This is a genomic window from Reichenbachiella sp. MALMAid0571 (assembly GCF_040151475.1).
In the GTDB taxonomy this organism is placed as follows: Bacteria; Bacteroidota; Bacteroidia; order Cytophagales; family Cyclobacteriaceae; genus CAXBNB01.
Genome location: NZ_JBDKWG010000108.1, coordinates 1 through 57,671, shown reverse-complemented (window position 1 = coordinate 57,671; position 57,671 = coordinate 1). Strand labels below are relative to the sequence as shown.

Sequence of the window (57,671 nt, the reverse complement as noted above, 5' to 3'; positions counted from 1 at the left end):
AATGAGTATGCGTCCCATTGGCTAAAAGCACCAAAGTTTCTGGTTTGCATTGTCCTTTCTAAAAGCTCAGTTCGCATATTCATTTTAGTGCCTGTTATATTCTTAATCTTTCCTCGATTAGTTTTTTAATTTTCTCAACCTGTCCAAAACCTGCATGAACTATTGTTCCTGTTTCGTCAACTAATATGAATGTAGGGCATCCCTTGACACCTAATTGATTGGCAAGTTCCTTGCCGTCATAAAGGATTGGTGTGCTTAAATGGAATCTTTCAGCAAATGACTGGACGCCTTTCTTTGAAAAACCCTGTGTTTCAATGTTCAAAACCTGAAGATCTTCTTGAAATTCCCTTTTTAGACTATCGATATAGGGCTTTGCTTTGACTGACCCAATACAACCAACAAAAAAGAACTCGTACAGCGTAAGTTTCTTCTCAAAGAAATGATTGGTCAATGTGTCTCCTTCAATTGATGGCAATCTCCAGTCAGTCATTTTTTGACCTACTTGGCTATCCAATGTTTTTTGCTGTCTTAAATTGTATTCTTTACCCGATAAAACAAGATATTGGCTTTGTTGATCCAATATTTCCCAGGTTGAATCAGAAACAGAGGTACTTAAATTTGCAAATGATGTCTTGATACTACCACCGTTTTCTAAGAAAACTTCCCATGCGATAGGCAGTAAATCTTTCTTTCTTACTGTGAGACTATACCTGTTTTTAGTACTCTTTGCTTCCATAAGTTGTCCAGCAACTATGGATTTCTCCAACTCAAATTTAACCTGAGTCGCTTCAATACCATATATAATCGTGTCCTTTGCCTGCACTATCTTGGCTGTCGAGTCATTTGCTATGCTTGGCAGTACTTCCCTAAGTTCAAAAGGCAAAAAATAAAGAGCCAAATTTCCGTAAAGCCAATTCCTATCGGTGCTAGCAGATTTGACTAAGGTTGATGTTTCTGATTTTATGTCGGTCAAAGTATCACTTACAAATAATCTTTTAAATCCATTTTCACCTTTTCTTTCAATGTAAATGTTTGAATGAAGTGCATTTTCCTGGGTAAAGTCAAATGCCACTTTTCCCTCTGCTTCCCAGTTTGCATCTGGCATGTCTGGAATTACTTGCTGAAAAGAATAAGAACATGCAAGTTGTTTTGTTTGAATTAAATTTTCTGCGATTCTTGAAAGAATGCTTTCCTCTTCAGATTGACACCCAATCATGAAAATAAGGAGCGAGTAAATGATAATTTTGTCCATAATAATGTCACTTATGGTAATACCAAATCTAATGAATTATTCATTGATTTCTTCTTTTTATATTATTCAAACATGAGATAAATGCACTGTTAAAAGGACTATATCCATCAACTATAAAAATCACCCCCTCATACAAATCCCTACATACGGGCAAAAGGCACATTTTTTAGTATCGTCTGTTTGGTCAAAAGGTACTTCAGGGTCAAATATTTCACCAACAAACTCTTTGAGCAGATCGGTATATTCTGCTTCCACTTCAGTAAAGTCTTCCACATCAGATTTGCCGTATTTGATTTTCACATCAAAATCATTTGAGAAAATATCCCTGCTGTTAAATATGCCCGGGGTGAGCTGAACAGCCTCCTGAGGGTGGCGTGCCTTGTAGAGCAAACAATAATAAAACACCTGCATCACGGCCTTGTTTCGAGACGTACTTTTTCTATCAAAGAGGCTTTCCATTTTCCCAAACCTGCGCTCATCTCTTCCTGATTTGTAATCCAAAACCCTAACAATCCCTCCCTTTTCGTCGATCCTGTCTATTACACCTTTCAACGCCACTGCAACCTTCTCACCATTCACTTCTATCGGCAAATCAAGCACATATCCGTCTTTTGACCCTGCCTCCAGTGCCTTGACATTAAAAGGAGCATACGCTTCATCATATTTCAAAATAGCTTCTATATACTTTCTAATCACCCTGCCAGCAATGATACTTCGTCCGTTTTGACTCCCTTGATTGGTATCACTCATTTTGTGCTGCGCAAAAGCAAATTCAATGGCCGGAGAAATTAAATTCCTGATGGAAGAAAAATCAGATGCCACAACTATTCTTTCCTCGTCATCAGAATACGCCTGATACAGGTATTCCATAGAGGTGTGTAGCAGGTTACCAAACAAAGCCGGATCAAGGTCATCCGTTACTTCCTCAGGTTCATATATTTTTTCAATATACCTGAAATAAAACTTGAGCCTACAGTCAAGATAGGTATTCAGTGCCGAAGGAGACAATCGGGTAAATTTATTGTCGTCATTTACCAGGTACTCATTGAGCAAATCCAAAACAGAATTGTTTTTTTCGATAGTTATCGGTTTTACAACTGTTGCTTTTACCGGGTTTACCAGAGACTTTCTCTCAATTTTCAGGTTCGATTCAAAAGCAAGCTGTTTCACTAATCGGCTCAGTTCTCCGCTGTGATTGAACTCCGAAATGTTATTGTAATACATGCTCACATTGTCGGCATTTTGCAACAACCTGTAAAAAAGGTAAGATTGGAGGGCGTCATGGTGCTCTGCTACAGGCAGGTCAAATGCTTTTCTTATGTTGAATGGAATAAAAGAACTGTTGCTGCTATCGGCAGGAAAAGTGCCCTCGTTCATAGACAAGATAAATACATTTTCGAAATCCAGGTTTCTGGTTTCCAGCACCCCCATGATCTGAATGCCTTCCAAGGGCTCTCCGGTAAATGGCACTTTGGTACTGCCTCCTATTTGTTTGAAAATCCTGAAAAGCACGTCAATTTCAAGCTTTATGTCATATTGAGTGGCAGTATTCAGAATGTTTTTTAAGGCTAGTCTCAGATGAAAAAGCACTGACTTATCCAGTGTTGATCTCTCCTGATCCATGAACTGATCGATCAATTTTTCAAAATAAAACAGCACCTCTGCGGCATTTTCCTGATGTGTAAAAAAAGCTGTCAGCACCGGACTTTTTTCTTCTATTTCCTGAATAGTCAGGTTTACCCTGTTATTTTCATGTATGTAACCTACCAAATCATCAACTTCAGTTGCAAAATGCATCTGACATACCTCATGATTCAACAACGACAACACATGCTTGAAGTAATGATACTTTTGATCGTCCTTTCCACTTCTGCTATTGACATGCAAATTCAATAGCGATTCGAAGAATGAAAAGTAGCGTGAATTTTTCAACGGATAACCCATCGTAATATTCACCTTCTCCACCGATTTGGGGATTGAATTTAAAAGCGGTAGCAAAAGGTTTTCATCCGGCAACACTATCACCGTATTCTCCTCACTGAAGCCATTAGCAGCCAACTCTTCCAAGCTCTCCCCTACTGCCTTCACCTGCCCCTCTCCCAGCGATACCGATATTACCTCCACCCGTTTCGATTGACTATCAATTTTATTCGGTATTTCCTCGGGAAATGTATTTTTGAAAACAGCATCTTTTTGATATTGCCTGAAAAAATATCCGGATTCCTGATACTCATCTTTGAGATAATAAGCATCCACATCCCAAATCAATTGCGCTTTCTTTTCCTGTAGGTAATACTTAATTATCCGTTCTTCTGAAGCAGTCAGGGCATTAAACCCCGCAAACCAATATTCTCCATCATCATTTTGACCCGCCCTCTCAACAATTTGCTCTGCCACTTCACGATAGATCATTCCTTTATAAGCGATCTGTTCCGTTTTCAGTACTTCTCGAAATTTCTGATACAACTCATTCAGTATTTTCCAGGTACTTAAAAAAGTAGATTGGGTCTTGGATGCCTTGGGTAAAAAACCAGACCAAAAAGACTTGATCACTTTTTGATCTTCTTCGGAAAGAAAGTAAAAGGACTCATCCAGTTCTTTTTGTGATTGTATTATCGTAAAAATATGTTGGGAATTGATGAGATAACTGTCTAGTTCATTGAAGTCTTTGAGTATCATTTCACCCCAGAAGAAAAACTTATCAAACCCCTCAGCATTTTTAATGAGCTTTTTATACACAGAGTATAAAATAAAAAGTGCCTGAAGCTGATCGGCAGGTGTCAGGTCGCTTTTAGAAATAATGAAATCCTCCAGGCTCACAATCTGCGGACTCCAAACAGGCTTGGCAGTAAGCTTACTCAAATGCTTTCTGAAAAACAAGCCAGCCCTTCTGTTGGGAAAAATAATGGTAAGCTGATCCGCATTTTGCCCATATTCATCATAACACCTTTTGGCAAGAGACTCTAAAAACGACTGATTTTTCAAAATGAAATATTATATCTGAAATTTTGTAGAAAAATAATGTAATTGTAATGATAAAACGAACTTAATGATGATTCTTAATAAAGTGACCCAAAGCTAAAATAGCTCAAAAAGCAATGGAAAAGAGATTGTTCATTCTTTGCTAAACAAAAAAACAGAATTAGTTTTGGATTAAGTGGAAAGAAAGTTTTACGCCATTTTTTCTCCCCACAAATGCATCTCATAATGACGAAAAGAATTCTATGGACAAAAACAAGAAATGTGCTCATTTCTATAGCCACAGGACTCTTTTTCTCAAATCTAGCAATAGCCCAAACATATTATTCACAAGGAAGCGGTGCATTTGACAATGCCACAATATGGAATACCCAAAGTAATGGATCCGGCTCTCCTCCACCCGGGGCAACCAGTATCTTTACTCCGGGCACTGTTGATTTTGTTATCCAATCCGGTCATTCAATAACATCCCCTGATGGTAACATAAGTATCAATAATTTAACAATCGAATCGACTGGTGCTTTTGATCCGTATGATAACGATATTATCATCAATGGTATCCCGGATGTTTCGGGTACTTTCAGAGATTCCGGCCCTACTGGTATAAATGTATTTGAGAAACAATTAATTATTCGTTCCGGGGGTTCATTTACATCCACTTTTGGGACACATGAATACAGAGGGGGCATTGCCAATTCCGGCAATTTTAGCACTGGCATAAATACCATTCATGAATTTTCCACTAATACTCAAAGCGTAGTAGCAACAGCGAATGTGAATATGTCCGGATCCATCACTTTCAATGCAAACGTCAACTTTGATGACAGTCCCAATGAAGTGACATTGGGTACCGGAAGCAGCGTAGATATCAATTCGGGATTTACCCTCACAAATAAAATATCTACCGGCTCTCTAAGTATAGAAGGAAATTCACTCACAGTTGATGGTACATTGATTAATGATGCCAATGCTCATGTAAAATTTTGGGCCACAACTGTAGAGGGAAATATTATTGCCAATGCTACTGGAAACACCGTGGAGTATTTTAGAAATGGCATTCAGGACATTCTCAATATCACATATCACAACTTAACAATTGGCTCTATAAGTACAGCCAATACCCAAAAAAACTTCGACGGTAGTTATATCGTTCAGGGCAATCTTGTTTTAAATGACATTAATTTAAATGTAACAGGAACAACTCCATCGCTCACTTTGGCAGGCAATTTAACCGGGTCAGGCACATCCGGTATTACTTCCCCACTTGACTACCTGATAATGAACGGAGGTTCACCGCAAACCATAAACCTGACTGGATTTTCAACATTTGAAGTTGGTAAGCTTACCATTGACAATCAAACGACCATTCAATCTGATATGGAAATTTCCAGTCAGGGGCTAACTGTCAACGCACCACTGATAATAGACAATACTGTGGTGAACATATCAAATGGAGATATTCAAATCGACGAAATTATAACAATTGATGGAGGAAGGCTGGAAAAACGAGGAGATTCCAATTTTTCTACTTCCACCTCTCTTGGTACAACCCGTATGATTGCCATAGCAAATGGTGGAATGGTACGAACCAACAATCCCAGCTCAGGAGATCCGGACACTTACCCTATCGGGACTGGCTCGGTATATACACCTGTTACTGTATCAGCGACCTTCACTTCCGGTGTGTCGCCCTACATAGAAGCTTCAGTTACGGCAAGTGAAGAACCAAACGTAATCTATACAGGTCAATCATTGGCCAAATACTGGACAGTCAATTCAAATAATCTGACTATTTCAGGAGCAACAATTGAAATGACGTATGATGATACTGAGATTGTGGGTAACGAAGCGATTTATATCCCCGGGTACTATGACACTACATGGTCAATTGGAACAACAGATGATATAGCGGACGGAAGCAATATTGCCACCTTCACCCATAATGCAGTTTCAGAACTAAACGGTAATTATACTGCAGGGGAACCAAAAGCACTAGACTTGTATCTGGTCACTAACACCAACGACTCAGGTATCGGATCGCTCCGATGGGCAATGACCAACGCCAATGCAAGCTCAGGTAAAACTATTCACTTCGACCTGCCGGAAATTGGTCCATGGACTATAACTCCATCCTCAAACCTTCCTACACTTACCTCAACAACAATTATTGATGCCACTACCCAAACAGGATGGACATCTACCAATATGATTAACCTGGCTAAGGCAGGTTCTGGTACTTCCGGATTTACAATTAATGCCAATAATTGTGAAATATATGGATTCCAAATTTCTGGATTTTACGGCTCAAGTGATTCCGGCATTCAAATTAATACAGGAATCAATGGAGGCATAATCGGTTCTTCATCTCGTGGAAATGTTATACGAGATAACAACTTTGGAATTTGGAATCGTGCTGACAACATTATTATTCAGGGAAATAAAATAGGCACAAACAATTCAGGTACCCTGGCTAGCCCTAATGATTATGGAATCTACATAAGTAGTGGTACTGGAAATCAGGTAGGCGGAAGTGGATTAGGTGAAGGAAATCTGCTTTCCGGTAATACCAGTGATGGAATTAGAATAATAAACTCGAATGGTAATTTCATTCAGGGAAACTACATAGGTACAGACATTACTGGTGTTTTGACCATCCCAAATGAAATAAGGGGAATTGAGCTTGGTTTTAATGTGGGAAATTCTGCGAGTAGTAATGTTATCGGTGGAAGTGTAGCCGGAGAAGGCAATGTGATTGCTGGAAATAATCAGGCAAATATTGTTATTTTCAATGGTACAGATAACATTATTCAAGGAAATAAAATTGGAGTAAACGTAAATGGAGACATTTTAGAATATGCCCCAGATGATCCTACAGATTATGGAATTTGGCTAAATGGCTTTTCCACTAACCCTATTGTGACTAATACGACCATTGGAGGCTTTGGTGCAGGAGAAAAAAATGTAATTGCCGGGAGCAGGTGGGGTATTACGGCTAATCCCAATTTGTCGTCGGGAGGTGTAGCAAATCAAAATATAATTAGAGGAAACACCATTAATTGCAACATTACTAAAGGAATCCAGCTATTTGACAATGCCAATAATTCCATTATTGCACCTGAAATCACAGGCTACACAACAGGTGCTGGAACAGCCTCCGTAACCGGAACATGTGTATCATGTACCACTGGTGATTTAATAGATGTATATCGTGACAACTCATCATGTAATGTGGCACAAGGAAACGAATATCTGGGCACGGTTACCTTTTCTTCCAGTCCATGGACACTAAGTGGTCAAACTTTATCAGTTGGAGACAGAGTAACAGCTATGGTAACAGATGTGTCAGGTAACAGCTCTGAATTTTTCCTGGCCGAACCCGAAATCAATATATATCAAGGCACAGACAATTCAGGTATTGTCATAACTGATGCACAGACCGGAGTAGTCGATTTTGGAACTACCCCTGAAAGAATTCCAGTTGATATTACATTTACTATTGAAAATACCGGGCTGGAAAATCTGGATATTGCACTCCCTTTAACTGTCTCAAACAGCGGATTTAGTATCCAGACACAGCCATCTGCTACAGTCAACCCTCTGACTGCTACCACTTTTATTGTACGATTAGATGCCAGCAACATTGGTACATTCAACAACCGGACAGTTACCATATCAAACGACGATGCAGATGAAAACCCTTTCACTTTTCAAATCTCAGGAGAAGTTATCGACCCTTACATTGTAACCAACACCAACGATTCAGGCATTGGCTCGTTGCGCTGGGCTATAACCAACGCTAATGCCAATAGTGAACAAACCATTTCATTCAATATACCAAATACAGATTCTGGATACAACATCGGTTCAGGAGATGAAACCTGGACTATCAATCTTACAACAGACCTTCCTGATATTTCTAAACAAGTAATATTAGATGCAACTACACAACCCGGTTCGGGAAATTTCAGAATTGTACTGAATGGAAGCAGCTCATTAACCAATGGGTTCAAGTTTACTGCAGAAGGCAGTGAAATTTATGGCTTTTATATAACAGGGTTTACCCAGGGTATAGAAATAATTCATCTTGGTACAACACCCAGCATCATTGGTTCTCCGGGAAAAGGAAACACAATTGTTAATTGTACCAGAGGCATCAGAAGTCAATTAGCAGATGGCCATACCATACAAGGAAATTATATAGGTACGGATGAAAACGGAACTATCGGAATTGGTAACATAACCGGAATAGATTTTCCAAACAATTCCGGGGCTCACATCATTGGCGGATCCAATGCAGCAGAGCGCAATATTATTTCTGGAAATACAGGTAGTGCTATCGCATTGAACGTTGCTGGCGGCACTCAAATCATTGGTAATTATATAGGTACTGATCCTTCAGGAATGTCGGCAATACCTAATGGTAAGGGCATTACGGTTGGCAACAGTAGCAATAGCAAAATTATAGACAACCTTATTTCTGGTAATACAGATTATGCCATTCATCTTAATGTAAGCAACAATTGTGTCATTCAGGGAAATTTTATTGGTGTTGCTTCAAATGGAACTTCTGCACTGGGCAATGGTATCGGAATTGAGTTTTTAAATTTAGGAACAATAGATAACAATACGATAGGAGGCATAACAACAGGAGAGGGAAATACAATAGCCAACAATACTAACGAAGCTATTCGACTAGCCAATTCTGGTGCAAATGGCAACATTATTATTGGCAATTCCATTTACTGCAATGGTTCTGGAATTTTCCTTAATAGTATAGGCAACAATAACATCCAACCACCTGCAATCCTTGAGGTCACATCTACCACTGTTGGAGGAACAGGCATTGATGGTGACGAAATTCATGTCTATAGAGACAATTCAGATTGTACAGCCATTGGGCAAGGACAGGAATATTTAGGCACAAGTACTGTATCAGGAGGTCTTTGGAGCGTAACTGGTTTATTAGTAACTGAAGGTGATCTTATTACGGCTACTGCAACCAACAGCACAGATGGCACTTCCGAATTTACCGGACAAAACCCATTCATTGTCACCAATACTTTAAACGACGGAACAGGCTCATTGCGTTGGACCATTGACAATGCCAATAATGATACCGGATCAAATACCATTACATTCCAACCCTCACTCAACGGTTCTACTATTATTATGGAAAGTACTGTTTCCATAACATCTGGAAACGGCAATGGCACCATCATCAACGGAGACATTGACAATAACAATGACCCTGATGTCACAATTCAAGCCAGTACCACCGGCTATAGTGGTTTGACCATTAACGCAAGCAACTGTCAAATTAAATACCTGCACATACAAGGCTTTTCAGGAACTGTGCAAGGGGCGATAGCCATTGACGGGAGTTCAGCTACCGGAAATCTAATCATAGGCAATTACCTGGGAACCAACTCATCAGCAACTGGTGTCGGTACGAGCAACTATGCCGGAGTGATTATTGACAATGGTGCTACAGGAAACTTTATTGGAGATGGAACTGCTACTGGCAGAAATGTGATCGGAAACAACACATTCGGTATTTATATAAGAAATGGTTCCGGCAACACCACTATTTCTGGCAACTCTATCGGTATCGCTTTAAATGGAAATACAGCCATTGGCAATATTGGAAGAGGAATTGACATTTTTTCAAGTAATGACACCAAAGTTGGAGTTGCAGGTGAATTGCCAAACGTTATTTCATCCAACTCAAATGAAGGTATTAGGGTAAACGGATCACCTAATACCACCATTGTAAATAATTTGGTGGGTGTTGATATTTCAGGATTATTAGGCCGTGGAAACGGAACAGGTATTGAAATTATAAATTCCAGCGATAACACTCAAATTGGGGACGGAACAATGAGTGGGAAAAATATTATTTCCGGTAATTCCGGACATGGAATTTCTATAGATGACTCTGACGGCACAATGGTGTTGGGAAATTATATCGGTCTTGGGAGCGACGGATCCACTGAACTAGCAAATAACTTTGGTATTTTGATAGATGGCACATCGGAAAGCACTCATATTGGAAATGGCTCTGCCGGCGGTCGTAATATCATTTCTGCCAACACCCGGGGAATCCACATAAATAATGGGCCAACGTATGTATTTGGGAATTTCATAGGAACTGACATCAACGGGACTGCCGATCGGGGCAACCAACTCGCAGGTGTACAGTTGGGAGGAGGAACCGGAAGCCAAATCGGTGGTTCATCTACAGGGAACAGAAATATTATTTCCGGAAATGGATGGGGAATTGGAGTTAGTGCCGGAGGAAATGATATTCTGGGAAACTACATCGGAACTAATACATCTGGCACAGCAGCAATTCCCAATGACAATCAAGGCATCCGGTTAAGTGCAGGTTCAGGAACCAATATCGGGAACGGCACTGCAACTGGAGCTAATATAATTTCAGGAAATACTCTGGATGGCATTTTAATTGAAAATGCCTCAACTACCGATAACACCTTAGATTTCAACTATATCGGAGTGCAACCGGATGGAGTGTCTGATTTAGGAAACAACAGGAATGGCATCCTCATTGAAAGTCAGGCAAATGGAAATTTAATTTCCAACAATGTAATTGCCTACAATGTAAACAATGGAATAGAAATAGGTGAAGTTTTTGAAACCGGAATTGATAATAACACGCTCTCACAAAACTCCATCTACCACAACGAAAACAAAGGAATACTCATTACAAATGGTGCTCAAAATGGCATCTCACCTCCTGTTATATCCAGCGTTTCTTCTACTACAATATCAGGAAAAGGAAACAATGGAGACATTATTGAACTGTTTAAAGACAACACATCAGCAAACCCACAAGGGGAAATATTTTTAGGCCAAGGTGTGGTTAGTTCCGGAACATGGTCTGTTTCAGGAAGCTTCATTCTTGCCGAAACTTTTACTGCTACTGCCACTGATACCAATGGCAACACTTCAGAATTTACTGTTTTAGCTGGTGCAGAACCAGAAATTAATCTTTTTATTGGAACTGATAATACCGATATCGCAATAGTAGATGCTCAAATAAACAATATAGACTTTGGTACTGCTGTCCAAACAAACGATATCATCCAAACTTTTGCCATTGAAAATACTGGAACTAGTATTTTGAATATATCTAGCATTTCTGTTTCAGGAACGGGTTTTACTATCACCAGTGCAATCACATCCATTATGGTTGGTGCTACAGAAATTTTCACCATAACATTATCCGGTAATAATACAGGAATATTTAACTCAACCATTACTATTGTCAACGATGATGCAGACGAAAATCCGTTCTCCTTTCCGATAACAGGAACTATTACTGCTCCGGAGATTAATGTATTCCTTGGTACCGGTAGCTCAGGAACTAGTATTACCAATGGTCAAACGGAAGTAATCGACTATGGCAGTTCAGTAGTAGGAAATAACATTGCGCAGACCTTTGCCATAAAAAACAGTGGTACAAGCACCCTCAATATAAATAGCATCACTTCCAGCAGCAACGATTATAGTGTCACCAATAGCATTAACTCTATTGCTGTTGGTGAAACGGAAACATTTATGGTAATCCTTTCAGGGGATAATGCAGGGACTTTCAATACAACCATTTCCGTTATAAGCGATGATCCTGATGAAGCTTTATTTGACTTTGAAATCACAGGAACAATATCACAACCCACATCACCTGAGATCGGGCTTTTTGTCGGCATTGACAATACAGGAACATCAATCACTAATGCCCAAACAGTTCCTGTTGACTTTGGCAGTGCTATTATGGGCAATGACATTCCTCAAAATTTTACGATAGAAAATACCGGAACAAGCACCTTAAACATCAGTAATATTAGTGTTAGCGGAACTGATTTTAACGTTAGCAATACATTATCATCAGTAGCTGCCGGAACACATGGAGTATTCACTATCACACTTTCAGGGGCAAATACAGGAAGATTCAATACTACAGTCACAATTATAAATAATGATTCGGATGAAGGAGTATTCACCTATCCGATAACAGGACTAATAGAAGGAATGAATGTCATTGATGGCAATAACAGCATACTCTTTTCAAATCAGGAAATAAACCTTGGCAATACCAATTTAGGTGAAAATATTGAAAAATCATTTACTATAGAAAACCTAAGTGTTTCCAATACCCTGGAAATAAACAGTATAGATTCAGACAATCCGGTCTTTGAATTACAAGACATACCTACTTCAGTAGCACCTGAGGACTTTGTCCAATTTAAGATTGTCTTTATTGCTGAAAATCCGGGAAATTACAGCGGAAATATATCGGTATCTACTTCAATTAATGATTTTACTTTTAAGGTATCCGGGGAAGTACTCGAAGGGGCATTGCCTCTTCTAAATGTATATAATGCACTGACTCCCAATGGCGACAGTGTACATGATTTTTTCAAAATTGACAACATTACATTTTATCCCAACAACAAAGTAACTATCTATAATCGATGGGGAGATAAAGTATTCGAACTGGATGGTTATGACAACACCGGAAACATCTTTACTGGTATTTCCAATATCGGGAGTAACAAAGAATTGGATACCGATAATTATTATTATACCATAGACAAAGGCAATGGATCAAGCAAAGAGACAGGATTTTTATACTTAAAAAGATGAAAGTTAAACAAGCAATAATAGTTTCAACCCTACTGATTGGAACAAATGGTGTCGCATTTGGTCAGTTGGGTCCTGTATTCGGGCAATACCTTTTCAATCAGGCATTATTCAACCCGGCATATACAGGAGTAAATGATGCTTTTCATGCAACAGCTATCAGCAGACAACAATGGATCGGAGTGGAAGGTGCTCCTGTCACGAACGCTTTGAATGTGACTTCTTCTTTTATAGATAATAAAATTGGTGTTGGATTACTCATGATCAACGACCAGTTTGGAGTAAACAACAACACAGAAATTCAGGCCATGTATTCTTATCAAATCGAAATGCTCAATAGCAGAAGTCTGTCCTTTGGTTTGCAGACCGGCTATACTACATATCAATTTGATTTTAGCAAACTCAATCTGGAGCAACCCGATCAAGCCCTCCAAACAACAACCAACAATACTTCGGAAACCAATTTTGGAGCTGGTGTTTATTTCCAGTCAAAAAATTATTATGCCGGTATTTCGATTCCCAAAATACTAAACAACAATGAGCTTGATAAAAGCAGATCCCGCTTCAACCAAAAGGTTTATATGAGTGGAGGGATTGTACTTGATCAATTCATTTTATTAAAATTCAAACCTTCTGCCCTGCTGGTATTTGTAGAAGGAGAAATGGCCATTATTGATTTGAATGCTCAGTTTCTATTGGTGGATGCGCTGTGGGTGGGTGCATCGTTGAGAAATTTCAGTACCATTGGCATCAACGGACAATTTAAATTTAAGAGCAATCTACGCCTTGGTTACTCCTTCGAATTGCCTTTCAATGAAATAGGAAATACTGCGTTTTCAACCCATGAATTGATGGTCTCCATAGATTTGGCACTGTTCAAAGGCCAGGGAGTTGGGGTGAGGTATTTTTAGGTGATTAACATCTATGTAAAACCGTAGCTCTGATCGTGCGATTGCTTAGTGTGCTAGATTTCTTATAATTTGTTGCATTTTCGCTTTTAGTCGTTTAGCTGGATGTTTTTTATTAAATAGTTTGAAACAACCCTAACAATATCGTTGACACTTTCCGTCATAAACAAGGTCTTATAATCGTTTTCAATTTCAAATAATATCGTTGATTCCTTCTGATTGCTATTACTGATAGTTCTTCTCCCTTCAATTAGAAGTTTGTATTGAGAATCACCAAATTTGATCGAACAGTCAATGTCAAAATCAATTTTTTTAGACGCTGATTTTAAAGACAAAAATCGTTTAATCCAGGAAATTCTAAAAACATCTTCTTCCTCAAGATCGTGTCCAAAAACTTCATATGGTTTGACAACTACTTCACGCTCTCTAAATTGTGAAAGAAAATTTCTTTCAGTCTTGGTTTTTTCTACTTTACTATGGTTGACTTGATTTTCAGTTTTCGATTCGGCAAAAAAATCATCAAACTTCAAAAAGAATTTTTCCAAGGGATTCCATAAATCGTCATTTATATGAACGTAGATTTCATAAGAAACTTTTGGGGTTCTAAATATCGTTGATTTTGTCAGTTTTTTTCTTTTTAGAATTTCAATCTCTTTTTCTATATCACCATATTCCTCTATATCCTCTCCTTTTCCTGCTTTAATGCTTAATTCCAGAGACCAAACTTGTTGCTTTTCAATGTATTCAACTAGTCCTAGTTTATCTCCTAAATCCGCTTTTTGAAGTACTGTCAAATAGCCTTCCTTATCATCTGATTTGATAATGACTGGTGGGTAATCATTTTTTAGAAGGATATAATTCATAATTAGTCTTGCGACTCTTCCATTTCCGTCATCAAACGGATGAATGCAAACGAATTTGTAATGAAACTCTGCCGCTAAATGCACTGGATGAATTACACCTATATTGTCTCTATACCAAATAATAAGGTCACTCATCAATAAAGGTGTTTCTTCTGGTGAGGCGTATTCATGAATCTCACCATTTCTTAGAAGAACACTATTCGGAAGAGATTTGTATTTGCCAATCTCAATTTTTTTCCGTGACGGATTTCCATTAAGATCAATCGAATCTTTCCAAAAATCCTTAATCAAAATGGTCTTGTTTAGTTCGCAAATGAATTGTTCAGTCAAAGGACGTTCTTCATCTTTTGCCAACTCTTCAATTTGTCCAAGAGCGACATCATGGGCTTTCATTTCTTCAATGTCACTTACCGGAACATCTCCTGAACTTTTATCAAATAGTAACAGTAATTGGGTTTGACCATATGTTAATGTATTACCTTCTAAATGATTTGAGTTGTAGTTGAATTCCAAACGGAATTTCTTTTTGAGATTATTAGCGAATTCTTTGCCAATTGGCGCAAGTTTATCCAGTTCTTCTTTTAAAGAATTGATTTTATCTATGTTTTTGGTGCTGTATAGCATCTCTTCTTATGTACTTTTTATATTAGATTCTAAAAGATCTTTGATATCAACATTTAATATTTCAGCTATTTTATACAAATCTTCAATTGAAGGTTGTCTTCTGTTCTGGGCATAAGAATTAATCATATTATAACTTTTTCCCAATTTTGCAGCTAGCCATGTTTGTTTAATCCCCTTTTCTTCTAGAATTTCTTTGATTTTATTCATATCTCATTTGATGAGATAAAGATATAAAGTACAATAGTCTTTTGCTATTTAAAAGCAAATTATCACTATGAAGCCTAATAATTCTTGATTTTAAACGGAATGTCTGGGCTTCAGTAATACCGCATTTTCAACCCATGAATTGATGGTCTCCATAGATTTGGCACTGTTCAAAGGCCAGGGAGTTGGAGTAAGGTATTTTTAACCATCCTTTTGTGCATCATATCTCCCAAATCGAAAAGTCCTTGCCTTTTCCCTGACCTATTAAAGAAGAAAAATAATACTGCTCCAGCGTATGTAAATCCTTCAGTTTAAACTCATCTTTTGGGAAAATTTCCAGTACTTCAAATTCATAGACTTCTCCATAATTAGTAAGTCGGTATTTGTTGTGGGTTCTTATGTTGTTAAAAGCGATACTCATTCAAGTCAATGACAAATTGAAAAATCCGGAAATGAGATTCAAAATAATTGAATAAAATCTCATTATCCTATATTTTACATACAATATGTTCAAACTAATTGCAAGTATTTCTGTTTGCCTCTTAGGAATATATTCCGTAGAGCTGTCTGCACAAAACGGACGTTTTGATCTTGGGTCAAGGGCCAACGGAATGGGCAATGCTTCCGTTACTCTTGCCGATGGCTGGAGCATGTTCAATAATATTGGAGGGCTTGCCAGAGTGGAAAATACGGTGGCTATGTTCACTTATCAGAACAAATACGGAGTACCTCAATTCAATACTTTCGGTGGTGGATTTGTCAAGCCCGTACTCAAGGGTGTAGCCGGAGTGGGTGTATTCAGGTTTGGTGACGACCTGTACAACGAGCAAAAGATCAACCTGGGATTCAGTAACCAGTTTGGCCTGACCAGCCTCGGACTGAATGTAAATTACCTACAGTACAATATAGAAGGTGCAGGAACCAAGGGAATACTCATGCTTGATTTTGGTGGGCTGGCTACTATTACCGAACAGTTAGTTTTCGGAGCACAAGTTACTAATATCAATCAGGCTGAGCTTTCGTCATTTTCAGGAGAAAAAGTACCTACTGTTATGACAGCCGGACTCAGTTACAGGCCATCAACCGGATTGATGCTCAATGTGGAAATAGAAAAAGACCTTGATTTTGATGCATATTTTAAGATCGGATTAGAGTATGAAATCATTAAAAAAGTAAAATTCAGGACAGGATTGGTTACTGAACCATTCGAAAGTGCTTTTGGAATTGGATTTACACCATCAGCCTTTGATGTGGACTATGCATTCAGAAACAATCCTAATCTGGGCGACATTCACGAACTGACCATTACTTACCGCTTTGATGACTAATGTTCAGATGGCTGATCATATTGCTATTGATAATATTTAGCCACAAAGCTTTTGCACAAGAGCCAATCAGGCCTGAAATAGACCTTCAGGATTTTGCCGAAACATTATTTCAAATTCAAGACGAAGACATCAACTACGAAGATCTCTATGAGTCTCTGCTGCTACTCTATTCTAATCCTCTAAACATCAACAGGGCTACACGAGAAGAATTGTCTTCTTTGTATGTACTTTCTGTCATGCAGGTCAACAATTTACTCGACTATATCAAACAAAATGGAGACCTGGTATCTCTCTACGAACTACAGTCTGTTCCTGGATTCGATCCGTTTACCATCCGCAAAATACTCCCTTTTGTAGAAGTCCGGATTGGCGATGAATACGGTACATCAGGCTCATTGATAAACAGAATTTTCAGAGAAAAAAACAACTACTTTTTATTGAGAACAGAAAGAATACTGGAAACACAAAAAGGATTTACTCCTTCTACTGACCCTGAAGCTTCGAGGTACCTGGGTTCTCCTGTAAAATTGTATGGTAGATTCAGAACAAGTCATTCAAAAGATTTTAGTTTGGGTTTCACTTTTGAAAAAGATGCTGGAGAACAGTTCAACTGGAATCCCGACAAAAAACAATATGGGTTTGACTACTATTCCGCTCATTTTCTCAAAGAAAATGTAGGCAATTTCAAAAAAATAGCTGTAGGTGATTATCAAATGCAGTTTGGACAAGGGTTATTGCTGGGTGCAGGATTTAATCCGGGAAAGGGTTCAGAAACCATCACCACAGTAAAACGTAGCAACTCCGGCATTAAAGCCTATAGTTCAGCACTGGAGTCAGGTTTTATGCGTGGTGCAGCATTCACTTATCGGCTCAACAATTTTGATATAACACCTTTTTACTCTCAACTCAACCAGGATGCCAGCATAAAAAACGATACCACATACACCAATTTTGATGAGTACATCTCTTCGGTGCAACAAACCGGAATGCATCGAACTGCTACCGAATTGGAAAATAAGAAAGTAATCAGAGAAAGAATATATGGGGCAAATATCCTGTACAAAAAACCATCCAACGATCTTCAACTTGGACTAACCTACCTCAATATTGACTATAGTGTACCATTATTTAAAAAGCCAAACAACTACAATCAGTTTGAGTTTCAAGGCAATAACAACTACAACCTGGGAGGTTTTTTCAACTACAACTGGCAAAACTTTCTATTCTTTGGAGAAGGTGCTGTTTCCAAATCCGGTGGTATGGGCTTGGTTGGAGGATTTATTGGTAGCCTATCCCCTATTGTATCTGTCAGTATGGTGTTGCGCAACTACCAAAAAGATTTTCATACTTTCTATGGCAATGCCTTTGGTGAAGGCACCCGCAATATCAATGAAAAAGGAATTTATTGGGGATTAAAAATAACACCATCGAAAAAATATTTTTTCACTGCATACTACGATCGTTTTAGCTTCCCCTGGTTAAAATTCCGAACCGAATCACCTTCCGAAGGTTTCGAATACCTGATGCGATTCAACTATAGTCCTACCCGATCCATCCTCTTATATGGGCAATTTCGCTCAGAAGCTAAGGAACTTACAGTTAACTCTGATGAAGGCAACCTCAATCATCTGGAACAAGGACTCAAAAGAAGCTACCTCTTTAATATAAATTATGACATTGGAAAAGGGTTTTCCCTTAAATCAAGAGTACAATTTAGTGATTACAATCTGGCAGGCAAGAAAACCAAGGGAATGGCCATTGCCCAGGATTTGAACTTCGACATTGCTAAATTCAAATTCAGCACCAGAATAGCCATTGTAGATACTGATGATTTTGAAAACCGCCAATATATGTATGAGAAAAACGTATTGTATGCTTTTGCTATTCAGGGAATATCAGGTCAAGCCATCAGAAACTACCTGATGGTGCAATACAAGTATTCTAAAAAGATCAATTTTTGGCTTAGGTATGCAAGCACTCGTTTTCAGGACACACAGCGCATTATCAATTCAGAGACCTCTTCTATCGGCTCAGGACTCTCCGAAATAGCTGGCAACACCCGATCAGAAGTGAAGATGCAGGTAAGGTATCGGTTTTAGAATCACAGTGTCATCCATTTAAGAGTTTTTGAACCATTATTTCACATGTGAACCGAAATTAATATTATTCGTTAACTTTGGCTGTAATCAATTTTAATAAAGATGAAATCTATCACACTACATAATCTGGATGATGATCTGGTCGAACTTATTGAAAGAGAATCTAAGGATAGCGGACTCAGTTTGAATAAGACCATAAAAAACTTATTGCATAAAGCTCTTGGCACCAATCCTAAACCAAAAAAAATCAGGGAAGAAGAATTCTCAGATTTACTAGGCATTTGGGATCAAGAACAGCTTGATGAATTTACTGAAAATACAAAAGAATTTGGTGAGGTAAATGCTGAGGACTGGAAATGAAAAAAATCCTCTTAGATACAAATGCTTACAGTAATTATTTGAAAGGAGATCAGGCCGTTTTTAAAGAAATTGTCAGTTCAGACAGAGTGTACCTATCAGTATTTGTAATAGCCGAGTTGTTGACAGGTTTTAAAGGAGGCAATAGACAAAAAGAAAACAGAGCTATTTTGGATAAATTTCTATCAAAATCGACTGTAAGTTTTCTAAAAGCCGGAGTTGAAACATCTGAAATATTTTCCGAGTATAAATATCAACTAAAAAATCAAGGCACTCCCATTCCGATCAATGATGTATGGATTGCAGCCCATGTCCGGGAGTCGGGTGCTACTCTAATCACTTATGACAACCATTTTAAGCATATATCCAACCTGAAAATTTGGTCTAATGTTAAATAAAGTTGAATCAATTTTGACACCAAAACCTGAAAACAAAAACAGCAGCAAGGTTCTCTTGCTGCTGTTTTTGTTTAAAACTAATTCCTAACTCCTTAAAAGCTAACAACTACCTTGGTTTATTTCTTCTTCTTTTTCCTTGCCTGATCACTGTTTTTCATGGCGTCTTCCAATTTTTGTTGGAAAGTGGACTTCTTCTTGTTTGCGTTTTTCTTTCTATTTTCCTCCAGTTTCTTCAAGATTTTGTTTTCATCTATAAACTTCCTGAACATGGCTATTTGTCCGAAGGACACAATATTGGAAACAAAATAGTAGAAAGTAAGCCCTGCAGAATAGCTGTTCAAGAAAAACAAGAACATCACGGGCATCATGTACTGCATGGTTTTCATAGGCCCCTGCATCTGTGCTTGCATCTGGCTGTTTGACCAGGTGTAAAGTATCGTTGAAGCCGTCATGAGTAGTGTGAACAAACTTATATGATTTCCATAGAATTGACTCAAAAGTGGAATTTGTGTTGACCATTCAAAAATTGAATCATAGGTTGAAAGGTCATGCGCCCAAAGAAATGCCTTTTGCCTCAATTCGATCGAATTTGGAAAAAAGTTGAACATTGCCAAGAGTATTGGAAACTGCAGCAACATGGGAATACATCCACTTAGCGGATTAATCCCGACTTTGGAATAGAGCTGCATTTGTTCTTGCTGTGCCTTTTGAGCATCGTCACCATGCTTTTCTTTAATGGCATCCAATTCGGGTTTCAATACTTTCATCTTCGCCATAGACATGTGCGATTTGTACGTCAATGGTGACAGAAGAATACGAATGAAAATCACCATCAGGATAATGATAATACCATAATTAGATATGTATTTTTCAAGAAAATGGAAAATTGGTATAATCAGAATCTTATTCACAAAGCGGAACATCTTCCATCCCAGATCTACATTTTCCGCAAACCCATCTGTCACTTTTTTCATAGTGATGTAATTGTTCGGGCCAAAATAGAACTGGAATTTCCCATCTCCTGCCTTTACATCTCCAATCGGTATGGTCAGGTTCATGGTAGCTGTTTTCACTACTGAACTATCCAACTCGTTTATTTCAGTGGTAACAGTGGCTGCCCTGAAGTTGTTTTTAGCAATGATAGCCGAAGTAAAAAACTTCTGATGAAATGCAAGCCAGTTTAGAGGTGCATTGATTTCTTCGGTCTCCTTGTCAGTAGATGTGGGACTTAAATAGTCCATATCCTGGCCTGTAGGTTTGTAATTAATTGTCGATTTTGCTCTGGAATCTTTCAGGTTGTCTTCATAGACTTTCATTTTGTCCACCCAGTTCAACTGTATGTCCTCATTATCAACTATTCCATCCAGACCGGACATTTTTAGATTGTATCCGATCACGTAACCCGTCCCGGGAATGGCATATTGTTGCTCTATGTATCTGTTCCCCTCAAGGTTCATTCTGTAACTAAACCTTAAAGTATCTGTTGCACTTACTTTGCCACTCTTTCCATTTGTAGAAAAATACAACTCTGAAATATTAATCGAGCGGTAATTGCTTTTGATCCAAATGTCCAGATCGCTGCTGTTTTCATCTATAAGCACCAATGGCTTTTTCTCAAAGGTCAAATGCTTTTTCAGTACGAGGCTTTTTATTTGCCCACCTTTTGAAGAAAAAGTCGCCACAAAATCTTCGTTTTCAATTTCGAAGGTTTTTTCTGATCCTGAAGCATAACCAGCAAACACGCCATACTTCTCATTGTTCATTGCGGCCAACAAAGAATCATCTTCCTGTTGAAGAATAGCTGTTGAACCAGCGTTATTCATTGATTGGCTCTGAGTATTAGAGCTTGTTTGTTCTGTCGTTGTTTGCTCTGCTACAGGCTCTGGTATTTCCGGAGAAAAAAATTGGAAATACACGGTCATTAATACTAACATTAAGACCAAACCTATTATCTGGTTTCTATCCATTTCTACTTTTTAAGAATTAATTTTTTCTTTTTTACTGGCGAGTGCCGCTTTTATAAATCTAACAAAAAGAGGATGAGGGTTCAATACCGTACTTTTTAATTCAGGGTGAAACTGAGAACCAACAAACCAGGGATGGTCTTTCAGTTCAACTATTTCCACAAGTCCGGTCTCAGGATTGACTCCTGAAGCTATCATTCCTGCCTCTTCAAAATCTTTTAAATATTTATTATTGAATTCATACCTGTGTCTGTGTCTTTCACTAATATTGACATGCCCATAAGTAGAAAACGCCTTAGTACCTTTCGTCAGGTGACAATCGTAAGCACCAAGCCTCATGGTACCTCCTTTATCCGTAATCGACTTTTGATCTTCCATCATGTCTATTACCGGATACTTGGATTTAGGGTTCATTTCTGTAGAATTTGCACCTTTTAGTTTCAATACATTACGGGCAAACTCAATAGTGGCGCATTGCATGCCCAGGCATATTCCAAAAAATGGAATCTTATTTTCCCTTGCATATCTTACCGCTTCTATCTTTCCTTCTATCCCTCTTTCTCCAAATCCCGGAGCGACCAAAATTCCATCCACCTCACTAAATAATTTTTCACAATTTTCAGCAGTAACATCTTCTGAGGAAAGCCATGTTACACGGGTTTTACATTCATTTTCTGCTCCAGCATGAATGAAGGATTCACTTATCGACTTGTAAGCATCCTGCAATTCCACATATTTACCAACTACAGTAATAGATACTTCAGAGGTTGGGGTTTTCAGTCTCCTTAAAAAGTCTTTCCACTGATCCAGGTTCGGCTCTTTTTTATGAGAAATCTTCAATTTGGTAAGCACCCGCTCATCCAGTTTTTCCTTTCTCATGAGCAAAGGCACATCATAAATGGTAGATGCATCTCTTGCCTCAATCACACAATTGACCGGAACATTACAAAACAGAGCTATTTTTCGTCTTAAATCAGAAGGCAAATGATGTTCACTGCGACACACCAAAATATCAGGCTGAATTCCCGCTTCCAGTAGTTGTTTTACAGAATGTTGAGTCGGTTTTGTTTTCAACTCTCCGGCAGCATTCAAATACGGTATCAAGGTCAAATGTATCGACACCACGTTTTGTGGCCCCAATTCAAACCTTGCCTGTCTCACAGCTTCAATAAACGGTAGCGATTCAATATCGCCAACACAGCCACCGATTTCAGTAATCACAACATCATAATTACCTGTTTTACCAAGCTTATATATACAATCCTTTATTTCGTCAGTAATATGAGGAACCACCTGTACAGTTTTTCCCAAAAACTCACCCCTTCGTTCCTTAGTGATCACGTCGTAGTAAATCCTTCCTGTGGTAACATTGTTTCCCTGAGAAGTAGGGCTGTTGAGAAATCGCTCATAGTGCCCCAAATCAAGGTCAGTTTCTGCTCCATCATCAGTTACATAACATTCACCATGTTCATATGGGTTTAGAGTTCCCGGATCAACGTTGATGTATGGATCAAATTTTTGGATTGTTACGCTGTGTCCTCTGGCTTGGATAAGCTTGGCTAAAGAAGCTGCAATAATTCCTTTACCAAGAGAAGAGGTTACTCCGCCCGTAACGAAGATGTATTTGGTTGATGGCATATATAAGTGGCAAATATTATGTTACGGGGCACAAAGTTATCCCTTTAAGGGAATATCCTTACCCTATAAGGAAAGAAATATTTAATTAAAATGAAATGCTGAAGTTGATGATCTGTTCCAGCTCGAAACATCAGGGAAAAGAGTTGCTAAAAAAGGTTTGTCAGAGATCCCATTTTTCATTTAAAAAAGTAATTCCGTGGTGAGCAGTCAGGTCAAACTGACAAGGAACTACCGATACATAGTTATTGGCAATGGCCCATTCGTCATTGTCCTCACCTTTGTCGTAGTTCACAAAATTACCTACCATCCAATAGTACTTTCGTCCGTTGGGATCTATTCTTTCATCAAAGTCCTCTTCCCATTTGGCATTAGCCTGCCTGCAAACTTTAATACCTTTGACCTTCTGATTTTGTTTACAAGGAATGTTTACATTCAAAGCCATTCCTATTGGCAACCCTTTTTCCAAAACCTCTCTGGTGATTTTGAGAATGTATTCATCAACATGAGAAAAATCTGCATGCCAACTGTAGTCGCATAGTGAAAATCCTATGGCCGGACAACCTTCGATAGCCCCTTCGATAGCACTCGACATGGTACCGGAATACAGCACGCTGATTGAGGTATTTGAGCCATGATTGATACCACTGACTACCAAATCTACTTTTCTTCCTTTTAGCACCCTGTGCTTGCCCAACTTGACACAGTCCGCTGGTGTACCGGAACTTTTATATGCTTCAACACCTTCTCCAAATATATCTGTTTCTGAAAGTCTCAAAGTATCACCAACTGTAATGGCATGTCCCATTCCGGATTGAGGCCCGTCAGGTGCTACTACCACTACTTCTCCGAGGGTTTTCATCAACTCAACTAATTTTCGTATCCCAAGGGAGGTAACCCCATCGTCATTGGATATAAGGATCAAAGGTTTTGACATGCTCAAATTCGATTTATTATTAAGCCGCCAAAATTAACAGAAGCATTTTAACAAATCGTAAACTATCCGTTATTTATGTTTCCTGATTCGGAAATCATACCCGTGAAAAAAGCCACTTCAAAACTTATTGAAGTGGCCATATAACCAATAATTGTGAAGATTTCTTATTTGCTAGTTCGCCTTTCTTACTTTGCCACTACTACTGGCATCAACAATTACTTTTTCCGGATTACCCTTGTATAAAATTCTTCCGCTACTCGAAGCATCGGCTATCAATTCGTTAGAAACAGAAATTTCGGCACTTCCAGAGCTACTTATGTCAGCCTTTACTCTTTCACTTTGCAAGCCATAAGCCATGAATTTACCCGAGCTGCTGATGTGAAACCTTTGAAAACTAGTACGCCCCGATAGCTCCAAACGCCCGGAACTGGTAACCTCTACGTCCAAATCCTCAGTGTTTACTTCCAAACTTGCCCTGGCAGAGCTCGATACATCAATGTCCAATTCTCTGGCGTCAACACTCAACTCTGCGCTTGCCGAGCTACTTACTTTGACAGACATTTCATTTGACTTTATTACCGACTTACCAATTACGGACGAAGACGAACTTGCCTTAATGGCTTCCAGATTGCTTTTATAGGTCAGGTAAACCTTTACAGTAGTAGATCGGTAATTTCCCCTTTCCATGTGAATATTCAGGTTTGAACCTGTAATTTCTGTCAATACCCTATCGGCATCTACTCCGGTGGTTTCAATTCGGGCAGAGTTTTCATTGCCTTCTTCAATGATCAATTTGATGGATTCACCAACAGATATTTTGCTGAATGAAGGCAGATTTCTGGTTTCTTCATTTTGTGCAAACCCTTCCAAAAAGAAAGTAAACACTAAAATGGCTATTAATATCTTTTTCATGCTTTGAAGTTTTTTCTTACTAGACAACAGCCTTACCGAAAGGGTTGCATGAGTGGTTTAATTAATTTCCTGAAATCCAAAAACGTTTATGATTAACAGGAACCTAGACCTGTCAGGTTTCTTTCAAAAAAGCGCAGATAAATTATTGTCAACATCAGGTTTTCTGACTTAAACCTAACAGGTCTGCTGATTTTCTATATCAAAATTTTTAGAATAAACTGGGAGGTTTAGCCTCTTTGTTTTATTCAGGTTTGGACTTAAATATTAACACAAAACAAATTTATAAAAGAGCACAGAAGCTTTTCCTTTTTTGAATGACATCCAAATTTGAATCAGATGTTGCCCACTTTTATTGATCTAGTGTCTAAATTTGCCTCCTGAATCCAAAAGACAATGAAAAAAGTAGCTTTTTATACCCTCGGTTGCAAACTGAATTTTTCCGAAACTTCCACCATTTCCAGGATGTTTGAAGAGAAAGGGTATGAAAAAGTAGATTTCAACGACACTCCGGATATTTTCATCATCAATACCTGCTCGGTAACAGAAAATGCAGATAAGAAATGCAGGAAGGTTGTAAAAGATGCCAAGAAGATTTCACCTGATTCTTATGTCACCATCATTGGCTGCTTTGCACAATTGAAGCCAAAGGAAATCTCCGAAATACCTGGAGTTGATGCTGTATTGGGAGCTGCTGAGAAATTCAAGTTACTGGAATACCTTGATGGTTTTGTAAAAGAAAAAGAAGCCAGAGTATTGGCTTCAGAGATATCCTGCGCCAATACTTTCAACAATGCGTATTCCATAGATGACCGTACCCGGACTTTTCTCAAAGTACAGGATGGCTGCAATTATGGCTGTGCATTTTGCACCATTCCACTTGCCAGGGGAAAAAGTAGAAGTGACACCATCGAAAACATTGTCCTTTCTGCAAAAGAGATAGCTAAAAAAGGAGTGAAAGAAATAGTACTTACAGGCGTAAACATTGGTGATTTTGGAATTCAGGACGGCAAAAGACAAGAGAAATTTATTGATCTGATAAAACAACTCGACGAGGTTGAAGGAATCAATCGAATTAGGATTTCCTCCATTGAACCAAATTTATTGTCGGAAGAGATTATCAGATTTGTAGCCCGATCGAAAAAATTTGTACCACACTTTCACATACCTCTTCAATCAGGAAGTAATAAAATATTGCGACTGATGAACCGCAGGTATTGGAGAGAACTTTATGCCGACCGGGTGTCATTGATAAAATCAATCATGCCACATTGCTGCATCGGTGTAGATGTAATCACAGGATTTCCAGAGGAAACACATGAAGATTTTCTCGACACTTACAACTTTATCAATGACCTGAATATATCCTACCTGCATGTATTTACCTACTCGGAAAGAGCCAACACCCAGGCAATAGATATGAACGGAGTAGTACCCGTCAAAGAAAGGAATGATCGGTCTAAAATGCTTAGGATATTGTCCGAAAAGAAAAAAAGAGCCTTTTACGAAGAAAATATAGGCTCAACTGCAACAGTGCTTTTTGAAGATGATGTGGATAATGGCAAAATCCATGGCTTTACTGAAAATTATGTCAGAATAGAAGCCAACTACGATCCTGTGATGATCAATCAAACCCGAAGAATAGTGATGAAAGGGATTTCTGAAAACATGACCATGCAAATTGAATCCGAAATAACGGAGATGGCAATTTCTTAGTTTGAATCAATAGGTTTTACATTAAAACTAAACCTTAGATACTCCCAGGCAAAGACTATTTTTCCTGTACTGTCCACCTCAAATGTCATTTTTTCCTGCAAGTCTCCAACATTATATGGGGAGACTTCTATTCTTGCTACATCTTCTGACTGCTTGTAGTCATACACTCCCCACTGATCGTATATTTTATTAAAAATCACTGTCCACTTGTCCTTTCCGGGAATAGTAAACAAACTAAATTTCCCAACGGGAATGGTATCACTTCCAACCAGCAATGGACCCGAAGTTTCAAAAATATTAGCCTCGTTTGCCCCGGTTCTCCAAATTTTATCATACTTTACCAAATCTCCCCAAATCTTTCTTTCCTTTACTGATGGCTGGCTGTAGTCTATAGACACCTTTGCCCTACCCACCTGAGCTCTGGTAATGTTGGGCGGTGATGGTCGATCCATTTTGTCCTTATATCTGAACAACATATAATCGGCTTCTACCTGAGCCATTTCTTTGCCCGACTTAATCCCACAACCGGATAAAGCGATCAGGTACAAACACATTAAACAATAAAATTGACTGGAAGAATTAAACATTGATATACTATAAATAAAATTAGCCGACCAAGATAATTATTAATTTCCTATCAGGAAGGTTGTATTACACCTTACGTTTATAAAAATTTAAAGTTGAAATTCTGATTTTGAAAATCTAAGCAAACATAAAATGGCATATAAGTGAACAAAAAGTGTTACAAAAACGATCACTCTTACAGGTTTTAGCATTCATCAAAACACTGTAAATGAAACACTTAAATACTGAGGTATGCTTTTTGATGTTTCTGCTCATGTATAAATCAAAAATCGATTGATATGGGAGTAATAGGAATAGAAGTTCCTGAATTTGTAGGAGAACAACAAGACATTCAGGTTGAGGTGAAAATCAATGGAATAACAAAAGAATACAACTACAGGGTAGAGATATTTTACTGGGAAGAATGTGATTTTTCCATAGAAAACAGAGTGGAATGTATCAGGAATATTATTTCATCATATAATAAGGACTGGCAGTTGGCACACATTGGCGTACCCAACGATGACTATATACCCATTACATTTCGTAAAAAAAAGAAAACAGAAAGTACCCGATTCTAGAAGAACACCATGCTCAAGAACTATTATAATATTGCTGTAAGAAACATCATCAAGCACAAACTTTTTTCTTTTATAAACATCTCTGGTCTGGCTTTGGGTCTGGCATGTTGCATGCTGATTGGTATCTACATAAAAGATGAGTTAAGCTATGATAAATTTCATAAAAACGCTGACAACATCTATCGCATCACCAGAGAATTCAAAAGCCCGGATGGATCTACGTCCCTTCACTTGTCCCGGCTCGCTCCCCCTTTTTTACCACTGTTAAAAAATGACTTCCCGGAAATGAAAACCATGACAAGGTTTATTTCTTTTGGTGGAACAATCAAATATGAAAACAAAATATTTATTGAAGAGAATGTCGGATGGGCTGATAATAACATATTCGACGTTTTCGATTTTGAATTTATACATGGAAATCCCGAAAATGCACTTCTGGATCCCGGATCTATGGTCATTAACGAGGACATTGCCAACAAATATTTTGGCGGCACAGATGTAATAGGAAAAACCATCAGGTTCAGTAATCAGGCTAATTTAAAAATCACAGGAGTAGTTAAACGGATGCCGGAAAACTCTCATTTCAATCTGGAAATGATAGGTGACTTTAGCCTGGTAGAGCAATATTATGGAGGAAGAGAAAACATGATCAATGAGTGGGGAAGCAATAATTTCTCAACTTATTTTATACTGGATGATCAAGCATCAATCAGCGAGGTTGAACGAAGGTTACCGGACTTTCTAACCAGACACCTTGGCGAAAATGCCAATGACTGGAATGCGCTCCATATCCAAAAACTGACTGATATACACCTGCACTCCCATCTCGATGATGAGTTAGGGGCAAATAGTGACATCAGGCATGTCTATACTTTTGCTGCCATCGGCTTGCTCATTTTGTTTATTGCAATCATCAACTACATGAACCTTGCTACAGCCAAGTCGGCCAACAGAGCCAGAGAAGTAGGAATGAGAAAAGTAATGGGTGCAGGAAAATCAAGCCTGGTAGGTCAATTTTTAATAGAATCAATTGTTCTGGTATCAATAGCCATTGTGATTGCTTTTATAATAGTTCAATTTTCACTTCCTTATTTAAGAGCGTTTACAGACAGAATACTGGAATTCGACACTGAACAGAGTATAATGGCTTTTTCCATTGTGATTGCTTTTGGCTTATTGATCGGAGTACTGTCCGGTTCATACCCTGCATTTTATTTATCCTCTTTCGACCCCTTAAGAGTACTCAAAGGCAAATTATCTGCCGGCTCTAAAAGTACAGCATTCAGACGTTCACTGGTTGTGTTGCAGTTTTCTATATCTGCTATCCTTATTGTATCTACAGGAGTGATCTTCCAACAACTGAGTTACATTCAAAACAAAAATTTGGGTTACGACAAAGATCACATTCTGACGATACGTCTAAATGAAGAAATCACCACAAAATTTGAAGTGTTCAAAAATATACTTTTGGGACACCAATCGATAGATAACGTAGGCACATCGAGTCGAATACCAACCATCCAGCTTCTGGACAGTCAGGGTGCGGAAGCTGAAATCAATGGAGAAATGGTAGCACCGGAGGTTACCCTGAAGGGCCTTCGGGTCGATCACGATTTTCTGGACACTTATAATATAAAAATTATGGCCGGAAGGAATTTTGACAAAACCATTCAGGCAGATGATACTTCAGCTTACCTTCTCAATGAAACCGCAGTTAAGATGACAGGCTGGGAGTCCAATGAGGAAGCCATAAACAAAAAAATAACTTACGGAGGGCGTAAAGGAAGGGTTATAGGAGTTGTGCAGGACATCCATTTCGAAACCCTTCAAAATAAAATCAGTCCTTTGATCATGCAGATTCCTCAAAATCATGGTCGCTATGTCTCCATTAAAATGAAAGGAGATCAGGTAAATGAAACTATAAAGTTCATAGAAGCACAGTGGTCGGAATTTTCTCCCAATACTCCCATACAGTACCACTTTATTGACGAAAGATATGACAGGCTGTACAATCCTGAAAACAGAAGAGCTCAATTGTTTACTGGATTTTCCCTAATCGCTATTTTTCTGGCATGCTTAGGGCTATTTGGGCTTTCCTCGTTTACTGTTTCACAACGGTCAAAGGAAATCAGCATCAGAAAGGTGCTTGGTGCCTCTATTACTGAAATCGTCTCCATTCTTTCAAAAGAATTTATCATATTGGTCGGTATCAGTATTTTTGTTGCTTTTCCACTCGCTTATATTTTCAGTAAACAATGGCTTCAAAATTATGCCTATAGAATAGAATTAAACTTACTCCCATTTATATTGGCAGGCATACTGTCTCTACTGATAGCATTTTGCACTATTAGTTTTCAAACATTTAAAGCTGCCAACAGCAATCCCGTAGATGCATTGAAAGATGAATGATACGAACACAATAAATATCTTGAGGAATTTGGTATTGTATTTGTAAAACAACACCAAATTTCCACCATGAAATACTATTTACCATTTCTCCTTTGCCTTTCTTTCTTAACCTCTTGTTCGGCTGTCAAAACCGTTCCTGCCAATAAAGCTATTATTGGAAAGAAAATAGAAAGTGGAATAGCAAGCTGGTACGGCCCAGGCTTTCATGGCAAGAAAACCGCCAATGGTGAAACATTCGATATGAATGCCTTGACTGCTGCCCACAGGACTTTACCATTTAACACTTTGGTAAAAGTAGTGAACCTCAACAATGGCCTATCTGTCACCGTCAGAATAAACGACCGGGGGCCTTATGCAAAAAACAGAGTGATTGACCTCTCAAAAAAAGCTGCCGGAAAATTGAGAATGATTGAGTCCGGCACTGCCAACATTGAATTGATCCTCTTAAAATCAGACAGAGAAATTTCAAAAAAGCTGACCACTCCTCATTATGCGATACAAATTGGATCTTACGCATCAAAATCCAGTGCTATAAGAAAACAAAGTGAAGTAAAAGGTGCACGAATAGAAGAGGTCTTTATAGAAGGGCAATTGATCCACAGAGTTTATGTAGGGCTATTTACAGATGAAAAAGAAGCCCACAAAATGAACAAAATAATGGCCTCAGAAGGCATTCAGGGATTTGTAAAGCAAATAGAAAATTAACCCTACTTTGTCATAGTATTAACCCTGCCGTTTTGTGCCTGGCTGAGCTGACAAGTCTCCAGAAACGGGAATGACATTAGAGAATGTTTGTGAGGACACCTGCCAGTCGGCAAACATTAGCTCTAAATCCATTTAAAAAAATATAAAATCATTATTTTACGGATGAATTAAAAAAAATATCAACCAACCAACTCAATGAAACATCTAAACACAATACTTTTTCTCTTGCTACTCAGCTTCATTACAGTACTCAGTAACTGCACCAGTCCTGAACCTATCAAAAAAAAGTGGTACAAAGGCAACCTGCACACACATTCTTATTGGAGTGATGGTGATGAGTTTCCGGAAATGATCATGGACTGGTATAAAAACCATGACTACCAGTTTATAGCCTTGTCAGACCACAACAGGTTTGCAGAAGGAGATTTTTGGAAAACGATTCGCAAAGAAAAGATTTACCAAGATGCTTTTAAGAAGTATCTGGACAAATACGATTCTTCCTGGGTCGAGTTTAAAGTGGATTCCGGAAGGATAGATGTGAAACTCAAAACCTATGAAGAGTACAGGCCATTGTTTGAGGAAAAAGAAAAATTCCTCATTTTGAAATCTGAAGAAATCACTGACAGATTTGAAAACAAGCACATCCACATGAATGCCACAAACATCCAAAAACTGATCAAACCACAAGGAGGCAACAGTGTACTGGAAGTACTGCAAAACAACATGGATGCCCTGCAGAATCAACGTGATGAAACAGGCATTCCCATGATTCTCCATCTGAATCACCCCAACTTTCACTACTCCGTCACTCTGGACGACATGATTCAGCTAAGAGGAGAACGGTTTTTTGAAGTATTCAATGGCCACAATTCTGTACACAATTTTGGAGATTCTGTACATATCGGTACCGAAGAAATGTGGGACCTGATCAACATCGCATATTTAAACAACGGAAAACCCCTGATGTATGGACTTGCCACTGACGACAGCCACAGTTACCACCAAATAGGTAGCAAATGGAGCAACTCTGGCAGAGGCTGGATTATGGTACAGGCGGATTCTCTTCACGCTTACTCTCTTATTGAAGCTATGGAAAATGGACTGTTTTATGCTTCTACCGGAGTGACATTCGACGATGTAAACTTTGCCGACAATGTATTGAGTGTGGATATAAAAGCAGAAAAAGGTATTGACTATGACATTACCTTTATAGGGTGCGATCTTGAAGACAAAGAAACACGCATATTGAGCCAGGTGAAAGGCAACTCTGCCAAATTGAAAGTCACTGACAAAATGAAATTCGTAAGGGTAAAAGTAGTTTCAACCAAGCTACATAACAACCCCATTGAAAATGCCATCTATGAGATGGCCTGGACTCAGCCTGTTTTGTTCAATAATTAGTTTTAGGAGAAATTTGAGCCTTACGAATGAAACTGTATAAATATCTTGCATCTGAAAACGCACTTAAAAATATAGTTGAGGGAAAAATAAAATTTGCTACACTAGAAAGTTTGAATGACCCAACCGAATTGTTACCGAAAATTTATGAAAGTGAGCTACTGAAATCATTGAAAGAAAAAAGAGTAAATGGATATAGTAAAGATGACATACTAGACCTTAAAAAGCAGGAAATATTATTTAGAAAACTATCACCTGAAACTATGGTGATAAGTGCTCCCGAATCTATAGAAAAAGCTAACTCAATTGTAAATCTTTCAATCTATGATGATATCAACTATCTAACTTGTATGTTCAATAAAACTGTAGAATTGATGTCTTCAAGGTGCGGGATTTTTTGTACCTCAACTCGATATGATTCATTACCTATGTGGGCTCATTATGCCAACAATGCTTCTGGATATGTAATCGAAATCAAAAATTTACAGAAAGAATATTCGGGAGATGGTACAGGAATACTAAACCAAATAAATAAGGTAGAATATAAGAAGAAAAGGTCTGGAATTAGTTTTGAGAAAGGTTCCTATAATTCTTTATTCTTTGAGAAAAATAAAGACTGGAAATACGAATCAGAAAAAAGAATTATCACTGAATTAAATGACTGTAAAAAACTGACAATTGATAATGGTGAAATTTATATTAAAAAAGTAAGCAAGAATCTTATTTCTAAAGTGATTTTTGGTTGGAAAACATCAGAGGAAAAAATTGAGATACTTACAAAAGAAATCTATGCTATTAACTCAAATATAAAAGTTATGAAAGCAATAATTAGAAATGGATTAATAGAAATAAAAAACCTATAATTGAAGAACGGCCTTGGGTTATAAGTTACAGCTCTCACCCCATCCAGAGTACAGGTTATCGAATTGAAGGTGCATTTTCTAGTAGCAGAAAAATTTATAGGTTAGAAAAAGCACAAAAAGAAAAAGGGAGCATTTGCTCCCTTTTTTCATTCAGTCTAAATTTCTTTTTAGCTATTTCCTTTTGCGTAATCCGCCAGGAATATTTCCAATCCCTTATCAGTAAGTGGGTGCTTGAGAAGTCCCAAAATCACTTTCAAAGGACAGGTAGCTATGTGAGCACCCATTTCAGCACATTTGATCAAATGGATGTTGTGACGGATAGAAGCTGCAAGTATCTCCGTTTCAAAATCGTAGTTATCAAATATAGTCACGATCTGATCGATCAATTCCAAGCCATCCATAGAGATATCATCCAATCTGCCTAAGAAAGGAGATATGTAAGATGCTCCTGCTTTTGCTGCCAATATCGCCTGTCCGGCGTTGAATATCAACGTACAGTTTGTTCTGATTCCCTCAGAACTCAATGTTTTGATTGCTTTTACACCATCCTTGATCATTGGGATTTTCACCACAATTTTAGAATCGATTTGAGCAAGCGCCCTGCCTTCTACGACCATGGTTTCATAGTCGGTGGCTATTACTTCTGCGCTCACATTGTCATCTACAATGTCACATATAGCTTTGTAATGAGCCAAAATATTGGCCTGTCCGGTGATGCCTTCTTTGGCCATCAAAGATGGATTGGTAGTCACTCCGTCCAATACTCCCAAATCGTATGCTTCCTGAATTTCGGCAAGATTAGCCGTGTCAATAAAAAATTTCATTCCTTCTGTATTTTATTATGTTGATTATTTTATTTCATTAAAAATTCGCTGAACCACATCAGCATTCATCATGCTGTGCCAATGAGAAAATAACTGACTTTCAATTTTTCCTGATTCGATACTTTTCACTGCATCTTCTATTTCATGGAAATACCCTGTGCTCTCAAACGGCAAAGATAGTTCTTTAATTTTTCCGTCAATATTCAATTTCAGGTTTTGGCCTTTGTAAAACTCATCCAGCTGAATCCAGCCTCGTTCACCGTAAATTATGACCTGCCCAGGTGTCGTAGAACTCAATGCTGAATAAATTTGAGCTGATGCTCCGGTAGCATATTTAAACTGAGCTGCAATACTTTCATCTACTCCAGTATCCACAATATTGGCTGCTACAGCTATAGATTCCGGCAGCATCCCAAACACATCGTTTACCAGCGCAATCGGGTAAACACCCAAGTCCAGCAAAGACCCTCCAGCCAATTTCGGATTCCAAACACGGTGACTGTCATCTCTCGGAAAAAGAAAACCAAAATCAGCCCTCACGAGTTTCACCTCCCCTATATCTCCCGAACGCACCACCTCCATCATATAGCGATAAGCAGGTAAAAAACACATCCATAGGCCTTCCATCAAAAACAGGTTGTTCTTTTTCGCACAATCTATCATCCTTTGAGCCTCCTCCGGATTTATTCCCATTGGCTTTTCGCACAGTACATGCTTGCCATTTTCCAGGCAGTTGATTACATTATCAACATGGAAATTGTGTGTAGTGCCTATATAGACTATATCAACTTCTTTGTCAGCATACAACTCATCATAGTTGTCATATATGCTGGCATCAGGATATTCAGATGCCAATTTTCCTGCATTACTATAGGACGCAATCGCTGCAATATTTTGCCCTTCCACTTGCTTTAAACTCGTTGCAAAATTTGGAGTAATGTTGCCGTATCCTAATAATCCCCAATTCATATTTTATTCAATTTACTTTAAAGAAGGTTGAACTTCCTTTCCTTTTGATTTAGAAAAATACACTTGACTCAAAAAGAAAAGAATTCACGCACAACTAATAATATTGTTAGAAGTATTTGATCACACTAAGAAAAATACACTCCGCTCCAGTCCGGATAAACACATTTAAAAATCTTGCTATCCCTCACACCAAACTGCCGTCAGTTTAAGCCCTTTTTGTCATTTCGACAAAGGAGAAATCTTTCTGGCAGACCTACAATTAGCTAAGAAGATCTCTGCCTGTCGGCAGACATGGCCTCCTTCGTCGGGATGACAAGGCAGCATTTTACTCAACCTTACGACTATGACAGCAGGTGCGGTAAGTAAACTTTTCTTAATTGACTTTGTCTGAATCCTTATTTGCAAAATGACCACCGTTACCGTTCAATTTTGATTTTGTGCATACTACAATCCTTCGTCAGTTTTAATTCATAAATACGTCAATACATTTTCGTTTTACCTCAGTAATAAAACAATCGTTTACACAAATTACAATCAACTATTAAATCAAATAAAAGCCATTTAATTGTAATAATATTTTTGGAAAGAATAAAAAATATTCTAACATTGTGCAAACGTTTACATGAACTATTCGAAACAATTAGGATTTTCATCTGGTGACCAAAAAAACCACTATATCAGATATTGCAAAGGCATTGAACACTACTGCGGCCACCGTGTCCAGAGCACTCAGTGACAATCCCCGGATTAGTGACAAAACAAAAAAACTAGTCAACGATACCGCAAAAGCTTTGGGCTATGCACCAAATCCTGTTGCTGCTGCCCTTAGAAATGGCAGGAGTAAGATTATTGGAGTGATCGTACCATATATAGACAGGAGCTTTTTCTCCTCTGTGATCAGAGGCATAGAAGAAGAGGTAAAAAAACATGGGTACAACATTATGATTTGTCAATCCCTGGAAGACAAAGATGCAGAAGCTGAAAATATAGACATACTGATCAATGCCCGGGTTGCAGGGATTGCGCTTTCCCTTGCCAGCAATGATGAGAGCCATTTAAAAAAAATCATCAACCACAACATTGCACTCGTAACTTTTGACAGGATAGCAGATAACCTGGCTCCACACACTGTAGCAGCAGATGATTTTGAAGGTTCTTATCTGGCGACTAAGCATTTGATTGATCAGGGATACAAAAGAATAGCTCACTTAGCCGGAAGTCAGAAAATAAACATCTACCGCAACAGACAAAGAGGATATCGTGCAGCATTGGAAGAAAACGGTCATGAAATTGACAATGACCTGATTATAAGTACAAACAGTAAGGTGATTGCCGGAAGAGAGTCCGCAGAAACGTTATTGAACCTGAAAAATCCGCCTGATGCCATTACCAGTGCCAGTGATTTTTCTGCCTTGGGAGCTTTGCAATACTGCAAATCAAAAGGAATAAAAATCCCTGAGGAAATCGGGATCACTGGTTTTGCAAACGAACCTTTTACAGAATATTTGGAGCCTTCATTGACATCAGTGAGTCAAAATACACTTGAAATGGGAAAAATCGTTGGACAGGTATTCTTCGACCAATTCAATACCGAAGAGCAGCAAACTCAATACAAAAAAATTCTTTTAAAACCAGAACTCATAGTCAGAAAGTCTTCTTTAAGAACAATTAACAAATAGATATTTTAGAACATATTTAATAAAAACAGAAAATGAAAAAAGTAGTAACATTCGGAGAAATAATGTTGAGACTAGCCCCTCCCGGCTTTTTAAGATTCTCTCAAACCAACTCCTTCGACGTGGTTTATGGCGGAGGTGAATCAAACGTAGCTGTATCATTAGCCAACTATGGCGTTCCAGTAGATTTCGTTACCCGTCTTCCAAAAAACGATATTGGCGAATGTGCTTTAATGGAAATGCGCAAAAGAGGTGTTGGTACTGATAAAATCATTTTTGGAGGCGACAGGTTGGGTATTTATTTTCTGGAAACCGGAGCTGTAAGCAGAGGTAGCAAAGTAGTATATGACAGAGCCCATTCTGCTATTGCTGAAATAAAATCAGGAATGATAGACTGGAATGAAGTATTTGCCGGAGCTGAATGGTTTCACTGGACCGGTATTACTCCTGCTATTTCTCAGGGAGCAGCGGACGTATGTCTGGAAGCAGTAAAAGCAGCAAGTGCCTTGGGACTTACCATTTCTACAGACCTTAATTACAGAGCCAAATTGTGGAAATACGGTGGCGACAGAGAAGCAATCATGACTGAATTGACATCATACTGTGATGTGATTTTAGGAAATGAAGAAGATGCAGAAATGCACTTTGGCATCAAACCAGATGGCGTGAGCGTGCAAACTGAAGGCCACAACGTAAAGGCAGAAGCATTTCTTTCTGTTTGCCAACAAATGATGGAGAAATTCCCTAAAGCAAAAAAAGTAATCACAACACTTAGAGGATCTATTTCTGCTTCTCATAACACCTGGGCTGGTGTGCTCTATGACGGCAACAAAATGCTCGAAACACGTCAGTATCAGATCACTGATATCGTTGACAGAGTAGGTGGTGGAGATTCATTCATGGGCGGCTTGATCTATGGATTGTTGAAATACCCGGAAGACGATCAAAATGCACTTGATTTTGCGGTAGCAGCTTCGTGCCTAAAACACACCATTAAAGGTGATGCCAATTTGGTGACAGTAGAAGAAGTAACCAAATTAATGGGTGGAGATGCTTCAGGAAGAGTAGCCAGGTAACAAATAAGGATTTAAAGACAATGAAAGGGTCGGTCGATTTATATTTTTTATGAATTCAGGTTTAGTTAGTTTGCAACAGACCGGCCCTCTTCATTTTTCAAAAAAAAACATTAATTTAAGAAAAAAAATGGCAAGATTTACAAGAATCGAAGTAGCAGTAAAGATGAAAGAAACAGGGATTGTTCCTGTTTTTTATCACAAAGACATAGAAGTATGCAAAAAAGTGTTGAAAGCATGCTATGACGGTGGTATTCGTGTATTTGAATTCACCAACCGTGGGGATTATGCCCACGAGGTTTTTGCTGCACTCAATAAGTATGCAGAAAAAGAAGCACCTGAAATGATACTTGGAATAGGATCGGTAATTGATGCTGGCACTACTTCTTTGTATATTCAGATCGGAGCGAACTTCGTAGTGTCTCCAATTTTGAATGCTGAAATGGCAAAAGTTTGCAACAGGAGAAAGATTGCCTGGTCACCGGGTTGTGGTTCACTTACTGAAATTTCTTATGCTGAAGAACTAGGCGCAGAAGTGACCAAAATTTTCCCTGGTTCTCAGGTAGGTGGCCCAAGCTTCGTCGCAGCAGTAAAAGGGCCTTTTCCATGGTCTAGCATTATGCCAACTGGTGGCGTAGAACCAACAGAAGAAAACTTAAGTAAGTGGTTCAAAGCCGGAGTTCATTGTGTGGGTATGGGATCTCAACTGATCACCAAAGACATCATTGCCAATGATGATTACACCAGCTTAACAGAAACATGTGCCAACGCTTTGGCTATTGTAAAAAGTCTGAGATAGAAGTCCATTCAAAAAAACCAAAAGGGGCTGATTTCGCATGAAATCAGCCCCTTTTTTCTCAGGGCAAACGCATTTAAAAATTCGTATTGTCCCCAGACTTGTTCTGGGGTCTGTTAGAGTTGACTGTAATTTCAAGGGATACCGTAACTGGTACGGTAAGGAGGTTTTTGTTTTTAAATGCGTTTGCCCTGCCCCTTTCTACTTTAAGAAACGAAATATTCTAACCCCTTACTCCTCTTCCAATTCTATTTTTTTAATAAGTTATTCTCATCAGGAAAGACTACAATTGGTTTGAAAGTTTTGGCTTCTTCCAAGTCCATCATCGCATAGGTAATAATCAATACCACATCTCCTATCTGAGCTTTTCGTGCTGCTGCACCATTCATACAAATAATACCTGAACCAGCCTCACCTCTTATGGTATAGGTCTCCAAACGTTCTCCATTGTTGTTATTTACCACCTGCACTTTTTCGCCTTCCAATATATTGGCGGCATCCAATAAATCTCCATCTATGGTAATACTTCCCACATAGTTAAGGTTGGCTTCCGTTACCTTAACCTGATGAATTTTTGATTTGAACATTTGAACCATCATGACTCCTACCAGTTTCTAATTTTGCGCAAAGAACTGGTTTATTTGACTAAATTTCAATTTTAAAACAGCTTTTATTAATTCGCCTACTCGATTATATACTACACCGTTAGATGAAAATCATAACTACTATTCAAAATACGTATATTAAAAACTTAGGTTAAAGACGATAGTGGTATCATTTGTTTAAAAACACCCGGAGTTCAGACAATCTATCAGTATTGATTAAATCCACACCACTTTTCGTTAGAAAGTTCCATGCTTCAGGCGTGTCTGGGGTTGCCCAAAGTCTTACTTTTTTATTTTCCTTATGAGCCTTATTTATAAAATCAAGTAGATTACTTTTTTCAGTTGAATCAATTTCACCTTCACCAGTCCAGGATAGGAAACTACTGACATTCTGACTCACTACTGGCATATACACACTTGGTATATCCTTCCCTAAATCATCCGGTCTGCCATCCAAAGTGGCAAGTTTCACTTCTTCCTGCATTATTTCAGAATATGGCCTATTTCCTGAAATAAACACTTTCACCGGGCCATTCTTTTGCTCAATTCCGTTATTTACGATGGTTAACATAGATTCGTATTTGGCCAACACTTTCTTGAGAGCGATATAGGTAGGCAATGCCTCAGTCTTAAAATCTATCATCAGGTAAAAACTATCAGTATATCCCTTATACACTTTACCGTCATTTTTTGCAATATGTCTTTTCAAAGGAGTCAGATAAACCTCCTCCAGAGTTCTCACGGCATTTGGGTTTTCGGGTGCATCATGAGTCACAAGCAGTTTACCTTCAATCAAATGAACATCTGCCTCCACGGAAGTAAACCCATTGTCCAACGCATCGAGCAACGGTCTATCGTGCATATAATCATTGTGCGCATGAGCATTTGGCAAAGGTTTTACATACAAATCCGGTTGACATGCCGTTATAAAGAATAGTATTAAGATTTTTTTCATTGATTTATAAAATTGAATTCAAATCGAAGATAAAAGATATTCTTTTGCTATGGAATCTATTTTTTGAACATTCTCAGAAAATTTAATGATTGACATCATAAACACTGAAATAATTGAATTTAGAAAGAAATCAATGTGGTAAAATGCATAATTTTGTTGACATGCGCATATTGCTGATTACATAAGTCATAATGTATCGATCAGCTAAGAAACACTAGAAAAATTATCAAATGACAAGTAATAGTAATTTGGTTTTAAGGGATCAGGTAATTCAAGCCTGCAAAAGCAACATCAAAGATCAGGCAGTATTGTCATGGTTTACAGACAAGCTTGAAACGACCGAAACCCCATCGGCATTTTTTCTTGCTTTTGGCATGGTCAATAGAAAAATTGACAGGTCATCTGTAGAAATACCAACAACTCTTTTGGATACTTTTAAAAATATCGATCCGGTATTTAACATTAATAATTGGACATTGGATCAATTTTGCCGATTGGCATTCTTAATTAACCTTGATCCTGAAAACAACAAAGGTAAAATTGAGACATTGCTCGCTTCGGCAGACATGCGTGAACAAGTTGTGATTTACAAATCATTACATTTTTTGCAAAATGCGGAAGATTTTGTTTTGAATGCAGTAGATGGAATTAGAACCAATATGATTGATGTTTTTGATTCCATTGCATTAGACAGTGCCTACCCTTCCAAATATTTCGATGAATCGGCATGGAATCAAATGGTATTAAAGGCAATTTTCATGGAACGCCCTATTTTTAAAATTTATGGACTTGAGACAAGACAAAATAAAAAACTTGCTACCATATTGCACGATTTTGTCCATGAAAGATGGGCTGCAGGAAGGTCTGTTACACCAGAGTTGTGGCGTTTAACCAGTAGCTTTTTAAATGTACAAATTCTGGAAGACCTTAAAAAAGTAATCGAAACTGGTACACCAACAGCCAAATCAGCGGCCATCAAAGTTTTGCAAGAAAGCAATCACCCAAAAGCAACCGACTGGCTAGAAAGCAAAAACATAGAGAAATCCAAAAAGTCATGGGAGGAAATTGGGCATGAAGTTTGGTCTGCAATCGAAAATTAAACAATACGACATTCAATTTTTAAAATCATTAACAATCAACAGATGAAATATATAGATCCGCATGTTCACATGACTTCACGTACCACAAACGACTATGAAGCCATGCAAAAAGCCGGAATAGTTGCTTTAATAGAACCAGCTTTCTGGCTTGGACAACCCCGTACAGAGGTCGGAGCTTTCAAAGATTATTTCAGTAGCATAGTGGGTTGGGAACCATTCCGGTCGTCCCAATTTGGGATCAAGCACTATTGCACCATAGGCCTCAACTCCAAGGAAGCCAATAATGAAGCACTTGCCGAACAAGTGATGGAACTATTGCCTCTTTTCGCATTAAAAGACAATGTAGTAGCTATAGGAGAAATCGGATATGATGATCAAACCAAAGCTGAAGACAAATACTTCAGAGAACAAATAGAATTGGCAAAAGAAGTCGGGCTTCCTATAATGATCCATACACCACATAGAGACAAGAAAAATGGAACATTACGGAGCATGGACGTATTAGAAGAACATGGTGTTGATCCATCCATGGCTGTGATAGATCACAACAATGAAGAAACTGCAAAAAGTGTCCTTGACCGTGGGTTTTGGGCTGCTTTTACCATATATCCCAGAACAAAAATGGGCAGTGAAAGAATGGTGGAAGTCGTAAGACAATATGGATCCGATCGGATTATCGTAGATAGCTCTGCAGACTGGGGAGTAAGCGATCCCTTATCTGTGCCTAAAACAGCTAACCTGATGAAGGAAAGAGGAATAGCTCAGGAACACATTCAAAAAACCTGTTATCAAAATGCATTGGATGCTTATGGACAAAGCGGCAATATGAAAGAAAGCGATTGGTCTGAGGGTGTTAATTTTGATCAGTCAGTTCTATATGGAGGGAATAGCGTTTTGAGGGGGCAAGAACCTAAAAAATCTTCTTCTGATATTATCGAGAATTAAGCCTACAATTAAATCATGAGGCTTTTTCCTTTTTTAGTGCTGATGCGCCCTGCAAATATTGTTACAGCTATATCCGACATAGTTGCAGGAGTAGCCATTGCAGGAGTACTCGGTTCCGGGATTTCCAGTATTCAAACTTCTAATTTTATTTATCTGATACTTTCTACAATCGGTCTGTATGGTGGTGGCATAGTTTTCAACGATGTATTTGATTTTGAAACAGACCAAAAAGAAAGACCTGAAAGACCCATCCCTAGTGGAAAAGTGACCTACAAACAAGCCGTATTTCTAGGCAGCTTTCTTCTAACATTTGGAGTGGGCTTTGCTTCGTTGGTGAGTGTGGTCAGCATGCTGATTGCAATTGTCATAGTAATAACGGCACTCTTTTATAATAAATATGCCAAGCATAATATCGTTGCAGGTCCATTAAACATGGGAATATGCCGGGGTTTGAATTTGCTATTAGGAATGAGTGTCATTTCCGGTGAGTTGCCGGAATTTTGGATGATTTGCTTCATCCCAATAGTATTTATAGCTGCCATCACATTGACCAGTCAGGGAGAGGTGCTGGGAAATAATAAAATGTCTGTTGTTTTTGCTTTATCGTTGGATGTGATGGTAGCAGGTGTTATTATCTTACTGGCCTGGAACGGTATTATGAATTTGTGGACTGTCCTTCCATTTGTGATTCTGTGGATCAGCATGAACTTATCTGCCAAACTAAAAGCCATTTCTACAAACGAACCCAAATACATAATGAAAGCGGTAAAAATGGGTGTTCTTTCGCTAATTCCACTAAATGCAAGTTATGTGGCAGGATTTAGCAACTGGACTTACGGATTAGCCGTTTTATTATTGTTGCCAATTTCTATAATATTGTCAAAAAAATTCGCTGTTACATAAGTTTTATTATTGGATACAATCATAAAAACAAGAAGCTAAGAGAGATTAGAGGAGAACACAATGAAAATAAATCAAAATTTTTCCATCAATTATACATACGACATCTTGTTTACGAGAGAGTTGTTCGCCCCATCCAACCCATTACTCAATGATGTGATCACCAAAAATGGATCAGATAAAGCAATCAAAATAGCATTTGTAATTGATAAAGGCCTGAACGATTGTCAACCAGAATTGATCAGCAAAATAGAAAACTACGTTTCTAAACAGGAAAAGATAAATATGGCCTGCCCTCCACTTATCGTTATTGGTGGAGAAGAGACTAAAAATTCTACTGAAGAATTCGTAAAAGTGCTTTCCATAGTCAATGATGCCAAGATAGACAGGCATGCTTTCGTTGTTGCCATTGGAGGCGGTGCAGTACTTGACATGGTAGGATTTGCCTCTGCTATAGCCCATAGAGGCATCAGGCATATACGAATACCTACTACTGTTCTTTCTCAAAATGATTCTGGAGTTGGAGTGAAAAATGGGATCAACTATTTCGGAAAGAAAAATTTCTTAGGAAATTTCGCTCCCCCTTTCGCCGTAATCAATGACCTTACTTTCTTAACCACGCTCGATGAAAGGGACTGGCGATCAGGAATGTCTGAAGCCATAAAAGTTGCTTTAATCAAAAACCAAGAATTTTTCCTTTGGTTGGAGAAAAATGCCATAGCACTGAGCAACAGGGATTTGGACGCTATGGAAAAACTGGTATTCGATTGTGCTCAATTGCATACAGATCATATATCCAATAGCAACGACCCTTTTGAAATGGGCTCATCCAGACCTTTGGATTTTGGACACTGGGCAGCACATAAGCTGGAGCAACTGACAAAATTTGAAGTAAAGCATGGAGAAGCTGTAGCAATAGGCATTGCTCTGGATATAGCCTATGCCATGCATGCAGGATTCCTGGATACGCCAACAACAGACCGGATACTAAAACTATTAAGTGATTTGGGCTTCAGCCTATTTCATCCACTCCTTCTTGATCCTACCGGAACAAAAGTAAATCCTGAACTGATCAAAGGCCTGGAAGAATTTCGCGAACATTTGGGAGGTGAGCTTACTATCACCATGGTAGAAAAAATCGGAGAGAAATTTGACGTCCATGAAATGAATAGTGAATGGATCGAAAAGGCTGTATTTACACTCGTTGAAAAGAAAGAAATGTATGCGTATTAACAAACATCAGGCACATCTCACCTATTGCAGCAACATTCATGCAGGCGAACCCTGGACAGCTACTTTCTCAAACCTCAAAGAATACACTACCAAAATCCGTGATGGCCTAACATCCGAAAGCTTTGGCATTGGTTTGAGGCTTTCTAATGAAGCCTCATTGGAAATTTTAGAAGGAAATAACCTAAACGATTTCAAATCCTGGTTGACAAGTGAAAACATGTATGTTTTTACCATAAACGGTTTCCCCTATGGAGGTTTTCACAATCAGGTAGTAAAAGATGATGTACATACTCCTGACTGGACCACAACAGATCGTTTGGAATACACTAAGCGGTTATTTGATATTTTAGCTCAGCTTTTACCTGAAAATATGGACGGAGGAGTATCCACCTCTCCTATTTCTTATCGGTTTTGGCACAAAGATGATCAGGCTCTTGAAAATGCAAAAAACACAGCTTGCACACAGCTAACTGATCTGATTGTTTATTTATCAGAAATCAAAACACAAACCGGAAAAAGCCTTCACCTCGATATGGAACCAGAACCGGATGGCATTCTGGAAACAACTCAAGAATTCGTTGATTTTTTCAATAATTATATTCTAAAAAAAGGCATAGAATCTATCAAAACAACCTTCAATTGTGATTCCACCCATGCCGAAGCAATAATCAGAGAACATTTCCAACTCTGCTACGACGTTTGTCATTTTGCCGTTGGTTATGAAAACCCAAAAGAAGCCATCAACAAGGTATTATCCGAAAATATAAAAATTGGCAGGATACAAATCAGTGCAGCACTTGGTTCTGGATCAATGCGTTCCGAAAGTCAAAAAACAATCGTTAAACAACAGCTCAAAAAATTTGATGAACCAACCTATTTGCACCAAGCAGTTGTTAAAAAAACTGATGGTGAACTGGTAAGATTTCCGGATTTGGGAATTGCCCTTGACAGTCTTGACAATCCTGAGTATGCCGAAATACGCACACATTACCATGTACCTGTTTTTACTGAAAAATACGAACAATTGGTATCAACACAACAGGATATCATCGAAACATTGGCAGTTTGGTCTGAAAAGAATTTCACCAATCATCTGGAAGTAGAAACATATACATGGGACGTATTGCCAGAAAATATGAGGACAGATATTGTCAGTTGCGTGGTTAGAGAATTAGATTGGGTAGTTAAAACACTGGATTAGTTTTATAGCAATGAAAAAAACTGCATTAATCAATGTTGTTGGCTTGTCCAAAAAGCTTATTGGTCAACATACTCCATTTTTAACAAAATGGTCAGCAGATAAAAACGTATCCAGTATAGACCCTGTATTACCCGCAATCACCTGCCCTGTTCAGACTACTTATCTCACCGGAAAATGGCCTGAAGAACATGGCATAGTAGCCAATGGATGGTTTTATCGGGATGTGCAAGAAGTAAGATCCTGGCATCAATCAAACAAACTGGTACAGGCTACCAGTATATGGGATCATGCTAAAAAGATTGATCCATCCTTCACTTGTGCCAATATGTTTTGGTGGTTCAACATGTACTCCACCGTTGATTACGCCGTTACCCCCAGACCTCAGTATAGAGCTGACGGATTAAAAATACCCGACTGCTATTCCGCTCCATCTGATTTAAGAGATCGGTTGCAAGAAGAACTGGGCACATTTCCTTTGTTTCACTTTTGGGGACCAAAAACCACTATCAAATCAAGTGAATGGATAGCAAATGCCTCCAAAAAAGTCCACAAGTGGCATAATCCGGACTTGCTGTTAGTGTATCTCCCTCACCTAGACTATGTACTTCAGAAATTTGGGCATGATGAAAAACACCTGCCAAAAGATTTACAAGAAATAGACAAAGTTTGTGAATATCTAATCACCTACCTTGAGCAACAAGGAGTAGAGGTTAATGTGATTTCAGAATACGGCATTACCAGTGTAAGCCAGCCTATACATATCAACCGCATTTTAAGAGAAATAGGATTGATCGCAATAAGAGAAGAAAATGGCCTTGAACTACTCGACGCTGGAGCTTCCAAAGCATTTGCTACAGCCGACCATCAGATAGCCCATGTCTATATCAACGATTTGAGCCAAAAAGACACTATCAAGACCAAACTAGAGCAAACCGAAGGAATAGAATTGGTACTGGATACCGAAGGAAAAAAACTACATCATATTGATCACGAACGAGCCGGTGAACTGGTAGTTGTTGCAGATCAAAAAAGCTGGTTTACCTATTATTATTGGGAAGATGACAAAATGGCTCCTGATTTTGCCAGAATAGTTGATATTCACAAAAAACCAGGTTATGATCCTGTTGAAATGTTTATCGACCCGAAAAAGAAATTAATTGTTCCCAGAATCGTCTTAAAGTTATTGAGAAAAAAACTGGGCTTTCGTACTTTGATGGATTTCATCCCGCTAGACGCTTCCTTAATCAAAGGGTCTCACGGACGTATTAACCTAAATGAAGAAGACAAAGCCATCTTTATTGCAAATAGCCAGCACCAGCATGCCACATCCATTGATCCTACGCAAATAAAGGATTTAATGCTAAATCAGATATTTAGCTAAACAGAATTTAGTTCTTATAACCATTTTTTCCATCACTCAATCTCCTGTTAATCAGTTCAAAAACCGTTATTGATATATTTTATATTAGAAACAACGGTATAATAATTGTATATAATAGTTATTAATTGTAATTATTTACTTACATTTTCGGACGAACATTAATATATCTCTTTTAAATGAAGAAGAATTTGAGTCTTTATTTTGTACTCCGTAAATCTTTTATTTAACTACTTAAATCAAGATTTATAAACACCTGCTAGTACAGTATATTAGCAAAATACCAACAAGCTGGAAAAAAAGCATGCAAAAAATTTTATTTATACATGATCACAAAAACGATAAAAGTGCATTTTCAAATGAACTTAAGAAACACTTCTTCTCAGTAGATCATGCTAAACAATTTAAGCCAGAATTCAAAAATCGAGGTTACTCAGCCTTACTTTTCTATTACAACGGAACATCTGTAATAAAAAGGTCCATCAAAAGCACTACAGAACACTACCAAGATTATCCTATAATTATCCTGTCAGATCAGAACAACTTTAATGAATTAGAATTAATAAAAACTAATGATAACATTATTGATTTTATAACGGATCCTTTCAACAATCTGGAACTTCTTATTTATAAAACAACTAGTTGTATTAAAATACACAAGCAGCAACAATTACTAAAAAATGAGCTACTGCTGTCGAAACAGAAAGTAGAGTCTCTAACCAATCAAACAGCAATTGGTGAGAAGAAATTCAACTCCGTTTTCAATTCATATGACAAAGCATCTTTTTTTATAAATCCAACTGGCGAAATTTTAAATTCAAACTCCAGTGCCTCAAAATTGTTTGGTTTTTCCAAAAAAGAACTACTTGGTAAAAATCTTATTGAAAGCATCAACAATAAGAAAAACAAAATTATCCTAAGTGATTTAAGCAAGCTAACAAATCAGAAATGCTTGAAATTTAAATCTTTTGTAACTCATAAGAACAATTCTAAAATTGACGTGGAATGCAGTTTTACTTCAATACCAGTAAATGAAATAAGAATTATTCACGCCACGGTTAAAGACATTTCAAAACAAGAAAATGAATTTGGAGCAATAAAAGACAGTACTCTGGAATCCGCAAATGACGGAATAATACTCATCGACCCAAAGTTACCCGGAAAACCAATAGTATTCAGCAACAGCAGGTTTGCTGCACTGTCAGGATATAACAAAAAAGAAATAATAGGACAAAAGGTAAGCTTCGTATATGGAGGAAAAACAAATCCCAAAGCTGCCAAAGAAATAAATGAGGCAATAGCCAACCATGGATCATACAAAGGAGAAGTGCTCCATCACAAAAAAGATGGCTCACTAATTTGGAACTATATTTCACTTAACCCCATTTTCAACGAAGACAAGAAGCTGACCCATTATATATTGATCATTAAAGACATTACCAATCGTAAAAGAATTGATAAAGAATTAGATGAGTATAAAAAATTCTTCTCCGTAGGTAATGATATGTTTGGAATAGCGAGTACCGATGGTTATTTCAAAAAAGTCAACAAATCATTTCTTAGAACACTAGGATATAGTGAAAAAGAACTTCTTGAACGACCTTTTATGGACTTTGTACATCCAATGGATAGAGCCGACACTGCCAAAGAAGAAAAAAAGCTGGCTGATGGAAAAACTACGGTGAATTTTGACAACCGCTACAGATGCAAAAACGGGAGCTATAAATACCTGAGATGGTGTGTTACTCCTGATACATCTACAGGATTATTGTTTTGCTCAGCCAGAGATATTACAGAATCAAAAATATCTTCTATAGCCCTGGAACATAGTGAAAAAAACCTGAAGGAGTCTCAGAAAATTGCCCAATTGGGATCATGGGAAACCTATATAGAATCGCATGAGGTTGTATTATGGTCACAAGAACTTTATAAAATATTTGGATTCAGATGGAAAGAAAAGGTAACCATTGAAAAAATCCTGGAAAGAACTCACCCTGAAGACAAGGATAAAGTTTTTTGGGAAAACTGGACGAAAATTCCAAACAATAAATCCAGAAAAACTGAATATAGGATATTCCATCCTACCAAGGGTGAAATATACATTTATTCTTCCGGGCTCACAGTTAAGAACGAAAAAGGAAAAGTACACAAAATCATTGGGATTAGTCAAGATATTACGGAAAGGAAAAAAACAGAAATGAAACTGTTAGAGAATCAACAAAAATGGCTTTCTCTTTTTCACAATTCCTCTGACAAAGTACAAGTTCTTGATAATCAATTTAATGTAATTAACATAAATCAATTTTCTAAGGATATACTCAAAAACAAAATCTCTGTAAAATCATATCTGGGCTCTAATTATTTCGATTTTATATCAAATGGATATGAGCTCAAGGAGGTGGTTATTAAAAAATTGAAGTCTAGCAAAAATGTTCATTTCAATCATAAAGGAGTTTTATCAGATCGTTATTTCAAGTGTAACATCGTTCCTCTAATATCCAACAATCAAAAAGAGGGGTACATTGTCATTGAAACAGACGTTACGGAAGAAAAAAATCAAGAACTCAAACTCATAGAAAGTGAAAACAGATTGCAACGAGCTATCGAACTAGCTCCAATTCCAATAATGATACATGACGAAGATGGGAAAGTTCATAGAATTAGCCAGGGTTGGAAAAATTATTCAGGATATTCATTAAATGAAATATCTACGATAGAAAAATGGACAAAACTAGCTTTTGGAAAGGAAAAGGTAATCGATAAAGATTACATAGACAATTTGTTTACTTACAATGAAACCTTCAACAACGGAGAGTCAGAAATAACTGATAGAAGAGGAAAAAAAAGGATTTGGAATTTCCACTCTACACCTTTGGGTTACACGGAAGATGGCAAAAGGTTGATACTAAACACAGCAGTAGATTTGAGCAAATCAAAAGCAGCTGAAAATGAAGTCAGACGCCTTAATAAAAATCTTGAACTAGCCGTAGAAGAAAGAACCAAAGAGCTTCAAAACGCATTAATCAAGATAAAAAAAACACAGTCTCAGTTGATACAGCAAGAAAAAATGGCATCCTTGGGTCTTTTAACCGCCGGGTTAGCTCATGAAATAAACAACCCAATGAACTTTATTTATGCTGGTATTAATAATCTGGAAAGGATAATCAACGACATCCAGCCAATAATTACAAGGTATAATTTTTTATCAAAAGGTGAAAACATAGAGTTAGATCTGGAGAAAATCGAAAAATCAAAACAAGCAAACTCGTTTGAAGAAAAAATCAATACAATACCAGAGTTGCTTAGCGACATTAAATTGGGTGCAGAAAGAGCTACTGAAGTAGTAAAAGGATTAAGAACTTTCTCCAGAATAGATAAAGACAGGAAAAGACTATACAACCTTCACGAAGGTCTTGATTCATCACTGATGCTATTAAGAGGTAAACTCAATGACAAAATTATCATAAAAAAGAAGTACAGTGATAAAATTGATATGGTAAAATGTTTTCCAAGCCAACTTAACCAAGTATTTTTAAACATTATTGGAAATGCTATAGAAGCGACAGAGGGCAAAGGAAGAATAACTATAGAAACAAGCATACCTTATGGTAAGGTAGTCATTAGCATAAAAGACAATGGCATGGGTATGACGAAAAAAACTAAAAATAAAATATTTGATCCATTTTATACTACCAAGGAAGTAGGCAAGGGGTTAGGATTAGGATTGTCTATTACCTATGGTATAATAGAAAAACATGGGGGTGAGATTCTGGTAATCACTGCCCCAAAACGAGGGACAGAATTTAGAATAATCTTACCAAGATCATAACAATAAAAATCATGGACAACAAAAAAATATTGATCGTAGATGACCACAAAATGATTAGAGATATCATAAAGTCTTATATAGATGGTCAGAATATGACTGTTGAGGAAGCCTCAAATGGTCAGGAAGCATTGGACAAATGTAAACACTCTCAATTTGATCTGATCATGACAGACATAGACATGCCCGAAATGGATGGGATTACCTTATCTTCTAAGATATTAGCGAACCAACCCGATCAAAAAATTCTGGTCCTTTCTATGCTCACCGACACTTCTTATGTCAAAAAAATGCTAAAAGCAGGAGTGTCCGGCTATATCTCAAAAGAAGCTGGTCAGGAAGAAATATTAAAAGCCATTCACACAGTAATGAATGGTCAAAATTACTATTCCCAAACAATCACAAACTCCATAATGAATACTATGGGAGGAAAACCCAAAGTAAAAACCAGAACTGTACTTGAACAACCTCTAACATCCAGAGAACTGGAAGTTCTCAAATTGATTATTCAAGAGCATTCAAATGAAGAAATTGCAGATAAGTTATTCATAAGTAAACGAACTGTAGATGCCCACAAACAAAACATACTTGGAAAAACAGGAGCCAAAAATATTGTTGGCCTTGTGATGCATGCTCTGGAACGAAATTTATTTGATGATCTGGAGTAGGTAAAATTCCTAAAATATCAATATCCTTATTTCCCCAATACACACCAGATAGCCTTGAGGTAGCTTTGTCATATGTTAAAATCTAAAAACAATATTATGAAAACAATACTATCATTTATCGCAACCAGTTGGGTATTGCTAGAAGTTCTTTATACTATGATTGAACGTTATGGTTTGAGTTTGATCTTTTTCGATACTTTACTTGGTGTCTTATTTATCATAGGCATATCTATGCTGGCAAAAAAGCATCTGACATTTAATGTGAGTAATTTTAGAAAATCTTACAAGAAAATATTGATAGTAGAAGATGAGCCACTGGTAAGGGAATTAATACAAAACAAACTTAAAGATGAAAAGTCTTTCCGGGTAACTCATGAAGCAAAAAATGGTAAAGAAGCTCTATCTCTTTTAAAAAACCACAAATTCGATATGGTAATCACAGATATTGACATGCCCGAAATGAATGGAATAGAACTGTGTAAGGTTATCAAAAGAGACTATCCCGGCATAAAAGTATTGACACTCACCATGTTCAATGGCACTGATCAACTAAAATCAATAATCAATTCCGGAGCTTCAGGGTATTTGGATAAAGAATATATGGATAGTGACATCAAAAGTGCTATAAACTCTGTTTTGGACGGAGGCTGCTATTATTCCAGACACATGCTCATCCTATTCAAACAAATGCTCAACAAAGCAGATACTTTAAATTTCGTCTAAGACCATTACAATCAATTGACTAATAATCAGGAGAAATCATTAATATCTCTATTTTCACCTCTCTTTATAAGGTATAAGATTTATGTTTGCTATGCAACACATGATTTAAGAAAATAAACCATGTTACTTATTTATGACAAAAGAGGAATTATAATATCATTAAAGGCAGTACTCTTTACTTCATCATAGCTATCAAAAAATGAAAAGAAAACTAAGTTGTGTATTACTAATAGATGATGACGAAGCAACCAATTTCATTAACCAGATGGCACTAGATGAAGTCAATTGCACAGAAAATATAAAAATCTGCCAAACAGCAATGGATGCTCTGATATTTTTAAAGGGTGAATCAAATAAACCTGACCTTATCTTACTAGATATCAACACGCCGGGAATTAATGGTTGGGAATTTTTAGAAGAATACTCAAAACTACCTTCCTCACAACAAGCAGAAATCGTATTAGTTATGCTTACCACATCTCTAAATCCGGCAGACAGAGAACGAGCTGAATTAATTCCGGAAATTTCCGGATTCAAAAGCAAGCCTTTAAGTAGTGAGCTAATCAATGAAATCCTACATGAACACTTTCCGAATAGATTTTAGCAATTAAATCACCTATATAAGTGAGTTAAAAATACCCAAACGATATTTTTAACTCCTCACTTAATTGCCACAAAGACATAAACTCCTTCCTCTTAATACCAAAAAAAGTATTTTTTTCACCAACTATAACATGCTTTTTAAAAGTAAAAGTGCTTATTTTTGTGGTTTAAAGGTCATAAACAAGTTTCTATATCCACCATACAGTCACCGCAAAATCAGTATTGCTAATAAATTATCACTCTAACTTTGGGTATTTATTAGATCTGTTTCTTATGCCAAGATATTTTACTAACTTTTTTTGATTTCCCTAAAAATACCTAACAGATATGTTGTTATGAATATAAATATTATAACTTTATAATGCTATGGAAAAAAATATTATGGAAAATACCATTTTATATGTCGATGATGAACCTGCCAACTTAAGGGTCTTCAAAAGCTCCTTTCAATGGGATTATAATATTATTACAGCAGAATCTGCCAATCAGGCACTTGAGTTATTAGAAAATAACAAAGTTCAGGTATTGGTGTCGGACCAAAGGATGCCAGGACTTTCAGGGATTGAATTATTAGAAAAAGTCAAGGAAAGGCATTCTAATATCATGCGGGTACTCTTCACCGGATATGGTGATATGGAATTGCTCAAAGAAGCTATTAATAACGGTAACATTCATTACTACTGTTCCAAACCCCTCAATACCGAAGAGCTCAACGAGATAATCAAAAAATGCATTGCCTTTTACAATCTAAAAGAACAAAACGAGCTACTCATTGATGAGTTAAAAACTGTCAATGAGGATCTAAGTATCAATCAAAAAAAACTGGAAAATATCAATCTCGAACTGGAAGAAAGGGTAAATGAAAGAACCAAACAACTAAAAATAACCAACGAAGCACTAAAAGAATCGACAGAATTCTCTCAACTCATAATCAACTCATATTCAGCTCATATAGCTGTATTAGACCATACAGGAAAAATAATATTTGTAAATCAAAATTGGAAAAAGCTAAAAAACTTAAGTGGAAATAGTTTCCCTTATTGCCACGAAAGTGAAAATTATTTAAACCAACCGGTTCTAAGTCAGCCCAATAGCAGGTCTGAGTTGAATATGTTCAAAGAAAGCCTCAATTTGGTACTAAGTGGTGATCATAAGGATTTTGAGCAGTTTTACCCCGTCAAAGTAAAGGACAGTCAAATATGGTATCTGATAAAAGTTACACGCTTTGGTGACAAAGGAAGCTACAATGCAATTCTGGCGGTAGAAAATGTAACCCGTCAAAAAAATGCAGAATTAAAATTAATACAAGCCAAAAAATTTGCTGAAGAAGCCAGTAAGGCCAAAAGTACCTTTGTTGCCAACATAAGCCATGATTTGAGAACTCCACTAAATTCGGTACTGGGATTTAGCGATCTCCTTGCAAAAAGTGAGCTTAACACAACTCAGCAAAGCTATCTAAAATCTATCAAATCAAGCGGAAAAGCTCTTCTGGAACTTATAAATGACATCATTGATATATCAAAAATAGATTCTGGGAAATTAGAACTAAACTTCAAAGAACTACATGTCACTTCTTTTATTGATGAAATAATAAATGTCTTTAAAGGAAAAATACAGGAAAAAGGTATTGAATTATTTGTTGAAATTGGTACAGATGTGCCAGAGTTTATAGTATTTGATGAAGCCAGGCTGAGGCAAGTGCTAATGAACCTGATAGGAAATTCTCTCAAATTTACACAAACAGGTTTTGTTATGATTCGAGTCATGGCAGATTCTTCTTTTTACCTGAACAAAAATAAATTAACCAAACTAGTGTTCGAAGTAGAAGATAGTGGCATAGGGATTAGTCCTGACTTTCAAGATAAAATATTCAATGATTTCAGCCAGGAGAATGTTGCAAGTACCGACTATAATCCTGGAGCGGGTTTAGGGCTTTTTATAGTAAAAAAACTCGTAGATCTGATGCTTGGTGAAATCACATTTAAGTCTGAAGTTCAAAAAGGCACTACTTTTACTATTACATTTGATAGTGTAAAAAGTGGATCCGGGAAAAACATCCCTATCCTAGAAAAACATGAAATTTTAGAATTTGAAAATACCACTGCACTTATTGCCGATGACAACATCCACAATTTGAATTATTTAAAAGAAATACTCAAAAACACCAAAATCGAAATAATCACGGCATTAAACGGCAAAGAGCTACTAGACAAGGCTACAGAATTCAAACCTGACATTATCCTTACAGACCTCAAAATGCCGATAATGGACGGACGAAATGCAACAGCGTTGCTAAAAAGAAATCCTGAGCTGAAAACTATCCCGGTAGTGGCGGTCACGGCATCTGCAATGAGCCAATCAGGCGACCCTGATTATTACAATATATTCGACGATTTGTTAATAAAACCAGTGCTCCTAAATCAATTTCATGCCGTTTTAAAAAAAATACTACCACATAAAATACGGTCGATCAAAAAAGAGGAAGTTACAGAAAATTCTAAGGATTTAGAGATAAATGTAGTTCCTTATCTACTAGACCCTTTAATTGAAAAAATGGAAGCACTCAAAGAATCGTACCAGCGACTTATTCATCAACAACCTATTAATGAAGTGGAAATATTTGCGCATAAATTGCAAACAATAGGAAATGATTTAAACGTAGAAATGTTAAAATCATGTGGGAACGAAATAATTGATGCAGTAAATAATTTTGAAATAGACCGAATGCTCATATTGTTGAAGAAATTTCCTGTGCTTCTAAATAAATTATACACAATAAAAATCCAAAACGATACTCTGAATGAATCCGGAAAATCAAAAGTTTAATATTCTAATAGTAGATGACAACCCCAAAAACATCCAGGTTTTAGGTAATATTCTAAGACGGGAAAATTACAAAGTAGAATTTGCTATAAATGGCGAACAAGCGATTGATCGAATAAGAATAGAAACCTTTGACCTAATTTTATTAGATGTAATGATGCCGGTAATGAATGGAATAGAAGCCTGCAAAGAAATAAGAAAAACTAAACCTGCAAGTGACTTACCAATAATTTTTCTTACTGCAAAGTCTGAAAGAAATGACATGTTAGAGGGTTTTAATGCCGGTGCTCAGGATTATATTGTAAAACCATTTGACAGTCAGGAATTACTCTCCAGAGTAGGAACACACCTTGAACTCAAGTACAGCAAAGAACTATTACTTCATAAGAATGAAGAGCTAAATAAAACAAATAAGCTCCTGAATGAATCTCAGGAGAAATTAAAGCAAATGGTCGCTACTAAGGATTTGTTTTTCTCCATAATAGCACACGACCTCAAAACACCTTTCTTTGTACTCACTTCTCACTCTGAATTACTGGTTAAACACATAGAGGCCACCCACAATTTTACATCTGACTCAAAAATACTGGAAACTGCCAAAGCCCTAAATTCAGTTTCAAAAAATGGCAAATCCATGCTAAACAATCTATTGCAATGGGCTTTATCGCAAACCGGAAAACTAAACAATTACCCTGAATCGATAAACGTAAACTCTTTCGTCAATCATCTGGTTGATAATTTTTACTCTACAGCCAGATTAAAAAAAATTGAACTTATCTATGAGCCAACAGAAAATTATTTAGTCCGTGTAGATAAGCACATGTTAGATACCATTTTCGTTAATTTGTTTACCAATGCGATAAAATTCACTCATGAAAAGGGGCAAATCAACATATCAACCAAAGAAGAGAAAGGTTTTGTTGAAATCTCCATTTCTGACTCGGGAATTGGAATCAAAAAAGAGAATATTGACAACCTGTTTAGAATTGAAAAGAAAACCAAATCTATCGGCACACAAGGAGAAGAAGGAAGTGGTCTGGGGCTTTTGCTTTGCAAAGAATTTGCTGAAGCCAATGGGGGCACTATAAAGGTTGAAAGTATAGAAAATCAGGGTTCGACATTCACTGTGATCTTACCACTGAGCGATGAATAAACTAAAAAAACATGAGTAACAAACTGATTTTGTTACTCATGCGGATTTTATGTTTCAAATAAAATACTGTTATCTATACTTATAAGTTCTTCTCTGGCTGTAATTGTGTTTTGAGTAGCCACCATTCAATCCACTCATTTTTAAGATTATTCTCCCTGAGTAGGTAGGCTGCAAATTTCTCATTCCCAGTCCTACTCCTATCCCAAGAGCTTTGGAAATCATTAGATCTGAGAATACAGAAGGTGTAATGGCTAAAAATTTATCATTCACTGTTCCGGTACGCAAGTTGAAATTGACGTTAATACGCTCAGTTTGAATAAAAGAAATACCTATGTAAAAACCATAGAACTTTTCTTCCATCAATCTGTTTGAAGCGTATTCTCCGCTATTGGAAATCATTGACTTTTGGTAAAACCCACCCAACTCCATATCTCCCAGATAGCTAGGAAATACAACACCTATTGAATGCCCCAGCTTGGGAGACATTTTAGTTTTTTCTATGTAAGTAGTTGCTTTTATTCCTTGCGCATTGCTGTAGGTAGTTGCAACTAATAATAATATGATAATAGGCAATAGTTTTACTATTATTATCATCACGGTGTAAAAATTGGATGTCGTTTTCATGGCTTTTTATATTTATTTGAAACATTTTAATTATGGTTCAAAGGTCATATTTCCACAACTCCTATTTATGAGGGAATTCCTGAATTGGATAAATTAGGTGATTTACCTAGGAGTCTGTCGGACTTAATAAACCACCCAATTATTTATATCTTGGGGCATGATATCATTTATTGGAGCGGATAGAGAACAAGTTTCTTTTATGCCACATGACCTTAACGATTGGCTACCTGAAGATCACTTGG

At 37.5% G+C, this 57,671-nt stretch carries 42 protein-coding genes; 27 read left to right on the top strand and 15 right to left on the bottom strand.

Features of this window, described 5'->3' with window-relative positions:
* Positions 1-94 precede the first annotated feature (94 nt).
* Both AAOP42_RS05975 and AAOP42_RS05970 read right to left on the bottom strand, forming a co-directional pair.
* A complete protein-coding gene (locus tag AAOP42_RS05975) occupies positions 95-1,252 on the bottom strand; it encodes a TlpA family protein disulfide reductase (protein ID WP_349527558.1) in 1,158 nt (385 codons plus the stop codon).
* Positions 1,253-1,372: 120 nt separating this feature from the next.
* Positions 1,373-4,237, bottom strand: a complete 2,865-nt coding sequence (locus AAOP42_RS05970) for a PD-(D/E)XK nuclease family protein (RefSeq protein WP_349527557.1) — start codon at positions 4,235-4,237, stop codon at positions 1,373-1,375.
* A 222-nt stretch (positions 4,238-4,459) separates the two neighbouring features.
* Between AAOP42_RS05970 and AAOP42_RS05965 the strand changes: the two genes are divergently transcribed.
* Together AAOP42_RS05965 and AAOP42_RS05960 are read left to right on the top strand one after the other, a co-directional pair.
* On the top strand, positions 4,460-12,895 hold the full coding sequence (locus AAOP42_RS05965; RefSeq protein ID WP_349527556.1) for a choice-of-anchor D domain-containing protein: 8,436 nt from the start codon (positions 4,460-4,462) through the stop codon (positions 12,893-12,895).
* Complete coding sequence (locus AAOP42_RS05960; RefSeq protein ID WP_349527555.1) at positions 12,892-13,803, top strand: PorP/SprF family type IX secretion system membrane protein; 912 nt, start codon at positions 12,892-12,894, stop codon at positions 13,801-13,803. The genes AAOP42_RS05965 and AAOP42_RS05960 overlap by 4 nt, the downstream gene beginning before the upstream one ends.
* Before the next feature lie 86 nt (positions 13,804-13,889).
* On the opposite strand, the gene AAOP42_RS05955 is transcribed toward AAOP42_RS05960, so the two are convergent.
* The 3 genes from AAOP42_RS05955 to AAOP42_RS05945 all read right to left on the bottom strand — a co-directional run bounded on the left by AAOP42_RS05955 (position 13,890) and on the right by AAOP42_RS05945 (position 15,912).
* The gene (locus AAOP42_RS05955) at positions 13,890-15,287 is read right to left on the bottom strand and encodes a Fic family protein (protein WP_349527554.1); all 1,398 of its coding nucleotides are present in this window, start codon (positions 15,285-15,287) and stop codon (positions 13,890-13,892) included.
* Positions 15,288-15,293: 6 nt separating this feature from the next.
* A complete protein-coding gene (locus AAOP42_RS05950; RefSeq protein ID WP_349527553.1) occupies positions 15,294-15,494 on the bottom strand; it encodes a helix-turn-helix transcriptional regulator in 201 nt (66 codons plus the stop codon).
* A gap of 217 nt (positions 15,495-15,711) precedes the next feature.
* The gene (locus AAOP42_RS05945) at positions 15,712-15,912 is read right to left on the bottom strand and encodes a hypothetical protein (RefSeq protein WP_349527552.1); all 201 of its coding nucleotides are present in this window, start codon (positions 15,910-15,912) and stop codon (positions 15,712-15,714) included.
* Positions 15,913-15,997: 85 nt separating this feature from the next.
* On the opposite strand from AAOP42_RS05945, the gene AAOP42_RS05940 reads away from it, so the two are divergent.
* From AAOP42_RS05940 to AAOP42_RS05925, 4 genes are all read left to right on the top strand, one after another.
* The gene (locus AAOP42_RS05940) at positions 15,998-16,819 is read left to right on the top strand and encodes a PorV/PorQ family protein (RefSeq protein WP_349527551.1); all 822 of its coding nucleotides are present in this window, start codon (positions 15,998-16,000) and stop codon (positions 16,817-16,819) included.
* A gap of 20 nt (positions 16,820-16,839) precedes the next feature.
* Positions 16,840-18,918, top strand: a complete 2,079-nt coding sequence (locus AAOP42_RS05935) for a ComEA family DNA-binding protein (protein WP_349527550.1) — start codon at positions 16,840-16,842, stop codon at positions 18,916-18,918.
* Between the two features lie 102 nt (positions 18,919-19,020).
* On the top strand, positions 19,021-19,278 hold the full coding sequence (locus tag AAOP42_RS05930) for a hypothetical protein (protein WP_349527549.1): 258 nt from the start codon (positions 19,021-19,023) through the stop codon (positions 19,276-19,278).
* Complete coding sequence (locus AAOP42_RS05925; RefSeq protein WP_349527548.1) at positions 19,275-19,673, top strand: type II toxin-antitoxin system VapC family toxin; 399 nt, start codon at positions 19,275-19,277, stop codon at positions 19,671-19,673. Before AAOP42_RS05930 ends, AAOP42_RS05925 begins: the two co-directional genes overlap by 4 nt.
* Positions 19,674-19,789: 116 nt before the next feature.
* Here the strand turns inward: AAOP42_RS05925 and yidC are convergent, their stop codons facing one another.
* The 4 genes from yidC to AAOP42_RS05905 all read right to left on the bottom strand — a co-directional run bounded on the left by yidC (position 19,790) and on the right by AAOP42_RS05905 (position 25,121).
* Positions 19,790-21,640 (bottom strand): membrane protein insertase YidC, encoded by a 1,851-nt coding sequence (gene yidC / locus AAOP42_RS05920; protein WP_349527547.1) that lies wholly within the window; start codon positions 21,638-21,640, stop codon positions 19,790-19,792.
* Between the two features lie 9 nt (positions 21,641-21,649).
* On the bottom strand, positions 21,650-23,275 hold the full coding sequence (pyrG, locus tag AAOP42_RS05915) for a CTP synthase (protein ID WP_349527546.1): 1,626 nt from the start codon (positions 23,273-23,275) through the stop codon (positions 21,650-21,652).
* A gap of 160 nt (positions 23,276-23,435) precedes the next feature.
* Positions 23,436-24,209, bottom strand: coding sequence for a 5'/3'-nucleotidase SurE (gene surE / locus AAOP42_RS05910; protein WP_349527545.1), 774 nt, complete (start codon positions 24,207-24,209; stop codon positions 23,436-23,438).
* A gap of 171 nt (positions 24,210-24,380) precedes the next feature.
* A complete protein-coding gene (locus AAOP42_RS05905; protein WP_349527544.1) occupies positions 24,381-25,121 on the bottom strand; it encodes a head GIN domain-containing protein in 741 nt (246 codons plus the stop codon).
* A 393-nt stretch (positions 25,122-25,514) separates the two neighbouring features.
* Between AAOP42_RS05905 and mtaB the strand changes: the two genes are divergently transcribed.
* Positions 25,515-26,834: a tRNA (N(6)-L-threonylcarbamoyladenosine(37)-C(2))-methylthiotransferase MtaB gene (gene mtaB / locus AAOP42_RS05900; RefSeq protein ID WP_349527543.1), complete on the top strand. Its 1,320-nt coding sequence runs from the start codon at positions 25,515-25,517 to the stop codon at positions 26,832-26,834.
* On the opposite strand, the gene AAOP42_RS05895 is transcribed toward mtaB, so the two are convergent.
* A complete protein-coding gene (locus AAOP42_RS05895; protein WP_349527542.1) occupies positions 26,831-27,388 on the bottom strand; it encodes a DUF2911 domain-containing protein in 558 nt (185 codons plus the stop codon). The two genes, mtaB and AAOP42_RS05895, sit on opposite strands and share 4 nt — an antisense overlap.
* A 309-nt stretch (positions 27,389-27,697) precedes the next feature.
* Between AAOP42_RS05895 and AAOP42_RS05890 the strand changes: the two genes are divergently transcribed.
* From AAOP42_RS05890 to AAOP42_RS05870, 5 genes are all read left to right on the top strand, one after another.
* The gene (locus tag AAOP42_RS05890) at positions 27,698-27,979 is read left to right on the top strand and encodes a hypothetical protein (RefSeq protein WP_349527541.1); all 282 of its coding nucleotides are present in this window, start codon (positions 27,698-27,700) and stop codon (positions 27,977-27,979) included.
* Positions 27,980-27,988: 9 nt separating this feature from the next.
* Positions 27,989-30,388, top strand: a complete 2,400-nt coding sequence (locus AAOP42_RS05885) for an ABC transporter permease (RefSeq protein WP_349527540.1) — start codon at positions 27,989-27,991, stop codon at positions 30,386-30,388.
* A 66-nt stretch (positions 30,389-30,454) separates the two neighbouring features.
* The gene (locus AAOP42_RS05880; protein WP_349527539.1) at positions 30,455-31,093 is read left to right on the top strand and encodes a septal ring lytic transglycosylase RlpA family protein; all 639 of its coding nucleotides are present in this window, start codon (positions 30,455-30,457) and stop codon (positions 31,091-31,093) included.
* A 195-nt stretch (positions 31,094-31,288) separates the two neighbouring features.
* The gene (locus AAOP42_RS05875; protein ID WP_349527538.1) at positions 31,289-32,494 is read left to right on the top strand and encodes a histidinol-phosphatase; all 1,206 of its coding nucleotides are present in this window, start codon (positions 31,289-31,291) and stop codon (positions 32,492-32,494) included.
* Positions 32,495-32,520: 26 nt separating this feature from the next.
* On the top strand, positions 32,521-33,354 hold the full coding sequence (locus AAOP42_RS05870; protein WP_349527537.1) for a DUF2971 domain-containing protein: 834 nt from the start codon (positions 32,521-32,523) through the stop codon (positions 33,352-33,354).
* Between the two features lie 167 nt (positions 33,355-33,521).
* Here AAOP42_RS05870 and fsa read toward each other — a convergent pair whose 3' ends face one another.
* Both fsa and AAOP42_RS05860 read right to left on the bottom strand, forming a co-directional pair.
* Positions 33,522-34,178 (bottom strand): fructose-6-phosphate aldolase, encoded by a 657-nt coding sequence (fsa, locus tag AAOP42_RS05865; protein WP_349527536.1) that lies wholly within the window; start codon positions 34,176-34,178, stop codon positions 33,522-33,524.
* A 24-nt stretch (positions 34,179-34,202) separates the two neighbouring features.
* Positions 34,203-35,147 (bottom strand): Gfo/Idh/MocA family protein, encoded by a 945-nt coding sequence (locus AAOP42_RS05860; RefSeq protein ID WP_349527535.1) that lies wholly within the window; start codon positions 35,145-35,147, stop codon positions 34,203-34,205.
* A gap of 656 nt (positions 35,148-35,803) precedes the next feature.
* On the opposite strand from AAOP42_RS05860, the gene AAOP42_RS05855 reads away from it, so the two are divergent.
* From AAOP42_RS05855 to AAOP42_RS05845, 3 genes are all read left to right on the top strand, one after another.
* Positions 35,804-36,826, top strand: coding sequence for a LacI family DNA-binding transcriptional regulator (locus tag AAOP42_RS05855; protein WP_349527534.1), 1,023 nt, complete (start codon positions 35,804-35,806; stop codon positions 36,824-36,826).
* Between the two features lie 32 nt (positions 36,827-36,858).
* Positions 36,859-37,899 (top strand): PfkB family carbohydrate kinase, encoded by a 1,041-nt coding sequence (locus AAOP42_RS05850; protein WP_349527533.1) that lies wholly within the window; start codon positions 36,859-36,861, stop codon positions 37,897-37,899.
* Positions 37,900-38,026: 127 nt separating this feature from the next.
* Positions 38,027-38,695 carry a bifunctional 4-hydroxy-2-oxoglutarate aldolase/2-dehydro-3-deoxy-phosphogluconate aldolase gene (locus AAOP42_RS05845; RefSeq protein ID WP_349527532.1) on the top strand — a complete coding sequence of 223 codons (669 nt, stop codon included), beginning with the start codon at positions 38,027-38,029 and terminating at the stop codon, positions 38,693-38,695.
* Positions 38,696-38,940: 245 nt separating this feature from the next.
* Here the strand turns inward: AAOP42_RS05845 and panD are convergent, their stop codons facing one another.
* Both panD and AAOP42_RS05835 read right to left on the bottom strand, forming a co-directional pair.
* Entirely contained in the window at positions 38,941-39,291 is a 351-nt protein-coding gene (gene panD, locus AAOP42_RS05840) for an aspartate 1-decarboxylase (RefSeq protein WP_349527531.1), read from the bottom strand.
* Between the two features lie 175 nt (positions 39,292-39,466).
* Complete coding sequence (locus tag AAOP42_RS05835) at positions 39,467-40,252, bottom strand: phosphatidylinositol-specific phospholipase C/glycerophosphodiester phosphodiesterase family protein (protein WP_349527530.1); 786 nt, start codon at positions 40,250-40,252, stop codon at positions 39,467-39,469.
* Positions 40,253-40,482: 230 nt separating this feature from the next.
* Between AAOP42_RS05835 and AAOP42_RS05830 the strand changes: the two genes are divergently transcribed.
* From AAOP42_RS05830 to AAOP42_RS05775, 12 genes are all read left to right on the top strand, one after another.
* Positions 40,483-41,352, top strand: a complete 870-nt coding sequence (locus AAOP42_RS05830) for an EboA domain-containing protein (protein WP_349527529.1) — start codon at positions 40,483-40,485, stop codon at positions 41,350-41,352.
* 42 nt (positions 41,353-41,394) lie between these two features.
* Positions 41,395-42,297, top strand: coding sequence for a TatD family hydrolase (locus AAOP42_RS05825; protein ID WP_349527528.1), 903 nt, complete (start codon positions 41,395-41,397; stop codon positions 42,295-42,297).
* A 15-nt stretch (positions 42,298-42,312) separates the two neighbouring features.
* A complete protein-coding gene (gene eboC, locus AAOP42_RS05820; RefSeq protein ID WP_349527527.1) occupies positions 42,313-43,200 on the top strand; it encodes a UbiA-like protein EboC in 888 nt (295 codons plus the stop codon).
* A gap of 60 nt (positions 43,201-43,260) precedes the next feature.
* Positions 43,261-44,430 (top strand): 3-dehydroquinate synthase, encoded by a 1,170-nt coding sequence (locus AAOP42_RS05815; protein ID WP_349527526.1) that lies wholly within the window; start codon positions 43,261-43,263, stop codon positions 44,428-44,430.
* Positions 44,420-45,631: a metabolite traffic protein EboE gene (eboE, locus tag AAOP42_RS05810; protein ID WP_349527525.1), complete on the top strand. Its 1,212-nt coding sequence runs from the start codon at positions 44,420-44,422 to the stop codon at positions 45,629-45,631. The genes AAOP42_RS05815 and eboE overlap by 11 nt, the downstream gene beginning before the upstream one ends.
* A gap of 10 nt (positions 45,632-45,641) precedes the next feature.
* Positions 45,642-47,012: an alkaline phosphatase family protein gene (locus AAOP42_RS05805; protein ID WP_349527524.1), complete on the top strand. Its 1,371-nt coding sequence runs from the start codon at positions 45,642-45,644 to the stop codon at positions 47,010-47,012.
* A 301-nt stretch (positions 47,013-47,313) separates the two neighbouring features.
* The gene (locus tag AAOP42_RS05800) at positions 47,314-50,838 is read left to right on the top strand and encodes a PAS domain S-box protein (RefSeq protein ID WP_349527523.1); all 3,525 of its coding nucleotides are present in this window, start codon (positions 47,314-47,316) and stop codon (positions 50,836-50,838) included.
* A gap of 11 nt (positions 50,839-50,849) precedes the next feature.
* Positions 50,850-51,503 carry a response regulator transcription factor gene (locus AAOP42_RS05795; RefSeq protein ID WP_349527522.1) on the top strand — a complete coding sequence of 218 codons (654 nt, stop codon included), beginning with the start codon at positions 50,850-50,852 and terminating at the stop codon, positions 51,501-51,503.
* A 96-nt stretch (positions 51,504-51,599) separates the two neighbouring features.
* Positions 51,600-52,226 carry a response regulator gene (locus tag AAOP42_RS05790; RefSeq protein ID WP_349527521.1) on the top strand — a complete coding sequence of 209 codons (627 nt, stop codon included), beginning with the start codon at positions 51,600-51,602 and terminating at the stop codon, positions 52,224-52,226.
* Between the two features lie 199 nt (positions 52,227-52,425).
* On the top strand, positions 52,426-52,830 hold the full coding sequence (locus AAOP42_RS05785) for a response regulator (protein ID WP_349527520.1): 405 nt from the start codon (positions 52,426-52,428) through the stop codon (positions 52,828-52,830).
* Between the two features lie 365 nt (positions 52,831-53,195).
* On the top strand, positions 53,196-55,655 hold the full coding sequence (locus AAOP42_RS05780; protein ID WP_349527519.1) for a response regulator: 2,460 nt from the start codon (positions 53,196-53,198) through the stop codon (positions 55,653-55,655).
* Entirely contained in the window at positions 55,630-56,805 is a 1,176-nt protein-coding gene (locus AAOP42_RS05775) for a hybrid sensor histidine kinase/response regulator (protein ID WP_349527518.1), read from the top strand. Before AAOP42_RS05780 ends, AAOP42_RS05775 begins: the two co-directional genes overlap by 26 nt.
* A 69-nt stretch (positions 56,806-56,874) precedes the next feature.
* On the opposite strand, the gene AAOP42_RS05770 is transcribed toward AAOP42_RS05775, so the two are convergent.
* Positions 56,875-57,429, bottom strand: a complete 555-nt coding sequence (locus AAOP42_RS05770; protein WP_349527517.1) for a hypothetical protein — start codon at positions 57,427-57,429, stop codon at positions 56,875-56,877.
* Positions 57,430-57,671: the final 242 nt, after the last annotated feature.

What these genes read in the sequence shown, in the direction of transcription:
- AAOP42_RS05925 (WP_349527548.1), top strand. Translation starts at nt 19,275, where the DNA reads ATGAAAAAAATCCTCTTAGATACAAATGCTTACAGTAATTATTTGAAA.
- AAOP42_RS05790 (WP_349527521.1), top strand. Translation starts at nt 51,600, where the DNA reads ATGAAAACAATACTATCATTTATCGCAACCAGTTGGGTATTGCTAGAA.
- panD (WP_349527531.1), bottom strand. Translation starts at nt 39,291, where the DNA reads ATGATGGTTCAAATGTTCAAATCAAAAATTCATCAGGTTAAGGTAACG.
- AAOP42_RS05890 (WP_349527541.1), top strand. Translation starts at nt 27,698, where the DNA reads ATGGGAGTAATAGGAATAGAAGTTCCTGAATTTGTAGGAGAACAACAA.
- AAOP42_RS05880 (WP_349527539.1), top strand. Translation starts at nt 30,455, where the DNA reads ATGAAATACTATTTACCATTTCTCCTTTGCCTTTCTTTCTTAACCTCT.
- AAOP42_RS05835 (WP_349527530.1), bottom strand. Translation starts at nt 40,252, where the DNA reads ATGAAAAAAATCTTAATACTATTCTTTATAACGGCATGTCAACCGGAT.
- eboC (WP_349527527.1), top strand. Translation starts at nt 42,313, where the DNA reads ATGAGGCTTTTTCCTTTTTTAGTGCTGATGCGCCCTGCAAATATTGTT.
- AAOP42_RS05805 (WP_349527524.1), top strand. Translation starts at nt 45,642, where the DNA reads ATGAAAAAAACTGCATTAATCAATGTTGTTGGCTTGTCCAAAAAGCTT.
- AAOP42_RS05895 (WP_349527542.1), bottom strand. Translation starts at nt 27,388, where the DNA reads ATGTGTTTGTACCTGATCGCTTTATCCGGTTGTGGGATTAAGTCGGGC.
- surE (WP_349527545.1), bottom strand. Translation starts at nt 24,209, where the DNA reads ATGTCAAAACCTTTGATCCTTATATCCAATGACGATGGGGTTACCTCC.
- AAOP42_RS05875 (WP_349527538.1), top strand. Translation starts at nt 31,289, where the DNA reads ATGAAACATCTAAACACAATACTTTTTCTCTTGCTACTCAGCTTCATT.
- pyrG (WP_349527546.1), bottom strand. Translation starts at nt 23,275, where the DNA reads ATGCCATCAACCAAATACATCTTCGTTACGGGCGGAGTAACCTCTTCT.
- AAOP42_RS05965 (WP_349527556.1), top strand. Translation starts at nt 4,460, where the DNA reads ATGACGAAAAGAATTCTATGGACAAAAACAAGAAATGTGCTCATTTCT.
- fsa (WP_349527536.1), bottom strand. Translation starts at nt 34,178, where the DNA reads ATGAAATTTTTTATTGACACGGCTAATCTTGCCGAAATTCAGGAAGCA.
- AAOP42_RS05830 (WP_349527529.1), top strand. Translation starts at nt 40,483, where the DNA reads ATGACAAGTAATAGTAATTTGGTTTTAAGGGATCAGGTAATTCAAGCC.
- AAOP42_RS05815 (WP_349527526.1), top strand. Translation starts at nt 43,261, where the DNA reads ATGAAAATAAATCAAAATTTTTCCATCAATTATACATACGACATCTTG.
- AAOP42_RS05930 (WP_349527549.1), top strand. Translation starts at nt 19,021, where the DNA reads ATGAAATCTATCACACTACATAATCTGGATGATGATCTGGTCGAACTT.
- AAOP42_RS05905 (WP_349527544.1), bottom strand. Translation starts at nt 25,121, where the DNA reads ATGAAAAAGATATTAATAGCCATTTTAGTGTTTACTTTCTTTTTGGAA.
- AAOP42_RS05860 (WP_349527535.1), bottom strand. Translation starts at nt 35,147, where the DNA reads ATGAATTGGGGATTATTAGGATACGGCAACATTACTCCAAATTTTGCA.
- AAOP42_RS05950 (WP_349527553.1), bottom strand. Translation starts at nt 15,494, where the DNA reads ATGAATAAAATCAAAGAAATTCTAGAAGAAAAGGGGATTAAACAAACA.
- AAOP42_RS05785 (WP_349527520.1), top strand. Translation starts at nt 52,426, where the DNA reads ATGAAAAGAAAACTAAGTTGTGTATTACTAATAGATGATGACGAAGCA.
- AAOP42_RS05770 (WP_349527517.1), bottom strand. Translation starts at nt 57,429, where the DNA reads ATGAAAACGACATCCAATTTTTACACCGTGATGATAATAATAGTAAAA.
- AAOP42_RS05870 (WP_349527537.1), top strand. Translation starts at nt 32,521, where the DNA reads ATGAAACTGTATAAATATCTTGCATCTGAAAACGCACTTAAAAATATA.
- AAOP42_RS05775 (WP_349527518.1), top strand. Translation starts at nt 55,630, where the DNA reads ATGAATCCGGAAAATCAAAAGTTTAATATTCTAATAGTAGATGACAAC.
- AAOP42_RS05845 (WP_349527532.1), top strand. Translation starts at nt 38,027, where the DNA reads ATGGCAAGATTTACAAGAATCGAAGTAGCAGTAAAGATGAAAGAAACA.
- AAOP42_RS05885 (WP_349527540.1), top strand. Translation starts at nt 27,989, where the DNA reads ATGCTCAAGAACTATTATAATATTGCTGTAAGAAACATCATCAAGCAC.
- AAOP42_RS05955 (WP_349527554.1), bottom strand. Translation starts at nt 15,287, where the DNA reads ATGCTATACAGCACCAAAAACATAGATAAAATCAATTCTTTAAAAGAA.
- AAOP42_RS05825 (WP_349527528.1), top strand. Translation starts at nt 41,395, where the DNA reads ATGAAATATATAGATCCGCATGTTCACATGACTTCACGTACCACAAAC.
- AAOP42_RS05945 (WP_349527552.1), bottom strand. Translation starts at nt 15,912, where the DNA reads ATGAGTATCGCTTTTAACAACATAAGAACCCACAACAAATACCGACTT.
- AAOP42_RS05850 (WP_349527533.1), top strand. Translation starts at nt 36,859, where the DNA reads ATGAAAAAAGTAGTAACATTCGGAGAAATAATGTTGAGACTAGCCCCT.
- AAOP42_RS05940 (WP_349527551.1), top strand. Translation starts at nt 15,998, where the DNA reads ATGTTCAAACTAATTGCAAGTATTTCTGTTTGCCTCTTAGGAATATAT.
- AAOP42_RS05795 (WP_349527522.1), top strand. Translation starts at nt 50,850, where the DNA reads ATGGACAACAAAAAAATATTGATCGTAGATGACCACAAAATGATTAGA.
- AAOP42_RS05960 (WP_349527555.1), top strand. Translation starts at nt 12,892, where the DNA reads ATGAAAGTTAAACAAGCAATAATAGTTTCAACCCTACTGATTGGAACA.
- AAOP42_RS05800 (WP_349527523.1), top strand. Translation starts at nt 47,314, where the DNA reads ATGCAAAAAATTTTATTTATACATGATCACAAAAACGATAAAAGTGCA.
- mtaB (WP_349527543.1), top strand. Translation starts at nt 25,515, where the DNA reads ATGAAAAAAGTAGCTTTTTATACCCTCGGTTGCAAACTGAATTTTTCC.
- eboE (WP_349527525.1), top strand. Translation starts at nt 44,420, where the DNA reads ATGCGTATTAACAAACATCAGGCACATCTCACCTATTGCAGCAACATT.
- AAOP42_RS05975 (WP_349527558.1), bottom strand. Translation starts at nt 1,252, where the DNA reads ATGGACAAAATTATCATTTACTCGCTCCTTATTTTCATGATTGGGTGT.
- AAOP42_RS05780 (WP_349527519.1), top strand. Translation starts at nt 53,196, where the DNA reads ATGGAAAAAAATATTATGGAAAATACCATTTTATATGTCGATGATGAA.
- yidC (WP_349527547.1), bottom strand. Translation starts at nt 21,640, where the DNA reads ATGGATAGAAACCAGATAATAGGTTTGGTCTTAATGTTAGTATTAATG.